This window comes from Rhodospirillales bacterium (genome assembly GCA_028824295.1).
Taxonomy (GTDB): Bacteria; Pseudomonadota; Alphaproteobacteria; order TMED109; family TMED109; genus VXPW01.
Map to the genome: position 1 here is coordinate 56,512 of JAPPED010000007.1, position 57,313 is coordinate 113,824.

General features: G+C 65.9%; 54 protein-coding genes and 1 tRNA gene (2 of these 55 running past the window's edge). 30 read left to right on the forward strand and 25 right to left on the reverse strand.

What is annotated here, in order from left to right; all coding sequences use genetic code 11:
* The 9 genes from OXH60_04080 to OXH60_04120 form a co-directional block, all read right to left on the reverse strand.
* On the reverse strand, positions 1-622 hold the 5' portion of the coding sequence (locus OXH60_04080) for a ScpA family protein (protein ID MDE0711296.1). 182 nt of this gene lie to the left of the window's left edge; 622 of the gene's 804 nt are visible here — the first part of the coding sequence; it begins with the start codon at positions 620-622; its stop codon lies off the left edge, out of view.
* Positions 619-1,305 carry a site-2 protease family protein gene (locus OXH60_04085; GenBank protein ID MDE0711297.1) on the reverse strand — a complete coding sequence of 229 codons (687 nt, stop codon included), beginning with the start codon at positions 1,303-1,305 and terminating at the stop codon, positions 619-621. Before OXH60_04085 ends, OXH60_04080 begins: the two co-directional genes overlap by 4 nt.
* A complete protein-coding gene (gene nagZ, locus OXH60_04090; protein ID MDE0711298.1) occupies positions 1,298-2,311 on the reverse strand; it encodes a beta-N-acetylhexosaminidase in 1,014 nt (337 codons plus the stop codon). The genes OXH60_04085 and nagZ overlap by 8 nt, the downstream gene beginning before the upstream one ends.
* Positions 2,308-2,973 carry an SPOR domain-containing protein gene (locus tag OXH60_04095; protein ID MDE0711299.1) on the reverse strand — a complete coding sequence of 222 codons (666 nt, stop codon included), beginning with the start codon at positions 2,971-2,973 and terminating at the stop codon, positions 2,308-2,310. The genes nagZ and OXH60_04095 overlap by 4 nt, the downstream gene beginning before the upstream one ends.
* Positions 2,970-4,781: an arginine--tRNA ligase gene (argS, locus tag OXH60_04100; GenBank protein ID MDE0711300.1), complete on the reverse strand. Its 1,812-nt coding sequence runs from the start codon at positions 4,779-4,781 to the stop codon at positions 2,970-2,972. Before argS ends, OXH60_04095 begins: the two co-directional genes overlap by 4 nt.
* A gap of 34 nt (positions 4,782-4,815) precedes the next feature.
* Entirely contained in the window at positions 4,816-5,586 is a 771-nt protein-coding gene (locus OXH60_04105; protein MDE0711301.1) for an aldolase/citrate lyase family protein, read from the reverse strand.
* A 5-nt stretch (positions 5,587-5,591) separates the two neighbouring features.
* On the reverse strand, positions 5,592-6,572 hold the full coding sequence (locus OXH60_04110) for a hydroxyacid dehydrogenase (protein ID MDE0711302.1): 981 nt from the start codon (positions 6,570-6,572) through the stop codon (positions 5,592-5,594).
* A gap of 11 nt (positions 6,573-6,583) precedes the next feature.
* The gene (locus tag OXH60_04115) at positions 6,584-7,267 is read right to left on the reverse strand and encodes a 4-hydroxy-4-methyl-2-oxoglutarate aldolase (protein ID MDE0711303.1); all 684 of its coding nucleotides are present in this window, start codon (positions 7,265-7,267) and stop codon (positions 6,584-6,586) included.
* Positions 7,268-7,514: 247 nt separating this feature from the next.
* Positions 7,515-7,590: transfer RNA gene (locus tag OXH60_04120), tRNA-Glu, on the reverse strand.
* Between the two features lie 302 nt (positions 7,591-7,892).
* Between OXH60_04120 and pdxA the strand changes: the two genes are divergently transcribed.
* Positions 7,893-8,876 carry a 4-hydroxythreonine-4-phosphate dehydrogenase PdxA gene (gene pdxA / locus OXH60_04125; protein ID MDE0711304.1) on the forward strand — a complete coding sequence of 328 codons (984 nt, stop codon included), beginning with the start codon at positions 7,893-7,895 and terminating at the stop codon, positions 8,874-8,876.
* 90 nt (positions 8,877-8,966) lie between these two features.
* On the opposite strand, the gene OXH60_04130 is transcribed toward pdxA, so the two are convergent.
* On the reverse strand, positions 8,967-9,737 hold the full coding sequence (locus OXH60_04130) for an SDR family oxidoreductase (protein ID MDE0711305.1): 771 nt from the start codon (positions 9,735-9,737) through the stop codon (positions 8,967-8,969).
* 71 nt (positions 9,738-9,808) lie between these two features.
* Here OXH60_04130 and hisD point away from each other — a divergent pair, with 71 nt between their 5' ends.
* From hisD to OXH60_04215, 17 genes are all read left to right on the forward strand, one after another.
* Complete coding sequence (gene hisD, locus OXH60_04135; GenBank protein ID MDE0711306.1) at positions 9,809-11,122, forward strand: histidinol dehydrogenase; 1,314 nt, start codon at positions 9,809-9,811, stop codon at positions 11,120-11,122.
* A 258-nt stretch (positions 11,123-11,380) separates the two neighbouring features.
* Complete coding sequence (locus OXH60_04140; protein MDE0711307.1) at positions 11,381-12,121, forward strand: SDR family NAD(P)-dependent oxidoreductase; 741 nt, start codon at positions 11,381-11,383, stop codon at positions 12,119-12,121.
* A gap of 49 nt (positions 12,122-12,170) precedes the next feature.
* Positions 12,171-13,256 carry a hypothetical protein gene (locus OXH60_04145; protein MDE0711308.1) on the forward strand — a complete coding sequence of 362 codons (1,086 nt, stop codon included), beginning with the start codon at positions 12,171-12,173 and terminating at the stop codon, positions 13,254-13,256.
* A 42-nt stretch (positions 13,257-13,298) separates the two neighbouring features.
* The gene (tsaD, locus tag OXH60_04150; GenBank protein ID MDE0711309.1) at positions 13,299-14,345 is read left to right on the forward strand and encodes a tRNA (adenosine(37)-N6)-threonylcarbamoyltransferase complex transferase subunit TsaD; all 1,047 of its coding nucleotides are present in this window, start codon (positions 13,299-13,301) and stop codon (positions 14,343-14,345) included.
* Positions 14,342-15,340, forward strand: coding sequence for an NAD(P)-dependent glycerol-3-phosphate dehydrogenase (locus OXH60_04155; protein ID MDE0711310.1), 999 nt, complete (start codon positions 14,342-14,344; stop codon positions 15,338-15,340). The genes tsaD and OXH60_04155 overlap by 4 nt, the downstream gene beginning before the upstream one ends.
* Positions 15,341-15,396: 56 nt before the next feature.
* Positions 15,397-16,206, forward strand: a complete 810-nt coding sequence (locus tag OXH60_04160) for an undecaprenyl-diphosphate phosphatase (GenBank protein ID MDE0711311.1) — start codon at positions 15,397-15,399, stop codon at positions 16,204-16,206.
* Between the two features lie 192 nt (positions 16,207-16,398).
* Positions 16,399-16,725: a 30S ribosomal protein S16 gene (gene rpsP / locus OXH60_04165; GenBank protein ID MDE0711312.1), complete on the forward strand. Its 327-nt coding sequence runs from the start codon at positions 16,399-16,401 to the stop codon at positions 16,723-16,725.
* A 3-nt stretch (positions 16,726-16,728) separates the two neighbouring features.
* Positions 16,729-17,280 carry an NnrU family protein gene (locus OXH60_04170; GenBank protein MDE0711313.1) on the forward strand — a complete coding sequence of 184 codons (552 nt, stop codon included), beginning with the start codon at positions 16,729-16,731 and terminating at the stop codon, positions 17,278-17,280.
* 22 nt (positions 17,281-17,302) lie between these two features.
* Positions 17,303-17,899: a ribosome maturation factor RimM gene (gene rimM / locus OXH60_04175; protein MDE0711314.1), complete on the forward strand. Its 597-nt coding sequence runs from the start codon at positions 17,303-17,305 to the stop codon at positions 17,897-17,899.
* On the forward strand, positions 17,886-18,632 hold the full coding sequence (gene trmD / locus OXH60_04180) for a tRNA (guanosine(37)-N1)-methyltransferase TrmD (protein MDE0711315.1): 747 nt from the start codon (positions 17,886-17,888) through the stop codon (positions 18,630-18,632). The genes rimM and trmD overlap by 14 nt, the downstream gene beginning before the upstream one ends.
* Positions 18,629-19,033, forward strand: coding sequence for a 50S ribosomal protein L19 (rplS, locus tag OXH60_04185; GenBank protein ID MDE0711316.1), 405 nt, complete (start codon positions 18,629-18,631; stop codon positions 19,031-19,033). Before trmD ends, rplS begins: the two co-directional genes overlap by 4 nt.
* Positions 19,034-19,041: 8 nt before the next feature.
* Positions 19,042-20,466: a 3-isopropylmalate dehydratase large subunit gene (leuC, locus tag OXH60_04190; GenBank protein ID MDE0711317.1), complete on the forward strand. Its 1,425-nt coding sequence runs from the start codon at positions 19,042-19,044 to the stop codon at positions 20,464-20,466.
* On the forward strand, positions 20,466-21,083 hold the full coding sequence (gene leuD, locus OXH60_04195; protein MDE0711318.1) for a 3-isopropylmalate dehydratase small subunit: 618 nt from the start codon (positions 20,466-20,468) through the stop codon (positions 21,081-21,083). Before leuC ends, leuD begins: the two co-directional genes overlap by 1 nt.
* Before the next feature lie 2 nt (positions 21,084-21,085).
* Positions 21,086-22,198, forward strand: coding sequence for a 3-isopropylmalate dehydrogenase (gene leuB / locus OXH60_04200; GenBank protein MDE0711319.1), 1,113 nt, complete (start codon positions 21,086-21,088; stop codon positions 22,196-22,198).
* A 112-nt stretch (positions 22,199-22,310) separates the two neighbouring features.
* The gene (locus OXH60_04205; GenBank protein MDE0711320.1) at positions 22,311-23,330 is read left to right on the forward strand and encodes an aspartate-semialdehyde dehydrogenase; all 1,020 of its coding nucleotides are present in this window, start codon (positions 22,311-22,313) and stop codon (positions 23,328-23,330) included.
* 456 nt (positions 23,331-23,786) lie between these two features.
* The gene (locus tag OXH60_04210; GenBank protein ID MDE0711321.1) at positions 23,787-24,965 is read left to right on the forward strand and encodes an oxygenase MpaB family protein; all 1,179 of its coding nucleotides are present in this window, start codon (positions 23,787-23,789) and stop codon (positions 24,963-24,965) included.
* Between the two features lie 166 nt (positions 24,966-25,131).
* A complete protein-coding gene (locus tag OXH60_04215; protein MDE0711322.1) occupies positions 25,132-27,465 on the forward strand; it encodes an MMPL family transporter in 2,334 nt (777 codons plus the stop codon).
* 415 nt (positions 27,466-27,880) lie between these two features.
* On the opposite strand, the gene glnT is transcribed toward OXH60_04215, so the two are convergent.
* The 5 genes from glnT to OXH60_04240 all read right to left on the reverse strand — a co-directional run bounded on the left by glnT (position 27,881) and on the right by OXH60_04240 (position 32,482).
* Positions 27,881-29,188 carry a type III glutamate--ammonia ligase gene (glnT, locus tag OXH60_04220; protein ID MDE0711323.1) on the reverse strand — a complete coding sequence of 436 codons (1,308 nt, stop codon included), beginning with the start codon at positions 29,186-29,188 and terminating at the stop codon, positions 27,881-27,883.
* A 74-nt stretch (positions 29,189-29,262) separates the two neighbouring features.
* Positions 29,263-30,582 (reverse strand): FMN-binding glutamate synthase family protein, encoded by a 1,320-nt coding sequence (locus OXH60_04225; GenBank protein MDE0711324.1) that lies wholly within the window; start codon positions 30,580-30,582, stop codon positions 29,263-29,265.
* 8 nt (positions 30,583-30,590) lie between these two features.
* Entirely contained in the window at positions 30,591-31,274 is a 684-nt protein-coding gene (locus OXH60_04230) for a protein glxC (protein ID MDE0711325.1), read from the reverse strand.
* Positions 31,271-32,179 (reverse strand): glutamine amidotransferase, encoded by a 909-nt coding sequence (locus OXH60_04235; protein MDE0711326.1) that lies wholly within the window; start codon positions 32,177-32,179, stop codon positions 31,271-31,273. The genes OXH60_04230 and OXH60_04235 overlap by 4 nt, the downstream gene beginning before the upstream one ends.
* Before the next feature lie 156 nt (positions 32,180-32,335).
* Positions 32,336-32,482, reverse strand: a complete 147-nt coding sequence (locus OXH60_04240) for a hypothetical protein (protein MDE0711327.1) — start codon at positions 32,480-32,482, stop codon at positions 32,336-32,338.
* A gap of 135 nt (positions 32,483-32,617) precedes the next feature.
* Between OXH60_04240 and OXH60_04245 the strand changes: the two genes are divergently transcribed.
* On the forward strand, positions 32,618-33,409 hold the full coding sequence (locus tag OXH60_04245) for a phytanoyl-CoA dioxygenase family protein (protein MDE0711328.1): 792 nt from the start codon (positions 32,618-32,620) through the stop codon (positions 33,407-33,409).
* A 404-nt stretch (positions 33,410-33,813) separates the two neighbouring features.
* Here OXH60_04245 and OXH60_04250 read toward each other — a convergent pair whose 3' ends face one another.
* The 4 genes from OXH60_04250 to OXH60_04265 all read right to left on the reverse strand — a co-directional run bounded on the left by OXH60_04250 (position 33,814) and on the right by OXH60_04265 (position 39,267).
* Positions 33,814-34,746 (reverse strand): phytanoyl-CoA dioxygenase family protein, encoded by a 933-nt coding sequence (locus OXH60_04250; GenBank protein ID MDE0711329.1) that lies wholly within the window; start codon positions 34,744-34,746, stop codon positions 33,814-33,816.
* A gap of 513 nt (positions 34,747-35,259) precedes the next feature.
* Positions 35,260-36,429, reverse strand: coding sequence for an aminotransferase class V-fold PLP-dependent enzyme (locus tag OXH60_04255; GenBank protein MDE0711330.1), 1,170 nt, complete (start codon positions 36,427-36,429; stop codon positions 35,260-35,262).
* Positions 36,430-37,124: 695 nt separating this feature from the next.
* On the reverse strand, positions 37,125-38,024 hold the full coding sequence (locus OXH60_04260; GenBank protein MDE0711331.1) for an alpha/beta hydrolase: 900 nt from the start codon (positions 38,022-38,024) through the stop codon (positions 37,125-37,127).
* Between the two features lie 130 nt (positions 38,025-38,154).
* On the reverse strand, positions 38,155-39,267 hold the full coding sequence (locus OXH60_04265) for a hypothetical protein (protein ID MDE0711332.1): 1,113 nt from the start codon (positions 39,265-39,267) through the stop codon (positions 38,155-38,157).
* Positions 39,268-39,602: 335 nt separating this feature from the next.
* On the opposite strand from OXH60_04265, the gene OXH60_04270 reads away from it, so the two are divergent.
* The 6 genes from OXH60_04270 to OXH60_04295 all read left to right on the forward strand — a co-directional run bounded on the left by OXH60_04270 (position 39,603) and on the right by OXH60_04295 (position 45,442).
* Entirely contained in the window at positions 39,603-40,625 is a 1,023-nt protein-coding gene (locus OXH60_04270; protein MDE0711333.1) for a MoxR family ATPase, read from the forward strand.
* The gene (locus OXH60_04275) at positions 40,622-41,515 is read left to right on the forward strand and encodes a hypothetical protein (protein ID MDE0711334.1); all 894 of its coding nucleotides are present in this window, start codon (positions 40,622-40,624) and stop codon (positions 41,513-41,515) included. The genes OXH60_04270 and OXH60_04275 overlap by 4 nt, the downstream gene beginning before the upstream one ends.
* A gap of 339 nt (positions 41,516-41,854) precedes the next feature.
* A complete protein-coding gene (locus OXH60_04280) occupies positions 41,855-42,781 on the forward strand; it encodes a hypothetical protein (GenBank protein ID MDE0711335.1) in 927 nt (308 codons plus the stop codon).
* A gap of 2 nt (positions 42,782-42,783) precedes the next feature.
* Complete coding sequence (locus OXH60_04285; GenBank protein MDE0711336.1) at positions 42,784-43,797, forward strand: VWA domain-containing protein; 1,014 nt, start codon at positions 42,784-42,786, stop codon at positions 43,795-43,797.
* Positions 43,791-44,399: a hypothetical protein gene (locus OXH60_04290; GenBank protein MDE0711337.1), complete on the forward strand. Its 609-nt coding sequence runs from the start codon at positions 43,791-43,793 to the stop codon at positions 44,397-44,399. Before OXH60_04285 ends, OXH60_04290 begins: the two co-directional genes overlap by 7 nt.
* Positions 44,396-45,442: a VWA domain-containing protein gene (locus OXH60_04295; protein ID MDE0711338.1), complete on the forward strand. Its 1,047-nt coding sequence runs from the start codon at positions 44,396-44,398 to the stop codon at positions 45,440-45,442. Before OXH60_04290 ends, OXH60_04295 begins: the two co-directional genes overlap by 4 nt.
* A 181-nt stretch (positions 45,443-45,623) precedes the next feature.
* Here OXH60_04295 and OXH60_04300 read toward each other — a convergent pair whose 3' ends face one another.
* The 4 genes from OXH60_04300 to OXH60_04315 form a co-directional block, all read right to left on the reverse strand.
* Positions 45,624-46,199 carry a hypothetical protein gene (locus OXH60_04300; protein MDE0711339.1) on the reverse strand — a complete coding sequence of 192 codons (576 nt, stop codon included), beginning with the start codon at positions 46,197-46,199 and terminating at the stop codon, positions 45,624-45,626.
* A complete protein-coding gene (locus OXH60_04305; protein MDE0711340.1) occupies positions 46,192-49,140 on the reverse strand; it encodes a sarcosine oxidase subunit alpha family protein in 2,949 nt (982 codons plus the stop codon). Before OXH60_04305 ends, OXH60_04300 begins: the two co-directional genes overlap by 8 nt.
* Positions 49,137-49,424: a sarcosine oxidase subunit delta gene (locus OXH60_04310; protein ID MDE0711341.1), complete on the reverse strand. Its 288-nt coding sequence runs from the start codon at positions 49,422-49,424 to the stop codon at positions 49,137-49,139. Before OXH60_04310 ends, OXH60_04305 begins: the two co-directional genes overlap by 4 nt.
* Positions 49,425-49,581: 157 nt before the next feature.
* On the reverse strand, positions 49,582-50,832 hold the full coding sequence (locus OXH60_04315; protein MDE0711342.1) for a sarcosine oxidase subunit beta family protein: 1,251 nt from the start codon (positions 50,830-50,832) through the stop codon (positions 49,582-49,584).
* A gap of 163 nt (positions 50,833-50,995) precedes the next feature.
* Between OXH60_04315 and OXH60_04320 the strand changes: the two genes are divergently transcribed.
* The 3 genes from OXH60_04320 (at position 50,996) to OXH60_04330 (ending at position 53,758) form a co-directional block, all read left to right on the forward strand.
* Positions 50,996-51,898, forward strand: a complete 903-nt coding sequence (locus OXH60_04320; GenBank protein MDE0711343.1) for a GlxA family transcriptional regulator — start codon at positions 50,996-50,998, stop codon at positions 51,896-51,898.
* A 208-nt stretch (positions 51,899-52,106) separates the two neighbouring features.
* Positions 52,107-53,459, forward strand: coding sequence for an ammonium transporter (locus OXH60_04325; GenBank protein MDE0711344.1), 1,353 nt, complete (start codon positions 52,107-52,109; stop codon positions 53,457-53,459).
* An 80-nt stretch (positions 53,460-53,539) separates the two neighbouring features.
* Positions 53,540-53,758, forward strand: a complete 219-nt coding sequence (locus OXH60_04330; GenBank protein ID MDE0711345.1) for a hypothetical protein — start codon at positions 53,540-53,542, stop codon at positions 53,756-53,758.
* Between the two features lie 77 nt (positions 53,759-53,835).
* On the opposite strand, the gene OXH60_04335 is transcribed toward OXH60_04330, so the two are convergent.
* Positions 53,836-55,179 carry an FAD-binding oxidoreductase gene (locus tag OXH60_04335; protein ID MDE0711346.1) on the reverse strand — a complete coding sequence of 448 codons (1,344 nt, stop codon included), beginning with the start codon at positions 55,177-55,179 and terminating at the stop codon, positions 53,836-53,838.
* 140 nt (positions 55,180-55,319) lie between these two features.
* On the opposite strand from OXH60_04335, the gene OXH60_04340 reads away from it, so the two are divergent.
* Positions 55,320-56,291, forward strand: coding sequence for a GlxA family transcriptional regulator (locus tag OXH60_04340; protein ID MDE0711347.1), 972 nt, complete (start codon positions 55,320-55,322; stop codon positions 56,289-56,291).
* 57 nt (positions 56,292-56,348) lie between these two features.
* On the forward strand, positions 56,349-56,909 hold the full coding sequence (locus OXH60_04345) for a hypothetical protein (GenBank protein MDE0711348.1): 561 nt from the start codon (positions 56,349-56,351) through the stop codon (positions 56,907-56,909).
* 113 nt (positions 56,910-57,022) lie between these two features.
* On the opposite strand, the gene OXH60_04350 is transcribed toward OXH60_04345, so the two are convergent.
* Positions 57,023-57,313, reverse strand: partial view of a hypothetical protein gene (locus OXH60_04350; GenBank protein MDE0711349.1) — the 3' portion only. The gene runs 120 nt beyond the window's last position; the window shows 291 of its 411 coding nt (coding positions 121-411); its start codon lies beyond the right edge, outside the window; the stop codon is at positions 57,023-57,025.

The following is a 57,313-nucleotide window of genomic DNA, read 5'->3' on the forward strand; positions in this document are numbered from 1 at the left end:
CGAGCGTCGCCCACTGCTGCAGACCGGCAAGGCGGTTGCGAATCCAGCCGGTCGCCGTCTTGACCGAATAGAGGCGTTTGGGACGAACAGCGAGGGGCGGCGGCTGGCGGCGGCGGCAGATGCCCGCGTAGGCAACGATCAGGTCGTGGAACGTCGCGTCGACCGCGGTCTCTACCTTCTCGGAGCGCGGCTGCGTCTCACCGCGGGCATGGCGATCCCGTCCGAGAAGCGGCCGTCGAAACAGCAGCTCGCCGTGCCGGCGCATGGCGTCCAAACGGACGATGCGAAACCGCAGCGCCTCCGCCAGCTCCTCTCCGGTCAGTTGCTCCTCCTCCGATTCAGGAAGCAGCAACCGCGACTTCATGTAAGCCAGCCACGCGGCCGTGACCAGGTGACCGGCAGCGACTTCGAGATTGAGGCGGCGCGCCCCTTCGACGAAGGCGAGGTACTGCTCCGCCAGCTCCAGAATCGAGATTTCGGCCAAGTCCACCTTTTGGCGGCGCGCGAGCGTGAGCAGCAGGTCGATCGGCCCCTCGTACGCGTCCAATGACAGGAAGAATGCGTCCGGAGCCGCCCGCTGCGGCGGCGGATCCTCTTCAAACTCGAGAACGGGAGCGTTCACGTCAGCCCCACCATGCGAATGATGATAGATACCACATATTGGGCCGGTTCGCCAAGAATCCACCGAAATATGGGAAGTTCGGCGCCGAGTGCGGATGCCGCGAGTGGCACCAGCACCAGCCCCCCGAGCAGCACCGGGAACCCGAGGCGCTCGGTCGCGGACCAGCGACGCGCCCACCCGGGCGGCAGCGCGGCGTACAGCACGCGCCCGCCGTCCAGCGGCAGCACCGGGAGCAGATTGAGGAGCGCCAGGAGCACGTTAATCCAGAGCGCATTCACCAGATTGTCGGCAACCCAGCCACCGCCGACCGGAACGCCCGGAACCAGGTGCAGCAGGAGCGCCGCCAGCAACGCGAGCGCGAGGTTCATGCCCGGCCCCGCCAGCGCCACCACCGCGATCCCGATCCGCCTCGGGTTCAGGCGGAAAAAACGCACCGGCACCGGCTTGGCGTAGCCGAACACCAGCGGCGAGATCAACAGGAGCACGAGCGGCAGCAGGACCGTACCTACCGGATCGACGTGGCGCAGGGGATTGAGGCTCACCCGGCCTGCCTGACGCGCCGTGTCGTCGCCGAACTGTTCCGCGACGTAGCCGTGCGCCGCCTCGTGGAGTGTGATCGCCGTCAGCGCCGGCAGTGCCCATACCGAGAGCGTGTAGGCGATGGCACCGGCCTGTTCAACCATGCGGGAGACGCTCGCAGAAGGCGCGATACTCGAGACTGCGGACCTGTTCCGGCGCCCGGCGCGCCGCCAGCCAGGCCAGCGCCGTGCGCCAGCGCGCCGTGGCCTCGTCAGTCATGGCAGGGACCGCCCGCGCGACGGCGGTCATTTCATTGAAATTCCCGTTGCAGTGCAGGACGATGTCACAGCCAGCCGCGAGCGCGGCACACGCTCGCTGCTCCATCGCGCCGGCGAGCGCTCCCATGCAAAGATCGTCCGACAGCAACAGGCCCTCAAACCCGATGCGGCCGCGCACGAATTCGCGGATTCCTTTGGATGAAACGGTAACGGGCAGGTCGGCGTCAAGCGCCGCATAGACCACGTGCGCGGTCATGGCGACCGGCGCATCGCGAAGCGCGCGAAACGGCACGAAATCAGTGGCCTCAAGAACCTGTCGCGGAGTCTCGACCACCGGCAGCTGCTCGTGGCTGTCGGCCCTGGCGCGGCCATGACCGGGTATGTGCTTGACGACCGGGAGCACACCTGCGCGCCCCAGCCCGTCCATGGCCGCTCGACCAAGCGCCGCCACGACGCCGGGGTCGCCGGCAAAGGCGCGATCCCCGATGACGGCATGGCCTTCTTCCATTGCCAGGTCGAGCACCGGCGCACAGTTCACATCGATCCCGAGACTTGCGAGATCGCGGCCCAGCAGGGCATGCCCGATCCGCACCGTGTCGCCCGCATGACCGAGATCGCGCGCCGCCAGTTGCCCGTACGCGGCGGCCGGCGGATAGGCGGGCGCATGGGGCGGGCCAAACCGCTGCACGCGGCCACCCTCCTGGTCGATCAGGACCGGCACTTCTGCTCCGGCCGCCTCCCGGAGCGCTTTGACCAGCCCGACCGTTTGCGTGGGGGTGTCCAGGTTTCGGGCGAACAGAATGAAGCCGAACGGAGCGGCTTCGCTGAATAACGCTTGCTCTTCAGGGCGAAGTTCCGGTCCGGCAATGCCGAAAATGACTGGAAGGGTCACTGCCCCTTGGCGACGAAACAGGGGACGCCCCGTTTCTCCAACCGGTTGCAGACTTCGCCTGCGTCCTTCCTGGTCTCGAAGGGGCCGGCCTGCAAACGCTGCACCCGCTCCTGCTCCGACACCTTGAACTCCCGCACACGGAAATCGAGGTTGCCGAATACGTCGGGATGAGTGGCGAGCAAGCGCTGCGCCTCCACGACCGCGCGGTCGCGCGAACGGATCGCCAGCAACTGCACCGACGCTTTCCACGCACTGCGGGGATGACGCGGCTCCGGGAGTTTCGGCCGCTCCTCGACCGCCGCCGCAGGCTCTTCCACTGCTTCCTGAGCCACGGCCGCTTCCGCGTCCGGTACGACTTCGGGGGGAGGCTCGGCAGGCTCCACCCGGGGCCGGGCTAACGGTTCCTCGGTACTTGGCAGCAGCCGTTCCGGACCAGTGTCCGGTTCCGCACCCTCCAGCAGGGCGCTGCCGCGGGCATCAGCCTGGTACCCGCCCGGGTCCTCCGGGCGTTGACGGATCGGTTCCGGCAACGGCTCCACTATGGGGACAGATGCGGTGTCCCGATCACCGGTCCCGAAGTAGCCCTCGAAGTACATCCAGGCACCGATTCCGAATCCGCCGACGAGCACGGCGGCCACCACCAATCCGCCTACCCGATTCATCGCATCTCCTCCACCGGGGTCACGCCCAGAATCGACAGGCCGGCGCGCAACACCGCCCGCACCGCATCACCCAGCAGCAGGCGTGCCGCGGTCCGCGGCCGGTCGCCGGGGATCAGTGTCCGCAGGGACGGCTCGCCACGGGCACCGGCCGTCCAGAGCTCGTGGTACCGGGCCGCGAGCTCCGACAGCTGGAATGCGATGCGGTGGGGCTCGCGGGCGCGCGCTGCCGCTTCGACCTGTTCGGGCCAGAGCGCGACTTCCCGCATCAGTGCCACCTCCCGGGGATCGGTGAGCAACGTCGGTTCAGCCTCGGAGGCGACGTCGAGGTCTCTTAGTTCCCCATGGTCCTGGACCCGTCGGAACACCGAACAGATCCGGGCGTGAGCATATTGGACGTAGTAGACCGGATTGTCCTTTGACTGGCGCACCGCCTCCGACAGGTCAAAATCCAGCGGCGCGTCCGGCCGCCGCATCAGCATAAGGAATCGGAATACGTCCGGGCCCACCTCGCCGAGGACGGACTCCAGCGTCACGATGTTGCCGTCGCGCTTCGACATCCGCACCGGCTGCCCGGCACGTGTGACCCGCACCAGCTGGCAGAACTTGACGTCGAGACTGGCCGAGTCCTCGCTGAGGGCAGCGAGTCCCGCCCGCACGCGCTTGGCGTACCCTCCGTGGTCAGCGCCCCACACGTTGATCTGCTCGCTGAAACCGCGGCGGAACTTGTCAAAGTGGTAGGCAAGGTCGCCCGCGAAATACGTCCATTCACCGTTGGCCCGGCGCAGGGGGCGGTCGGCATCGTCGCCGAACCGGCTGGCCCGGAAGAGCAGTTGCGGGCGAGGCTCCCACGCCTCGCCGGCCTCTCCCTTGGGCCTGGGCGGCACTCCGGTGTAGACGAGGTCTCGCTCTTCCAGGACGCCCACGGCATCGTCGACGCGTCCGGCCTCCCGCAGGTCACGTTCCGACACAAAGACATCGAAGCGAATGCCGAGTTGTGCCAGATCCCGGTCGATCAGCTTCATCATCGCGCCGACCCCGGTCTCTCGGAACTGCTCCAGCCACACGTTCTCCGCAGCAGCGACCATCTGTCCGCCGTCCGTCGCAAAGAGCTCATCAGCCACCGGCTTGAGGTACTCGCCCGGGTACAGGCCCCCCCCCGGCGGCGCGCTCTCGGCGCCGGCCGCCATGCGGTAACGGTGATGGAGCGAGCGAGCGAGCTGGTCGATCTGGCCGCCGGCGTCGTTGACGTAGTACTCCCGGGTGACGGTGAAGCCGGCAAACGCCAGGAGGGCCGCGGTCGCGTCGCCCAGAACGGCGCCACGCCCGTGTCCTACATGAAGCGGGCCGGTCGGGTTCGCCGACACGTATTCGACATTGATCGGCGTCGCTTCGCCCATCCCGGAACGACCGTAGTCCGCGCCAGCCGCCACGGCCGCCCGCAATGCCGGAATCCATGCCGATGGCGCGATCCGCAGGTTGACGAAACCAGGGCCCGCAGTTTCCGCGGACTCGATGCCGGCCGCCCCCGGCAGCGCGCGTGCCAGGAGATCGGCGAAATCCCGCGGGCTCATCCCGACCCGCTTTGCAAGGACCAGGCTGGCGTTCGTGGCCAGGTCCCCGTGCGCGGGGTCGCGCGGTGGACTCAGTGTCACCGCGCGCTGCAGCAGCGGTTCCCAGTCCCCCCTGGGGACCGACGACGTGCCGGCAACCTGCCGAACCGCCTCCATGACGTGGCGGCGAAGCGCCGGGATCGGCGCGTCACCGGACACCGGGACCGTCACGTCCGGCTGGCCTTCCTTCCGAGACACTGCCTGGATCACGTCTCCCGGCGGTGCGGCAGCTTCAGTTTGCGAGACCCTGCCTGACGGTGGCGATCTGCTCCTGCGCGGCGGCCGTCAGGATGCGCGTGTCATTCGCGATCGAGACGAACTGGAATCCTTCGCGAATCTTCTGCAAGGAATACTCCGGGCTGAGGCAGTGCAGCCCCGCCGGTACTCCGGCCCGCTTGGCCGCCGCCAGAATGGTCGCCATCGCTTCGGTGACGACTGGATTGTCGGTATCCATCTGCGGCCTCTCGCCGAGTGACAGCGCGAGGTCCGACGGGCCAACGTAGATTCCGTCGAGGCCCGGCGTGGCGACGATTGCGTCCACGTTCGCAACGGCTTCCGCGGTCTCGACCATCGCGATCGCCAGGATGGTCTCGTTCGCCTTGTCGAGGTAATCGGGACCGCCGTAGATCGCGGCCCGAATCGGGCCGAAGCTTCGGACTCCCTCAGGGGCGTACTTGCAGTAGGAAACCAGTTGCGCGCACTGCTCGGGCGTGTTGACCATCGGACAGATGATGCCGTAGCTCCCGGCGTCGAGAAGCCTTCCAATGATTCCGGGTTCCAGCGTCGGGACGCGCGTAAGGGGCGTCACCGGGGTCGTCGACAGCGCCTGCAACATCTGCACGGTGTCGGAAAAATCGCTCAGTCCGTGCTGCAGGTCGATGGTCACGGAGTCCCATCCGCATCCCCCCATGACCTCGGCAGCGAAACTGTTCGGAATGGCAAGCCAGCCGTTCACGACGGCGCCGCCTTCCTGCCAAATTCTCTGAACGGCGTTCTCGCGCATGGTTGCTACTCCAGTACTTCGGGATTGACGATGTGCGCGGGCTTGATCCGGCCGTCGAACGCGTCCAATACGTTCTGGCAGGTGACTTCCGCCATGGCACGCATGGATTCGTTGGTTACACCGGCCACGTGCGGTGAAAACAGCACGTTTTCAAGATCGAGAAGCGGATGGTCGTCCGGCGGCGGCTCCAGATCGAAGACATCGAGGCCTGCGGCACGAATTCCGCCGCCCCGGAGCGCTTCGACCAGCGCCTCCTCGTCGATGATTCCCCCGCGAGCAGTATTGACGAGGATGGCCGTCGGCTTCATCAGACCGAGCTCGGCGGCGCCGATCAGGCCTTCGGTCTCGGCATTCCGGGGACAATGGACGGTGACAAAATCCGCCGTCGGGAGCGCCTCCGCCAGGCGCGCAACGCGGCGGGCGCCAGCCCGTTCCACGGCAGCGTCCTCGACGTAGGGATCGAAGACGTCGACCGCCATTCCAAGTCCCTTGCCGATCGACGTCGTACGGGTGCCAATTCGACCGAAGCCGATCACCAGCAGCCGTTTTCGGAACAATTCGGTATTGTCCCGCTCGGTCCCGAACCGATCCTGGAAGCGGCGTCCCTGCACCGCCCCGTGGTATTGGAGGGAGCGCTTGGCAAGCGCCATCATCATGAAGACGGCATGCTCCGCGACCGACCTCGAGTTGGCTTCGCCGGCGATCAACAGCGGGATGCCACGCTCGGTCAGCGCCTCAACGTCCACGGAGTCGTAACCGACGCCAAAGCGCGCCACCGCTTCCAGCTTCGGTGCAGCCTCGATGAATTTCCGGTCGCAGATGGTCGTGCGCAGGGTCACTGCAGCGACATCTCTCATGCGCTCGAGCAGCGTGTCGAGCTCATCGTTGGAGCACTCCTCGACCAGGACGTCGTCGCGGGCCTCGAGAAGGGAGCGTCCCGCTGCCGGCATGCCCTGCACCAGCATCACTTTGCGCTGATTCGCCATATGTTCGTCCCTCAAATCTCTTCGACACCGCGTTCCGCGTAGCGGGCACGGTCCCACAAGGTCGTGATCTCGCCGCGAGCCATCCGCTCCTCGAGCGCGTCTTCCTTTGCCTGCACGTCCGCCAGCGCAGAGATCACCCGTTCGGCGTGGACGCGAGGCACCACCACCACGCCATCTTCGTCAGCCACCACGATGTCTCCCGGCTGCACGACCACGTCGCCTACGCTGACGGGGCCGTTCAGCTCCCCCGGTCCGTTGCGGTACCCACCGTTCGGCCTGAGTCCTCGCGAAAACGTCGGGGGGCCCTTGGCGCGGATACCCGCCGCATCACGCACCAAGCCGTCCGTGACGATCCCGATCACCCCATTCTGCTTGGCAACCGCAGCGTAGTGGTCGCCGATGACTGCCCCGCTCTCATCGCGCCCGGTGGCCAGTACCAGAACATCGCCCGGCGCCACAACATCAAGCGCTGCTATCGCTGCAAGATTGTCACGCGGCCCGCCCGAGGCGGTGACGGCAATGCCGGCAAAACGCATGTCCGGGTCGAGCGGCCGAATCCTCACGTCCATGCAGTTCCAGCCCTGTTGAGCATCGGCGAGGAAACTGGTTGGCGCGCCGGCCACGGCCGCCACCTGCTCAGGCGTTGCCCGTCCGACCGGCGTGTGAATCCGGAGGGCGAGCGGGTCGCCGATCATGAGAACATACTGGGGAACACGGTCACGGCCCTCTGGTGACCGCGACACCATAGCGCAGCCGGACCCGGCACCCAATTTCGGCTTTTCTTGATCTATGCGCCGCCTGCCGATGTGGCCGGGCCATTCACTTACGGGTGTTCATGCCGCGGCCAACCCGACCCGCGAACGCCCGTAGCCACCATCCCTGCCCCACCGGCAGGCGATCGGCGCGAGGTCGGCTTGGCAATCGGGCAACGGCGGTAGCCTGTGGTGCCCCCTACGGGACTCGAACCCGTGTTTCCGCCGTGAAAGGGCGGCGTCCTGGACCACTAGACGAAGGGGACACGAAACCGGCGATCAAGCGCCGACCCCGGGCGGGTCGCCGCGCGCCAGCCTGATGCCGGCTCAACTCTGCCGGCAGCGACACGTGAGCAACCGGATCAAATCCTACTCCGGTCCGCGCTGCAAGTCATGGCACTCGGGCGAACCGACGAACGGAAGCCGCAGCGCCGGGGCTGAACCGCCCTGCCGACCATAACTCAAGCACATCCTGCACGATCATTCCGGAACCGGGTCGTGCCGCCGCGCTCCGCCGTATAGTCGATGCGCAGGGCCGATGCCCGCACGTACGATCTGGGCCTGCTTCATGCCTGACGCAACCCGACCTCCCCATTTGCCGCGGTTTGGCGTAACGCTGGGCGATCCCGGAGGAATCGGGCCCGAAATCGTCGTCAAGGCCCTGGCGGCTCTCCCGGCGGACATGCGGCGCCGGATCGTCATCATCGGCGACATCGCCGCCCTTCGGCGCGCGGAGCAGGCGTTTGGGCGCGGCTCGCATCCTGCCGCGACGTGCATTCTCGAGGACACCGGCGCCACCGACGGGCCCGCCCCGGTCGGCACAGCCTCGGCCGCCGGCGGAGCCGCGAGCCATGCCGCAGTGGTGCGGGCCGTCGAACTGGCCCGCGCCGGCTCGATCAATGTCATCGTGACCGCCCCCATTTCCAAGGAAGCGCTCCACCTCGCCGGCCATCCGTACGACGGGCACACCGGCCTGCTCGCCCATCTGTGCGGTGTCGATGATCCCTTCATGCTGCTGGCAGCGCCGGACTTTGCCGTGATCCACGTCTCGGCGCACGTGCCGCTCCAGGTGGCGATTGATCGGGTGCGCACAGCGCGAATCCTCGACGCGATCCAGACCGGTGCGCGTCACTTCCGGCGGATGGGTGTCCGTGCTCCGCGGATCCGGGTTGCCGGCCTCAACCCCCATGCCGGCGAGGGCGGCATCCTGGGATCGGAGGACGAAGCCGAAATCGCGCCCGCCGTGGCGCAGGCTCGGGCCACGGGCCTTGACGTCACCGGACCACACCCGCCGGACACGGTGTTCCGGTTGGCGGCAGCAGGCGAAGCCGATCTGGTGGTGGCCCAGTACCATGACCAGGGGCACATCCCGGTCAAGCTGAACGCGTTCGACGCGGCAGTGAATGTGACGCTGGGGCTTCCGATTCTCCGTGTCTCGGTCGACCACGGGACCGCCTTCGACATTGCCTGGCAGGGTGTCGCGCGACCCGACAATCTGCACGCGGCGCTTGCCTATGCCGACCGACTGGCCGGGACGCCGGGATCTGATTGAAGCCGCCGCAGGCAGGCCGCGGTCCGGACCTCCCGGTCGCGTTGATCGTGCCCCCGGGGGACGCCTGCAGCGAAGAGCGGGCGACAGCGATCAGTGCGCGGTCCAGCCGCCATCCACCCTTAGGCTTGTCCCGTTTACGATGCTCGATGCCGGAGAGGCCAGATAGAGGACGGCCGCCGCCACATCGTCGACGCTACCGTACCGGTTCATCTTGATCATGTTGCGGACGAACTCGGCGAAGGCGGGATCCTCCAAGTAGGGACGCGTCATTGGCGTCTCGATGAACGTCGGCGCCACCGCGTTGACCCGAATCCCCTGCGGTCCGAGCTCGACGCCCATGGCCTTGGTGAGGCCCTCGATTGCATGCTTCGTCATGCAGTACACGGACCGATCGGCGGCACCCACGTGACCCATCTGCGAACTCATGTGGATGATCGACCCGGATTTTCTGCGAAGCATCACGCGGGCGGCACTTCGGGCCACCCGGAAAGCAGAACGCACGTTGAGATCCAGCAAGCGGTCAAGGGCCGCGTCGGTGACCTCCGGAAACGGCTGCGGCTGATTCGTGCCGGCGTTATTCACCAGCACGTCGAGGCGGTCCATCCCTTCGATGCGGCCTAGTAGGCCTTCGTCGGTCACGTCCTCGACCCAGGTCTCGACCGGCGCCGTCGCCTCGCTGGCCAGACGTTGCAGATCCGCCTCGGTCCGGGCCACCGCGACGACCGCCGCGCCCGCCTCGGCCAATGCCAGCGCACACGCCCGGCCCAGGCCGCGCCCGGCGCCGGTCACCAGCGCAACCTGACCATCAAGTCCCTGCGCCCAGACCGGCAGTCCCTGCGGTTTTCCGTCAGTATCGATCATCCTTCTCTCCCGATTCCGGCGCACGATGGCGTGCTACGATCGCCGGCCGATTCAATCCCTGGACATGCATCATGGCCCGTCACCTCAAGACCGGGATCAGCGACGACGCCAAGGCGGATGCCGACGCCAAGGTACGGCAGACGGTCGAGGACATTCTGGCCCAGATCGAGACGCGCGGGGACGCCGCCGTCCGCGAATACTCGGAGCGTTTTGACCGGTGGTCACCGGAAACGTTCCGCCTCGATCGGGCGGCCATCGACGCCTGCTACGCCCGCGTGAGCGCCCGCGAGCGCGCCGACATCGAATTCGCACAGGCCCAGATCCGCAACTTTGCCTCGATCCAGCGGGATGCGCTGCAAGACGTGGAGCACGAGACCATGCCGGGCGTCGTACTCGGCCACAAGAACATCCCGGTCAACAGCGTGGGATCCTATGTTCCCGGTGGCAAGTATCCGATGGTCGCTTCGGCACACATGAGCGTGGTGACGGCCAAGGTCGCGGGCGTAAAGAGGATCGTCACGTGCGCGCCGCCCTACGAGGGCGAGCCAAATCCGGCGATCGTCGTTGCCCAAGACCTCGGCGGAGCCGACGAGATCTATTGCCTCGGCGGCGTGCAGGCGGTCGGCGCCATGGCGCTTGGTACCGAATCCATCGCGCCGGTCGACATGCTCGTCGGGCCGGGCAACATGTTCGTCGCCGAGGCCAAGCGGCAGCTGTTCGGGCGCGTCGGCATCGACCTCTTCGCCGGCCCCACCGAAACGCTGGTCATCGCCGACGACTCCGTCGACGGCGAACTGTGTGCGGCCGACCTGCTCGGGCAGGCCGAACACGGACCGACTTCCCCGGCCATCCTGCTGACGAATTCGGAGGCCCTGGCCCGCGACACGCTGACGGAGGTCGAACGGCAGCTCGAAACCCTGGCCACGGCTGAAACCGCCGGGCAGGCCTGGCGCGACTACGGCCAGGTGATCGTCTGCGACGGCTACGACGAGATGATCACGGTGGCCGACGCCATCGCGGCCGAGCATGTCCAGGTGATGACCCGGGACCCGCAGTACTTTCTCGACCGACTGACGAATTACGGGGCGCTGTTTCTCGGCCCCGAGACCAACGTGTCCTACGGAGACAAGGTGATCGGCACCAACCACACGCTCCCGACCCGGGGGGCGGCCAGGTACACCGGCGGTCTGTGGGTCGGCAAGTTCATCAAGACATGCACCTACCAACGGATTTCCGAGGAAGCCTCGGTTGCGGTCGGCCAATACTGCTCCCGGCTCTGCGCCCTCGAACACTTTGCCGGCCACAAGGAGCAGGCGGATATCCGCCTGCGTCGGTACGGAGGGATGAACGTCCGGGGGCTGGAGGCGCTGCCAGGCGCCGACTAACTCGCCGCAATTGCATCCGCACCGCTGCCGTGGAGCCCCCCGGTCGATCCGGGCAGCCGTGCGGCGTCACGGGCCGGCGGTTTCCGGGTGCGCGGCCCGCCCGGGCATGCGAAACTCCGCTAGGCCGTCGGCCCTGGCGCCGAACTGCGGTCGCTTGCGGGGACCGGACCCAGTACTCCACCGGACGAGGCCGCACCGCTGCCTTCCCAGCCGCTGACAGGGGGCTGCAGGCACCCTGATCAAGACAAGGAGTTGTCCATGAACCAGATTGATCTGAAGGGCCGCGTCGCCGTCGTGACAGGCGCCGCGAGTGGCATCGGCCGCGCGACGGCGAAGCGTCTCGGCGCCGACGGGGCCGCTCTCGAACTTTGGGACGCCGCCGCCGACGGCCTGGCGGAGACCGCCGACAGCACCGGGGGGACGGCAACGGTCCTCAGTGTCGCCGACGATGACGCCGTGGCCGCCGCCGCCGCAGCGGCGGCGGAACGGCACGGGCGCGTCGACATCCTCGTCAACTGCGCGGGTATCGCCGGCGACATCGCTCCGGTCGCGGAAGCGGACCCGGCCGAATGGCGACGCGTGATCGAAGTCAACCTGACCGGAACGTTCCTCTGCTGCCGAGCGGTCGTGCCGCACATGGTGCGCTCGGGCTACGGCCGGATCGTCAACATCGCGTCCGTCGCGGGCAAGGAAGGCAACCCGAATGCCGCCCACTACAGCGCTTCGAAGGCAGGCGTGATCACGTTTACGCGCGCGCTCGGCAAGGAAGTGGCAGGCAGCGGCGTACTCGTGAACTGCATCACGCCGGCGGTGATTGACACGGCCATACTGGGGCAGGTCACCGAAGCGCAGGTGAAGTACATGGTCGAGCGCATCCCGCTCGGTCGCATGGGACGCCCCGAAGAAGTCGCCGCCCTCATCGCGTGGCTGTCGTCGGAGGAGTGCTCGTTCTCGACCGCTGCGGCCTTCGATCTCTCGGGCGGTCGTACCACGTACTGAGCCAGACTGTCCACCAGCCCGGCACCCTCGCCCAGATCCAGGAGCAAGCATGCACCCGCTCACCATTCGTTCGGTCTCCACGCGCGCCGTTGAGGTCCCGTTCCGCCGTCCGCTGGCCACGCGCATCGGCACGTTCACGAAGGTTCCGTATCTGCTGATCGACATGCTGACCGAGGAAGGCGTCACCGGCCACAGCTACCTGTTCGGCTACCGGCCCAACGGAGCGCGTCTGCAGGCGACCGTGCTCGAAGAGATCGAGGCCATGGTCAAGGGACGGCCGTGCACGCCGGCGACGCTCTACGACGAGCTGACGGAGGGGCTCAACCTGTACGGGCCCCAGGGAATTGCGCTCCAGGCGATCTCGGGCTTCGACATGGCTGCCTGGGATGCCTGCGCCCGCGCCGCGAGCCTGCCGCTGGCTGCCCTCCTCGGAGGGACACCCGGCCCGGTGCGCGCCTACAACTCCAACGGCTTGGGCCTGATGGAACCCGACGCGGTGGCCGCCCAGGCCGTGGAACTGCTCGAAGGCGGCTTCCGGGCAATGAAGATCCGCTTCGGGCGCGATCACGTGGACGGTGATCTGGCGGCGTTCGACGCGGTGCGCGCGGCCGTTCCCGAAGACTGTCTGCTCATGTCCGACTTCAACCAGGGCCTGTCGCGGCGGGAGGCGCTGCGGCGGTTGCCGATGCTCGACGACCTCGGTCTGGTCTGGTTCGAGGAGCCGATCGCCTACGACGATTACGATGGCTGCCGGGAGCTCCGCGAGACCGTCGCCACGCCGATTCAGCTCGGCGAGAACTTCTACGGCCCGGCGGACCTTCAGGCAGCGGTTGCCGCCGACGCGGCGGACTTCGTGATGCCGGACGCCCAGCGCATCGGCGGCGTGACGGGATGGCTGCGCGCGGCCGCTATCGCCCACGGCGCACAGCTTCCCGTGTCGACCCACCTGTTCCCGGAGGTGTCATCCCACCTCATGCGCGTGACGCCGGGCGCCCACTGGCTCGAGTACGTCGATTGGGCGACGCCGTTTCTCGCGGAACCGCTGCAGGTGCAGGATGGCTACGCCCAGATGACGACCAGCCCAGGGACTGGCATCGAATGGGACGAGGACGCGGTCCGCAGGCTCGCCGCCTGACGCGGTGCCCGGGCAGCGCCGGGCGACCGGGCGGAGGCTGACATGTTGGCTCCCGACCGGACCGTGCTGGGGATCGAAAGCAGCTGCGACGAGACCGCCGCCGCCATCGTCGATTCCCGGCGCCGGATTCGCGCGAACGTCATCCTGTCGCAGCACGCCCAGCACTCCCCCTTCCGGGGGGTCGTGCCCGAACTCGCCGCGCGGAGCCACGCCGACCGCCTCGACCTGACGATCCAGGAGGCGCTCCGCGAGGCGGAATGCTCCTGGGAAGCCCTCGACGCTGTCGCCGCGACCGCGGGTCCCGGCCTCCTCGGCGGCGTGCTCGTGGGCACCGTAACCGCGAAATGCATCGCCCTCGTCCACGGCCTCCCGTACATCGCCGTGAACCATCTCGAGGCGCACGCTCTCACGCCGAGGCTCACCGACAGCGTGGAGTTTCCCTATCTGGCCCTGCTCGTGTCCGGGGGGCACAGCCAGTTCGTCGCCGTGGCCGGCGTCGGCCGTCACCGGCTGCTCGGCACAACCCTTGACGATGCTGCCGGAGAGGCATTCGACAAGGCGGCCCGGCTCCTGGGCCTCGGCTTCCCCGGCGGGCCGGCCATCGAACGCGCGGCCCGCGACGGAGACCCCGACCGGTTTCCCCTGCCCCGGCCCCTGGCCGGCCGGGCCAACGCGGACCTGTCCTTCAGCGGCCTGAAGACCGCATTGGTACACGTGATGGGACGGCAGGGTTCGGACCCCCTCGATACCCGGACCCGCGCCGATCTTGCCGCGTCCTTCCAGAAGGCGGTGGCGGAAACCCTGGCGGACCGACTGGAGCAGGCCGTCCGCGCCTTCCGGAGGCTGCATCCGACCGGAACCGTCGTCGTGCTGGCCGGCGGCGTGGCGGCAAACCAGTCGTTGCGCGCGCGGCTGGACGTGGTTGCCTCGAATCACGCGATGCGCCTCGTCGCGCCGCCGCCGCGGCTGTGCACGGACAATGCGGCGATGGTGGCCTGGGCCGGACTTGAACGGCTGGCGGAAGGCTCGGTGTCACCGCTGGAAGAACCGGCCCGAGCCCGCTGGCCGCTCGCCGGCGGCCATCCATGACCCGCATCTCGGTCATCGGCGCGGGGGCATGGGGGACCGCTCTTGGAGCGGTCCTTGCCCGCGCCACCGGCAGCGAGACCACCCTGTGGGCACGGCGACGGGAAGTGGCCGACGCCATCAATCGCACCCATGGCAATCCCGAGCTCCTGCCGGGTGTCGACTTGCCACCGACCCTCCGCGCCACTGCCACGCTGCGCGAAGCGACGGCTGACGTTATGGTGGTCGCCGTTCCCGCCCAACACGTCCGGACGGTCATTTCCCTGCTCGGCGGATCGGTTCCGCCGGACGCGGCACTGGTGCTCTGCGCCAAGGGCATCGAACGGACCAGCGGCTACCTGATGAGCGAGGTGATTGCCGACATCCTCCCGACGGCCCGGGTCGCCATCCTCTCGGGGCCATCCTTCGCGAGCGAAGTGGCGCAGGGCCTGCCGACCGCGCTTGCCCTTGCCACCGATGATGCCGGCCTCGCGGACCGGGTTCAGGGCCTGTTCGCCGGGTCTGCCCTGCGGATCTACGCGAATGACGACCCCATCGGGACGCAGGTCGGGGGCGCCGCCAAGAATGTATTGGCAATCGCCTGTGGCATCGCCATTGGGGCCGGCTACGGCGAGAACGCCCGCGCCGCATTGATCGCGCGTGGGATCGCGGAGATTCGCCGACTGGGGATTGCGTGCGGCGGGCGCGCGGAAACCCTTGCCGGTCTCGCGGGGATCGGCGACATCGTGCTGACCTGCACCAGCGCCGCGTCCCGGAACTATGCGTTCGGCCTTCGCCTGGGTTCCGGCGCCAGTGCCGACAACCCGCGGACCCAGGGCCGGGCCGTTGTGGAGGGCGCAGCCAGCGCCGGCGCCATCTGGCAGCTCGCGCGACGCCTTGATGTGGACATGCCGATCGCCGAAAGCGTCGTGCAAATCCTCGATGAAGGCGGCGACCTCCGAACGGTCGCGGCGGAGTTGCTCGCGCGACCGCCCCGCGTGGACGGCGAGGCCGCCTGAGTGGCCCTGATTGAGGCGGCGGCACGTGCCTGGGAGCGGTGCGACGGAGGGGCGCCGTGACCACGCTCGAACTCTGGATCTACGGTTTCGTACAGGGCGCCACGGAGTTTCTTCCCGTCAGTTCCTCGGCGCATCTGTACGCGCTAGAGGAGTTCTTCGGCTGGCCTGACGCAGGACGCGCGCTCGCCGTGGCGAGCCACACCGGCACCCTGGTCGCCGTCATCATGGCCTGTCGCAGCCAGGTGGTCAGGTTAGCGAGCGGAATCCTGATGCTCGCCCTTGGACGCTCCGACCAGACAGAAGCCCGGGAGGCGCTTCGAATCCTGGCGGCAAGCGTACCCTTGTTCATTGCCGGTGTGGTTGTCGCCCTCCAGGTGCCCACGGCGACACTCGCGCAGCTTCCCGTCATGGCGGCCGCCACCGCGGGCGGCGGGCTCCTGCTGCTGGCGGCAGACCGTGGATGGCTGCGGTTCCGGTCAGCTCGGATGGATGGGTTCGCCACCTACTGGTTCATCGGGCTCATGCAGGCTCTGGCACTCGTCCCCGGCGCCAGCCGAGCTGGTTGCGTGATGACCGCCGCCCGAATCGCCGGCTGGGACCGAACTGCCTCGGCCAACGTGGCTTTCGTGCTCGGCCTGCCGGCAATCGCAGGCGCCACGGCCGTGGAAGCGTGGAGACTCGCCCAGACCGGCGATGTCGGGCTGGTCACCGCGGCGGCAACGGTGCTGGTGGTGGCGTTCGTTTCGGCGCTCGCAGCGATCTGGCTGCTGATGCGCTGGCTGCGGCAACGGAGCTTCCTTCCGTTCGTGATCTACCGGTTCGTGCTGGCCGGTCTCCTCGCGTGGATGGCGCTCCACGCCCCGTAGAAGAGCTTGGTCCGCGCGCACGGAGGCGCAACGCGACCAGCTGACGTCGGTCGCGCAATTGACTTCGCGCGGGTGCTGGCATAAACAGGCCTGCACGAACGCCCGCCGCCACCCGCACACCCTGCCAAGCGGCAACGTGGTGCCGCTCCGCAGTCTCTGGGCGCTCGTTCCCGTTCTTCCTGAGTGCACAGCATGTCGCTGAAGATTCGTTTGAGCCGTGGCGGGGCCAAGAAAAACCCGCACTACCGGATCGTCGTGGCCGACTCCCGGAGTCCGCGCGATGGCCGCTTCATCGAACGGGTGGGCACGTACCACCCGTTGCGGCCCAAGGACGCCGACGACCGGGTCAACCTAGATCTTGACCGCATTCGACACTGGATGGAGCGCGGGGCGAATCCAACGGACCGGATCAAACGGTTTCTTGTCGACGCCGGCGTGCTGCCACGGCCTGCCAAGTTTGGCGCCGTGCCGGCCTCACCGGCCGAGCCCGAGGACACGGCGGCCGAACCTACCGCCTGAACCATGGTTGCGCTGGCGGCCGGCGTCGTCCTGTTCGTAGCCCTGCACCTGCTGCCGATGCTGCGTGGGTCGGCCCGCGCCTACCTCACCCGAGTCCTGGGCGAAATCCCCTACCGGGCGCTCTTCGCGGTGGGCGCCCTGATCGCCGTGGGCCTCATGGTCTGGGGCTGGCGAGTCGCCCCCGTCATTCCGGTGTATGCAGTGCCGCCATCGATCGCGTGGCTGGGTACCGGGCTGGCCTTCGCCTCGGTCGTGCTGTTCCTGTCGAGCGTCTACCCGTCGCGTCTGCGTCAATGGGCCCGGCATCCGCAGCTTGCCGGGGTCGCCCTATGGAGCGCCGGGCATTTGCTGCACGGTGCTGCCGTGCACGGCCTCGTGCTCTTCGGGGGGCTCGGAGCATGGGCGCTCGCATGGGCATTCGTGGAGGGTTGGGGGCCGTCGAAGTCGAAGCGGGTCGTGGCGCTCCACTTCGACCTGCTGGGGCTTTCCGCTTCCGTCTTGGCGGCCGTCATCATCGGCTGGGTCCACGGGCTGGTGTACGGCAACCTCGTGTAGCCCGCAGTGGACCTGTCCCAGCATGAGCCGTCCCACGCCCAGCGACGACCCGACGCGGGGTGCTTGCGCGGCCCACCGGATCGTGCTCGCGCGCATCGTTCGGGCACATGGCGTCCGCGGCGCCGTTCGATGTCGCCTGTACGTGGAAGAGGCCGACGCCCTGTCCCGCGCTGGCCCGGTGCGCCTGTCGGACGGAAGAGTCACCCGGGTGCGGGTGCTCGCAGCCGACGGCGAGCACGCCCTTTGCGAACTCGACGGGGTCGATGACCGTACCGCTGCAGCGGCCCTCGCCGGGAGCGAGCTGACGGTTCCCCGCAGCAGGCTCCCCGATCCCGAATCCGGCAGTTACTACCACGCTGATCTGACGGGCCTGAGGGTCCGCGACACCGCTGACCAACCGCAGGGCACGGTGGTCGCGGTGCACAATTTCGGTGCCGGCGACCTCCTGGAAGTCAAACCGGCGAACCGACCCACGGTATTCGTCCCGTTCACCAGCGAAGCCGTGCCGGCCGTGGACCTCGCCGGAGGTTTCCTCCGGGCGGACGCCCGATGGTTCGCCACCGAGACGGTGAATGATCCCACTCCGGCGACCGCAGGCATGCAGCATGACGACCCGTGATGCGCCCTGGCGGGCCACCGTCTTTACGATCTTTCCCGAGATGTTTCCGGGGCCCCTCGGACATTCGCTGGCCGGCCGCGCGCTGGAGACCGGAGTCTGGTCCGTTGAGACAGTGGACATTCGTCGCTTCGCAAGCGATAAACACGCCTCAGTAGACGGACCGGCCTTCGGGGACGGCGGGGGCATGGTCATGCGCCCCGACGTTCTTGCCGCCGCCTTCGACGCGCATGCCACCGCACCCGGGCCTGCGCTGGCGCTGTCGGCGCGAGGGCAACCCCTCACGCAGACGCGGGTTCGGGCTCTCGTGGCCGGGCCAGGGGTGCGCCTGGTGTGCGGACGCTACGAGGGAATCGACGAGCGCTTCCTCGAGGCGCGCGACGTGGAGGAGATTTCGGTCGGTGATTACGTGTTGTCCGGCGGTGAGCCGGCGGCGCTTGCGGTCATCGATGCTGTAGTGCGGTTGCTGCCCGGGGTTACTGGGACAGTGGAGCGCCTTGCAAACGAATCGTTCGAGGACGGTTTGCTCGAGCATCCCCAGTACACGCGGCCGCGCACGTTCGAGGGCCGCGTGCCTCCGGCGGTGCTGGTGTCGGGCGACCACGCCGCGATCGCACGCTGGCGGCGTGCCGCGTCGGAACAGAGTACCCGGGCACGGCGTCCGGACCTTTGGCGGGAGCACCTCCGGACCCGCCACCCAGACGGCCCCGCAAGCGGCCAGGAGAACGACCGATGAACGTCATCGACGCGATCGAGCGAGAGCAGATTGCCGAGGCCAAGGCGCGGCACTCGGTACCGGATTTCAGGCCCGGGGACACCGTGCGCGTGAGCGTCCGCGTGACCGAAGGTTCGCGCCAGCGCGTACAGGCGTTCGAAGGGGTCTGCATCGGCCGCACCAGCCGCGGCATGGGCTCGACGTTCACCGTCCGAAAGGTGAGCTACGGCGAGGGGGTGGAGCGCGTCTTCCCGCTATACGCGCCGATCATCGAAAGCATCGAGGTCGTGCGTCAGGGCCGCGTGCGGCGCGCCAAACTGTACTACCTGCGCGAACGTTCCGGGAAGTCGGCGCGGATTCGCGAGCGCCGCCGAACCGCTTCCGGCCGCGCGGCGAAGACAGCGCCGGCCGACGAGGACTGACGCCCGTCATGCCCGCGACCGGTCCGCAGACCCTATTTGCGAAAATCTGGGATCGCCACGTCGTCGAGACCCGCGACGACGGGGTCACACTCCTGTACATCGACCGTCACCTCGTTCACGAAGTCACCAGTCCGCAGGCTTTCGAGGGCCTCCGCGCGGCCGGGCGACCGGTACGGCGCCCCGAACTGGCGCTGGCAGTCGCCGATCACAACGTTCCGACTGAAGGCCGGGTTCACGGAATTGCGGACGAAACCGCTCGCCTGCAGGTCGTCACGCTCGAGGACAACGTCCGGGAGTTCGCGATCCCCTATCTGCCATTGCTCGATGCCCGGCAGGGAATCGTGCACGTCATCGGTCCTGAACAGGGGTTCACGCTGCCCGGGACGACGGTCGTCTGTGGCGACAGCCACACCGCGACCCACGGCGCATTCGGCGCCCTCGCCTTCGGGATTGGCACCAGTGAAGTCGAGCACGTGCTCGCCACGCAGACGCTGCTCCAGCGCCGACCGAAGACCATGCGGATCACCATCACCGGTCAGCCGCCGGTCAGCGTGGATGCCAAGGACCTGATCCTCAGCGTGATCGGCCGCATTGGCGCGGCCGGCGGAACCGGGCACGTGATCGAGTACGCCGGTGCTGCGGTCCGCGCCTTGTCGATGGAAGGCCGCATGACGGTCTGCAACATGTCGATCGAGGCCGGGGCGCGGGCGGGGCTGATCGCTCCCGACGCGACGACGTTCGACTACCTCCAGGGACGGCCGATGGCACCCGCCGGAGATGCCTGGGAAGCGGCCTGCGCCGACTGGCGCACGTTGCCGACCGACCCCGGCGCGACGTTCGACCGGGAAGTAGAACTGGATGTCGCGGAGCTCAAGCCGCACGTGACGTGGGGAACGAGTCCGCAGGACGCTGTTGCGATCGACGCGGCCGTGCCGGACCCGGCCGCCGAAGCGAACCCGGACCGTCGCGAAATCATGGAGCGCGGGCTTGCCTATATGGACCTGGCGCCGGGAACGCTGCTGGCAGAGGTTCCTATTGACCGGGTGTTCATCGGATCGTGCACGAACGCCCGAATCGAGGATATCCGGGCCGCCGCAGCCGTTGCCCGCGGCCAGACCGTGGCCGAGCGTGTGCAGGCCATGGTCGTGCCGGGATCAGGCTTGGTGAAGGAGCAGGCTGAAGCCGAGGGGCTGGACCGGATCCTGGTCGATGCCGGGTTCGACTGGCGCGAGCCCGGCTGCTCGATGTGCCTCGGAATGAACCCCGACCAGCTTGCGCCGGGCGAGCGTTGTGTATCGACTTCCAATCGAAATTTCGAGGGCCGTCAGGGACGCGGTGGACGCACCCATCTGGCAAGTCCGGCGACGGCTGCAGCGAGTGCCATTCGCGGCATGATTGCGGACCACCGGGCCCTGGCCGGAGGGGCTGCCTGATGGATGCATTTGTCCGCCTGGAGGGGGTCGCTGCCGCGCTCCCGATGGCGAATGTCGACACCGACATGATTATCCCGAAGCAGTTCCTGAAGACCATTCAGCGAACCGGCCTCGGCAAGTTTCTCTTCCACGACCGCCGGCAAACGCAGGACGGCCGCGAGATCGACACGTTCGTGCTCAACCGCTCCCCGTGGCGGGACGCGGAGATCCTGATTGCCGGCACCAATTTCGGGTGCGGTTCGTCGCGCGAGCACGCGCCCTGGGCGCTTGCCGACTTTGGCATCCGGTGTGTCGTGGCGCCGTCGTTCGCCGATATCTTCTTCAACAACAGTTCGAAGAACGGAATCCTGCTGGTCGCATTGCCGGAATCGGACATCGAGACACTGATGAAGGATGCAAGCGAGCCCGAAACCGCCCGCATGATCGTCGACCTCGAACAGTGCACCATCACGCGAGCTGACGGCACGGTCCTCGCGTTCGAGGTGGATGCGCACCGCAGGCACTGCCTGCTCAACGGCCTCGATGACATTGGGCTCACGCTCGAGCGCACACGCGAAATCGTGTCCTACGAAGCACAGGCGGCAGACTCCCGGCCCTGGCTCACTCCGGGTCCGTGACGATGGCAAGCAACCGACGCGTCGTACTCCTCGCGGGAGACGGGATCGGGCCCGAAGTGGCAAACGAAGCGCGGCGCGTGGTGGAGTGGCTTGACCACCGCCGGTCCGTCGGTTTCGACCTGTCCGAGGCACTGATCGGGGGCGCAGCCTACGAGGCCACCGGCCACCCGCTGCCCGATGCGACGATGGAGGCCGCCCAGGGGTCGGATGCCGTGCTCCTCGGGGCGGTCGGTGGTCCGCAGTGGGAGGCTCTCGACTTTTCCCTCCGACCCGAGCGCGCGATCCTGGGCCTTCGAAAGCAGCTTGACCTGTTTGCGAACCTGCGCCCGGCCAAGGTCTTCGACGCTCTGAGCGATGCCTCCAGCTTGAAGCCCGAAGTCCTGCGCGGCCTCGATCTCATGATCATCCGTGAACTCACTGGCGGCATCTATTTCGGAGAGCCCAGAGGCGTCGAGACGCTCCCTGACGGCACCCGCCGGGGGGTCAATACGGAGGTCTACACCACGCCCGAGATTCGGCGCGTGGGAGCGGTGGCATTCGAACTTGCGCGTGGGCGTGGAGGAAAGGTCCATTCGGTCGAAAAGGCCAACGTGATGGAATCGGGCGGCCTGTGGCGCGAGGAGATTCAGGAGCTTCGTGACGCCGACTTTGCCGATGTCGAACTCCACCACATGTACGCCGACAACTGCGCCATGCAGCTGGTCCGTGATCCGCACCAGTTTGATGTCGTGGTGACCAGCAACCTGTTCGGCGATCTGCTCTCCGACATCTCGGCGCAGCTGACGGGATCACTCGGCATGCTGCCGTCCGCTTCGCTCGGCGCGTTGGGACCGGGCGGGTCCCGGGCCGCCCTTTACGAACCCGTCCACGGAAGCGCGCCTGACATCGCCGGCGAAGGAAAGGCAAACCCCATCGCCATGGTGCTGTCCCTCGCAATGCTGCTTCGGCATTCGCTGGATCAGGATGCGGACGCCGAATTGATTGAGCGGGCTGTCGGCAATGTCTTGGACAGCGGCCTTCGGACTGCCGACATTCTCCAACCCGGTCTGACCGCCGTCTCCACCGAGGACATGGGCCGGGCAATCTGCACCGAACTCGACCGGCTCGCTGCCTGATCCGGGCCAGAATCAATCTCGTGAAGACGGACAACTTCTGCTCGAGGGATCCGATCGGACACTGCCGACACAGGGCCTCACAGCCACGGAGCCGGATCCGGAGTCTGTACCGATGAGTGTGCGAGTTGCCGTGGTCGGGGCTACCGGTGCCGTCGGGCGGCGGATGTTGCACACGCTGGATGCGCGGAACTTTCCAGCTTCTTCCGTGGTGGCGCTGGCTTCATCGCGATCCCGTGGCCGCAAGGTGTCCTTCGGTGAGGGCCGAACCCTTACGGTGCAGTCTCTCGAGGACTTTGACTTCACCGAAACTGATCTTGCCCTGTTCTCTGCAGGTGGCAGTGTCTCCGCAGAACACGCACCGCGGGCGGCGGCAACCGGTACGATCGTCGTGGACAACTCCTCCTATTTCCGGATGGAGGAAGACGTTCCGCTCGTGGTCCCGGAAGTCAATGCCGACGCGCTGCGACGGGTCGGGCAACGCAACATCGTTGCAAATCCCAATTGTTCAACCATTCAGCTGGTCGTCGCGCTGAAGCCCCTGCATGACATTGTTCCCATCCGGCGCGTGGTGGTCTCGACGTATCAGTCCGTGTCCGGGGCCGGCATGGGTGCCATGGAAGAGCTGGAGGCCCAGGTCCGCGGAGAACTCTTCAACGAACAGGCTGCAATCGAACGGCTTCCCCGGCGGATTGCCTTCAACGTGGTCCCGCACATCGACGTATTCGAAGACGATGGGTCCACGCGCGAAGAATGGAAAATGGTGCACGAGACCCGCAAGATCCTCGATCCGGAGATCGCGCTCGCCGCGACTTGCGTGCGGGTACCGGTGTTCATCGGACATGCGGAAGCGGTGAACGTGGAGTTTGCGGGCCCGGTTTCGCCCTCCGACGCGACCGACGCGCTCATGGTGGCCCCCGGTGTGGAGGTCGTCGATGCCGACGATGTTCAGATGTATGCGACACCGATTGACTGCGTACATGAGGATCCGGTGTTCGTGTCGCGAATCCGGACCGACCCCACGGTGGATCACGGGCTGCAATTCTGGACCGTTGCGGACAATGTGGGCAAAGGGGCGGCGCTGAACGCGGTGCAGATCGCTGAGCAGCTGCTGCGCGGCAACTTCCTGCACTGACGAAGCCTCACGGGCGATCGGGCGCCGCAGACACCGCTCTTGATGCTGGGCGCTTACCCAGTGCTGCTGCCGCCATCGAGCACTGGCCGGACGGTGGTCCAGCCAACTGTCGAGGAAGCCCCCTGCCAAATGGATTCCGGCACAGGGCGACAAGCACTACCGTACCTCAAGGGCTACTTTCACTCGCGTCAACAAGAACAGTCTCACCTGACTATCGAATTTGTCTTGGCTCGCATTGGACAGCATCGTCACGTCATGGAAAGGCTATCCATCCGTATACTTTCTGACTATTAATCGCTCGGCATAGCAACTATGCTACCCGCCCGAGTCTGTCGAAATGCAGCGAGATGCCGCGCTTTCAGTTGAACCGGCACTCTAGTCCATGAATTTGCAGCCCTATTTTGCCTGTCACATCTTCTCTCCTATCGCCTGACTTGCGTTCCTGAGGAAGCCTCGATGCCCGCACTCGACCAGTCCGAGGTAGAGCTGCGAATTCCGACGGCGTATGTCGACGGCTATGCGACAGCCCGCGCGGCGAACGAGTCCCTGGCGACGAACTACATCAAGCACACGACCATCGGTGATCCCGTCCTCGACCCGGTCATGGATGAACTGGCTGAACTGGAACCAAGCAAACTGCACAAGTTTGTCGAAGCCGGCATCATGCAGCAGGAGGAACTGCGTGAGGCGCCGGAAGCGTTACGCAAATTCTTCGACAACCTGGGGACCCCCGACTGGCTGGACTTCGAGGCCTTCCGGCCCGGCGTAAGCGCCTTCCACGGGAACACCCAGCACATCCTTCTCGCATTCATTTGCGGCGTCCTAGTCGAAGGGTTCGCGACCCTGATCAGCAAGTCCTTCGCCATTACCGGCCGAGTCGTCCACACCCACCGACGCCTGAAGCAGAACAACCGGCAACTGGTGGAGATTTTCTTCCCCGGCGGCCTGCACCGGGATGGTGACGGTTTCCGGCTCTCGATCCGCATCCGCTTCGTGCATGCACGGATCAGGCAGTTGCTGAAGAAATCCGAGGAATGGGACGAGGCTGCCTGGGGCGCCCCGATCAGTGCCGCTCACCTGGGCTATGCCATCTCGGTGTTCTCCATGCGTCTACTGCAATACTCGGTCCTAGTTGGCGCACGGTTCGACCAGGAGGCCCGGGACAGCATTCTCGACGTCTGGCGGTACGCTGGCCATGTGATGGGAATCCCGGAGAGCATCCTCTACACGAACGGGAAGGTGGCCAGCGAACTGTACGAGATCGGACGTTTGTGCGAACCGCCGCCCGATGAAGACTCCGTGCTGATGGCCAACGCCCTGATCAATTCCGCTCCCTTGATTGCCGGGATCACGGACCCGAAGGAGCGACGCTCCCTCACTCGTTTGGCATTCCGACTCTCGCGTGCTCTCATCGGCAACGAACTCGCGAAAGGCCTGGGTTATCCGAAGAGCGCCGGCATCGGAACCCTGTTTCTCTACCGCCTGGATCAGCGGGTTCGGGCGCTTCTCAAGGCCGCCCAGATCGCCAGGTCGGAAAATTTCTCCCTGCTTCTTCAGATTTCGGCATTCGACGACTCCGGTATGAGCTACCGGCTTCCCGACCACGTCAAGCACGTCAAATCCAGCGATTGGTGAACTCCGCCATGAGGTCATGCTCGAGCCACCAGGCCAGGTCACACGCGGCAGGAGCGTGCCCCGACTTCGGTCGACTAGTCACCAGCAGCCAAGTCTGCGCAGACGGGGCCGCCCTTGCGAGGCCCCGTTAGCCCCGTAGCACCCAGCCTCCAGGACAATCACCAAGATGTTCGATCGTGCACAACTCGACCACTACCTTGACGTAGTTATGCGACGGCGATGGCTGGTAGTTGCTGTCGCCGGGCTGGTAATGCTGACGGTATCCGCCGGGGCAGTCTTTATCGGCATTTCAAACGACTACCGCATCATGTTCAACGAAGACGATCCCCAGCTGGCAACCCTGGACCAGCTTGAGAGGACTTATTCGGAATCGCGAGCTGTGCTGATCGCACTGGCTCCAAATGATGGATCGATATTTACCCGGGAAGGTCTCGGCGCCCTGGAGGAAATGACCGAAACGGCCTGGCGCGCGCCGCACTCGAGTCGCGTCAATTCGCTCACCAACTACTCACACAGCGAGGCATTGGGGGACGACCTGATCGTCGAGCCGCTCGTGGTAGACGCCAGCTCGCTGAGCGATGCGGACCTGGCCCGCGTGGAAGCCATCGCCCTCAACGAAATCGAAGTTGCCGGTCGCCTCGTATCCCTGGATGGTCGGGTCGGAGGATTGGTAATCAATTTTGTCTTGCCGGACAACGAGGACGCCGCGGTGGTCGAGATTACCGACTACCTGAACGGCGTTCTGGACGAGGCGCGCACACAACATACGGACATCGCCTACTACATGACCGGCGACGTGGTCATGAGCCGAACCTTCGCGGACGCCACGCGGGACGACCTCGAGATTCTGGGGCCGGTCGTATTCCTCGTCATCGTTGCGGCTGCGGCCCTCCTTCTCCGATCCCTCTACGGCACGATCGCGCTCGCGGTCCTGCTCATGTTCATCGTCAACACCACGATGGGGGTCGCGGGTTGGCTGGGGACGATGTTCAGCCCCGCCAACGCCGGGGTCCCGATCATCGTCATGACCGTGGCGATCGCGCACTCTGTCCACATCGTCACTGCCACTCTCCACCGCATGAGCCATGGGATGGAGAAGAACGCCGCCATCGCGGCGGCATTCCATGCCAATGTCTATCCGGTGTTCTTGACCTCGTTGACGACGATCATCGGCTTTCTCAGCCTGAACGCGTCCGATTCGCCACCGTTCCACGTGCTGGGCAATTTCGTCGCGTTCGGCGTCCTTATGGCTTTCGTCTATTCGGTCACGCTCCTGCCGGCCCTGCTGTCCATCCTGCCCCTGCGGGCGCCCGCCGCCCGCTCCGAGCAGACACCGTTCTTCGATCGTTTCGGCGCTTTCGTGGTCAAACGCCCGACCGCGCTGCTGTGCCTGATGGTGGTACTGGTCGCTGCCCTCATCTCGGGCGTACCCCGAAACGTGCTTACCGATAACTGGCCCGAGTATTTCGACGATCGCTACGAGTTCCGGCGGGACACCGACTTCATCCTTCAGAACCTGAACGGCTTGTACAAGCTGGAGTATTCGCTGCATGCCGGATCAGAAGGGGCCATCACCGAACCGGAGTACCTGCAGGCGGTAGACGCCTTTGCGGAATGGTACCGGGAGCAGCCCGATGTGACCCATGTCCAGGCCTTCTCAGACATCATGAAGCGCCTCAACAAGAACATGCACGGCGACGACGCTGCGCTGTACCGGTTGCCTGACGATCCCGAACTCGCCGCTCAGTACCTGCTGCTGTACGAGCTGTCGCTTCCGTTCGGGGCGGACCTGAATGACCGCATCGATGTCGGCAAGTCCGCCACGCGATTGACGGTCACCGTTCGGGGCGTCTCCTCGCAGGCGCTGCTCGAACTGGACGCCCGCGCGCAGGCCTGGCTTCAGGCGAACGCACCCGACCTCGCCACCGAGGCGACGGGATTCAGTATCGTCTTCTCCGATCTTTTCCAGCGCAACATTTACAGCATGTTGCGGGGAACGATCATCGCGATGGGCCTGATTTCACTAATCCTGATCGTGGTTTTCAGAAGCGTGAAATTGGGGCTGGTGAGCCTCATACCGAACTTCATTCCCGCGATCATGACGTTCGGACTGTGGGGGCACTTGGTGGGCCAGGTCGGATTGGCCGGCTCGATCATGACGGCCATTGCCTTCGGGATCGTCGTTGACGATACGATCCATTTCCTGACCAAGTACCGGAAGGCCCGACGCGAGGGTCAATCGAGCACGGATGCCGTGCGTGAAACGTTCCGCACCGTCGGCAAGGCGCTATGGACCACGACCGCGGTCCTGTCGGCCGGCTTCCTGATATTTGCGACGTCCGGTTTCGAGGTCAGCTGGACGCTGGGCGTGATGGTGACCATGACGATCGTGCTGGCGCTGCTTGCGGATTTTCTGCTTCTTCCCGCCATTCTGATCGCCCTCGACCGGAAGAAATCCGGGACCGTTGCGACCGGCGGAGCATCGGGGACGTCGGCCTAGCGCAGCCGCCCGAAACATTCCCCCTGCCGAAGGCGCGATGCCCGCCCGGTTCGTCGTATCGCGTCGCCGAGCCTGCGCCGCCTCGCACGCGCCTGGTATCAGGCGCGCTCGTGACCGCCGCGTACGGCAGCTGCGGACCCCAAACGTCCAACGACCATCGCCCGCAGCGACCCTTCAGCCGAGCGTGGTCGGGAACCCCGTCGACGATGGTGTCGGACGCGAACTTCAGTTCGCGCTGTGTCTCTGCCACCCGAAACGATCGGGTCTGAAATCGGTCGGACCTAGGGGGTGTGCGCTGGCACCGAATGGTCGACAGCCCAAGTGGTCGGTGAATGCAGGGCCGCGAAGCGGGCGGCGGGCCCGGGCACAATCGGCGGCCGAGCTCCGGCGCCCCGTGTCCGGAACGCCCGCCGCGTCAGCAGTCCAAGGTGTGTTCGAATTCCCAGCGCGATAGCGTCGTCGCGTAACTCCGCCACTCCTCGTTCTTGAGTTTCGCGTAGCTCGCCACGAACTCGGCCCCCAAGGCCTCGCGGGCAACCCGGCTCTTCTCGAACAGCCGCAATGCGTCGAGCAGATTGACCGGCAGCTTGCGCAGGCGCCGAAGGCGCGCGCCCTCAGTGTACATGTTCACGTCCAGGCGCTTGCCAGGGTCTCGCCGATTCATGATCCCGTCAAGCCCTGCAGCCAGAACGCCCGCCTGCAGCAGATACGGATTGGCCGACCCGTCCATGAGCCTGAGTTCAAAGCGTCCGGGTTCGGGAATCCGCACCATGTGCGTGCGGTTGTTGCCCGAATAGCTGACCGCGTTGGGCGACCAGGTGGCGCCGGACTGGGTGACCGCCGCATCGATCCGCTTGTAGCTGTTGACGGTGGGGTTGAACAGCGCGCACATCGCATCCGCGGAGTGGAGGATGCCGCCGAGGAAACTGTAAGCCAGTGCGGAGAGGCCCAGCTCGCCGTCGTCATCGTCGAAGAGATTGACCGTCCCGTCGGAATCCCAGATCGAGACATGGCAGTGGCAGCCGCTACCGGTCAAATGTGGAAACGGTTTGGGCATGAACGTCGCGCGGTACCCGTGCTTTTCCGCAATCGACTTGACCATGTACTTGAAGAACGCGTGCCGATCCGCCGTCGTGAGGCAGTCCGCGTACTCCCAATTCATCTCGAACTGCCCGTTGGCATCCTCATGATCGTTCTGATACGGGTTCCAGCCCAGCTCGATCATGGCGTCGCAGATCTCGCTGATCACGTCGTACCGGCGCATCAGTGCGGTCTGGTCGTAGCAGGGTTTCGCCTGCACGTCGCGTGCGTCCGAAATCGCGTCGTCGTCCGCCGCCAGAAGGAAATACTCGCATTCGACGCCGGTCTTCATCCTGTATCCATGTGCGGACGCGCGGGCGATCTGGTTCTTGAGGACGGCGCGCGGGGATGCCGCGACCTCTTTCCCGTCCATCCACAAGTCTGCCGCTAGCCAGCCGACCTCGCGGTTCCAGGGCAGTTGGATGAGACTCGCCGGATCGGGAATCGCGAACATGTCCGGATCGGCGGGCGTCATGTCCAGCCACGCAGCGAAGCCGGCGAACCCCGCGCCGTCGACCTGCATGTCGCCGATGGCATGCGCCGGCACCAGCTTCGCGCGCAGTACGCCGAACAAATCGACAAAACTGACAAGGAAGTAACGAATTCCGTTTTCCTGTGCGACTTTTGCCAGATCGATGGCCATGCTGACCCCCTAACGTTTTTCCCGTCGCCCTGCCCAGTCGGCAAGACTGATGGCGTTGCCCCGAGTTTCTTCAGTCACCCCTTGCCGGGAATCCAGCTGGTTCCGGCGAGCGGGATCCCCGCCATGGCGGCGGCCTCCACGGTCAGTGCCGCCATATCCTCGGGCTCGAGATTGAGCACGTGGCTCTTGCCGTTGGCGCGGGCGATCGTCTGCAGTTCAAGGACCATCGCGGTCAGATAGTTCCTCAGCCACCGCGCACCTTGCTCGGGCCGGAGCCTGGCTTCCAGCACCGGGTCCTGTGTTGTCACGCCGACCGGACAGCGCCCGGTGTGGCAATGGTGGCAGTAGCCGGGCTCCGTCCCGATGGCTTGGTAGTCCTCGACGTGCACGGCCTTGTTGCAACCCAGGGCGACCATCGCGGCGGAGCCGATGGAGACCGCATCCGCACCCAACGCCAAGGCCTTGGCGACGTCGGCGCCCGAGCGGATGCCCCCCGATACGACCAGTTGAACCTCTCGGTGCACGTCGAGGGACTGCAGCGCCTCAACCGCTTGGCGTAGGGCCGGAAGGGTCGGAATCCCGACGTGCTCGATGAACACATCCTGCGTCGCCGCCGTCCCGCCCTGCATGCCGTCCAGGACAATCACGTCGGCACCCGCCTTCACGGCAAGTGCCACGTCGTACGTCGGGCGGGAAGCCCCGATCTTCACGTACACCGGCTTCTCCCAACCGGTAACTTCGCGCAACTCCTGAATCTTGATGGCGAGGTCGTCGGGCCCGGTCCAATCCGGATGCCGGCATGCGCTGCGCTGATCGATGCCCTCCGGAAGATCTCTCATGCCGGCGACGCGCTCGGTGATCTTCTGGCCGAGAAGCACGCCGCCGCCGCCGGGTTTCGCCCCTTGCCCGACGACAATCTCGATGGCGTCCGCGCGTCGCAGGTCGTCGGGATTCATGCCGTAGCGCGAGGGGAGCACCTGGTACACGAGGGTCTCTGACGATTGCCGTTCCTCCTCGGTCATGCCCCCGTCACCGGTGGTGGAACTTATTCCCATCGCCGTGCAGGCACGACCGATCGCCTCCTTCGCGTTGGCGCCGAGGGCACCGAAACTCATGCCTGCAATGGTGATTGGAATCTTCAGTTCGATTGGTCTCGAAGCGAAGCGGGTCCCCAGCGTCACCCCGGTGTCGCAGCGTTCCCGGTAGCCCTCCAGGGGGTAGCGCGACATGGACGCCCCCAGAAAGACCAGATCGTCGAAACCGGGAAGCGGGCGCTTGGTGCCAAATCCCCTGATCTCGTAGACGCCCTGGTCGGCTGCACGGTGGATCTCGGCCAGCACGTGGGCTGGAAAGGTGTGGGAGGGCCTTAACCCGCGCGGGTCAACGACTGTCAAGATGCTTCCTAATACGAATCGGCGTGATCGACATGAAAGTGGTACAGCCTCCGCGCCGAACCGAAACGCCGGAAGCGGTCAAGGTCCCGCTCCATCCCGGCTCGGGAGAGGAGATCCTGAAGACGCGAACGGTGCTTCGGGGTCATTTCCTTCTCGACGCAGTCGGCACCCAAGCTTGCCGCAGAGCCGCCGACATAGATCACTGCTTCGTAAATGGAGTCGCCGAGATCGTTCCCCGCATCCCCACAGATGACCAGATTTCCAGACTGCGCCATGAATCCGCTCATATGGCCGGTTTTTCCGCCTACGACGATGTCGATGCCCTTCATCGAAATCCCGCAGCGAGGTCCGGCATTGCCCTCGATAACCAGCATGCCGCCGTGACCAGAGGCGCCGGCACTCTGTGACGCGTTGCCCCGGATACGGACGATGCCGGACATCATGTTCTCGGCCACCCCCGTCCCGCAGTGTCCGTCGACGGTGATTGCGGCGTGCTGGTTCATGCCGGCACAGTAGTACCCCACGTGGCCATCGATCTGGACCTGAACAGGCCCCGTCAGGCCGGCGGCCACCGCATGCGCCCCCTTGGGATCGGTGACGCGCCAGGCCGGCACCGACCCGTCGTCCGGAGCCCCACGCAGCTGCTCGTTCAGTTCACGAACGCTCGTGAGCGACAGGCTCACCGTATTCATGCGCTGTGCCCCAGCGTCCAGTCGTACACCACCTGGGGTTCCGGCTCCCAGATTCTCGCGTCGTCGACGCCGGGCAGGTCCGCGAGCGACCGGAACTCAGAGGCCATGGCCACCCAGTCGCCGGTTTCCGCCAGCACCGCCGGCTTGCAGGAAAATCCGTCTCGAAGCACGGCGAAACCAGTGCGCGTGCCGGCCGCAAAGGTAAAGAAGCCGTCGAGGTCGTGAAGGCCGGCTTCCATCGCTTCCTTGAGGTCGGCTCCCTGCTGCAGCCGGTAGGCGAAATAGCGCGCCGCTACTTCGGTATCGTTATCGGTCTCGAACCGCATGCCTCGCCGGGCCAGCCAACCGCGCAACCGATTGTGGTTGCTGAGCGATCCGTTGTGCACCAGGCAAACATCTTCGTCCGCGATGAACGGATGCGCGTGCGCCGTGGTGACGTCACTTTCCGTCGCCATCCGCGTGTGCCCGATCGCGTGCGTCCCGGCCATGTCTGCAAGGCCGAAACGCGTCACGATCTCGTCAGCGCTGCCCTTGTCCTTGAAGACCGCAATGGACTTGCCGTACCCGACGAGACGAATGTCCGGACTGATGTCGGTCAGCCGACGGGTAACGGTGGACACATCCTGGTCAGCGTCGAGTAGCGCATGGTTTCCCTTGACGACGACATTGACCTCGGTCTCGAGTTCCCCGGACAGGCCCTTCGCCACGTCCTGCCACGGAAACCCCGCGTCGGGATGAAACAACGTCACCCTGCACTGGAAGCCGTTCGGCACGTCCTGATACACGGCGATTCCAGCGCTGTCGGGGCCTCGCTCCCCCATACCCGCGAGCATGGTCGCGAAATGGCTCCCAAGGCGGTCTCGGAGCGCCGGGTTCTTGAGAAAAAGGCCTACGATTCCACACATGTGCAATCCAACCCTGCACCAGAGTCGGCGAACCTCGAAAGCACGATATCCCGGAGTGCATCGCGTTGGCAATCGATACCGGGCACGGTGGGGACCGTCCCGGAAGGCCCCGTCCGAGAACGGTGAGGTAGTGCCGGCGCCAGCGAAACCCAGTGATCATGTGTCGGAGAGATCGGAGACAGGCCCGTCCAGCTTCGCCCAGTCGAATTCATCCGAACCGGCCAGCACGTACCGGCCGTGGGCGCGGGCTCGTCGCTGCTGGCCCTGCCGAAGACCGGCCAACCCGAACGCGGAGGTGCGCATGCAACGTTGCCAGCAGAGGCTCGGCAGCTTGTTCAAGCGGCGAGGAGGCGCTTGCGATTCTCCCCGGCTTCGGACAATCTCTCTGCCACTCCGATGCGTCGAATCCGATGTCCGCGTTCCGCGAGGGAGCAGCAAATGAACCTCTCTAGAGAGCAACTCGCCCACTTCGATACCGAGGGCTACCTGTTCCTGCCGGAGGTGTTCACCCCGGAGGAGGCCAGTCTGCTGCGGACAGCGGCGGACGAAGTGTTGGCCCTAGAACGTCCCGAAGTGTGGCGGGAGTCGAGCGGTGTAGCGCGTACGGCATTTGCCGCGCACGAGTATCACGAAACGTTCCGCCGCCTCGGTCGTCACCCGCGCTTGATCACACCGGTCATGCAGCTTCTCGACGGACCGGTCTACATGCACCAGTTCAAGGTCAATGCAAAGGCCGCCTTTAACGGAGAGGTCTGGCAATGGCACCAGGACTTCGGCACCTGGCATCGGGACGACGAGATGCCCGAGCCAAGGGCCATGAACATTGCCGTTTTCCTAGATGAGGTGACAGCTGCCAACGGCCCCCTCCTGCTGATCCCGCGCAGCCACAAGCACGGGGTGGTGAATGCGGTGCACGACAAGCAGACGACGAGCTATCCCCTGTGGACCTTGAGCGAGGAAAAGGTGACGGAGCTCTCCGACCAGGGCGGCTGCGTCGCCCCGACCGGGGCGCCAGGGGGCGTGCTGCTGTTTTCGTCACTGATGGTGCATGCCAGTCCGCCGAACATCAGCCCGTTGAGCCGTACCATCGTTTACCTGTCGCTGTGCCACGTGGACAACCACATTCGCCGCTTCCAGCGCCCGGCTTGGGTGGCGCATCGAGATTTTGCGCCGATTCAGGCGCTTGAGGACGACTGCATCGGCGCGTCAACGGTCCCGCACGCCGCCTGAATTGGAATCGCGCCGGGTCCGGGAGCGGACTGGCGTCAAATCGCGCCGACACGTGGCGGAGTTCCTAGCTGGCCGTTCGTCGGTGGAGTGCCAGCTTCCGGCGAGGATGGACCGGTCACGACCAGCCGCGATCACGACGGCGGGCAACCTGACCAGCAAGTCTTACGCCTGTGGCGACAACCCACGAATCTTGATCCGGACGTCTCACCGCGGCTGACACAGGCGGTGCCCGCCGGAGCCGGCGTCGTCAATCGCCGGGATCTGCGTCATGTTCCATCGAATCGCGCAAGGAACGGACAGAAGTCATCCTGGCGCGGGGGGTGCGGAAGCCCCGGTCTCTGGCGTTGAAACGGACGCGGCCCCCGTCCGATCGGTTCCTGGATAACGCGTCCGGGCCGAATTCCCTAATCGTTCCCCGCGGCTGCTCGACGAGTGTCAGACACCTGCGTCTGCTCGGCCGCCTGCTGACGTTTCCAGGGTCCGCCATAACCCTGCCTGGCCCAGTCCGGAGGCAGTTCGCAGGGACGGATGTCGAAACTCGCGTACCGAGCCGGGCTGCCGCGGACGATTTCTCCCAGGCGGGGACTATCGATCGGACTGGCGGTGTAGGCGAACGAGTCGGCGCTCGAATAGACCACCAGCAATAGCGGCCGGTCCCGGAGGGAATGGTTCCGCACGGAGCCGTGGATCGTCCTGCATCCGAGCAGTACCGCAGTGCCGGCGGGTCCCGTAGGTGCATCCACCGCGCCATCGTCGAGCCACTCCAGTTCCTCGGGCGGAATTCGGACCGCAAACGAGCCGGCCTCGTCGTACATGCTGTAGAGCTTGCCGTGGTGGCTGCCGGGAACCATCGCAAGCGGGCCCTGATCCGCGGCACAGCCTTCGATGTACACCCCGATCGTGACCGGGCTGTAGTCGGTATGCGGCCACGCCTGAATGTCCTGATGCCAGTCGAATCCCCTGCTGCCGCGCGCCGACTTGAGATTGAGCTTGGCGTGATGAAACTTGACGTCTGGCCCGACGACGTCCGCCGCCAGGGCCGTCATCTCCTCGCTGCAGATGAAGTCCCAGAACACAGGATGATGATCCTGCGGGCTGTAGACGCGGTGCAGCCGCGGGGATTCAGCGGAATGTCCCTCCTCCAGTTCGAAGACGCTGCCTGAAGCGGAGCACCGCCGGCTCTCCTCCACGAGCTCCCGCGATGCGGCCTGCAGCTTCTCGGTCCAGCTGGAGCCAATGGCGTTGGGAAGCGCGACGTAGCCCTGCGCAAAGTAGTGCCGCCGCTGGTCCTCGGTCAGTTGTACGGCGGGGTGCGCAAGAACGTCTTCGGGGAGCATAAGCGGTTCAACTCCGTCGCTTCATCGCGGTCGCCGCGAAGTCCAGCTGAGTCTCACGTGCCGATGATAGCTGGACCGGGCGCCTTGGCGCGCCGCTGCCGGCGCGGCTCGCCTCCGACCACTCCGAATCCTTCCTTGCGAGAGTGCTGTGAGTGACCATGCCGGGGATCTTCTGTTTGCCGATCGGTCCTAGGAATCCGGAGAATCCACCCGAGACGCCCGCTTCCATCGGCGGGCGGGACCTACTTCCTGACCCTGAAGAACCCCCGGTAGCGCCTGACTCGAGTGCGGGCTGGCGGAGCGCAGAGCATCAGCCACGCCAGCGTCCAGCGCCGATTGGCACCGCTCGACAAGTGCCGTGCCGGCCGCCCTGCCATCGACTGCCGAGCGGGAGCCTGCAAGCCAGGCGCGGGTGGTGCGGGAAGTCGCCGTGGTTGCATCGCCGGGCTCGCGGAAGCGTCGGCTGACCGGGCGGGCCGACGGGGATTGTTCGCTGGCGAACCCGGTCCGGGGTCAGCGTTTCGCTTGCACCGCCTTGCCGAGCACGTCGAGGAACCGCTCGACATCCGCATCCGTGTTGTAGAGGTGGGGTGTCACCCGTATGGACGAACCGCGGACGCTGACGTAAACCCGTTCCGTGGCGAATTCCGCAGCAAGGCCGTCCGGTGGTTCGCCATCGGGAAACCGGAGGCCGAGAAAGTGTCCTGCCCGTGCCGCTTCGGGGAGTGCCCTGAAGCCGAGGCCGGTGGCCCGTTCCGCGATTCGAGCGGTGCGTAGCGCGAGCGTCTCCTCAATCGCCGCCACGCCCCATTCGAGAATTTGCTCGAGCGCCGCGTTGAGCATGGGAACCAGCACGAAATTCGCGTTCTCTCCCACGTCGAAGCGACGTGCCCCCGGTCGGTATTCGTCCCGATAGCTGACGAGTCGCGCGAAATCCTCCGCACCCGCCCGCACCGACCAGTTGTACTCGATGGGCTTGCCGTCGCGATGGGCCGGCGCCACCCAGAGAAAGCCCAAGGAATAGGGTCCAAGCAGCCACTTGTAGCCTGCGCAGACGACGTAATCCGGCTGCACTGCGGCCGTGTCGAACTGGAGCGCGCCGGCTGACTGCGTGAGATCCAGGACCAGCGCGGCACCTACTTCTCGACAGCGAGCGCCGATCCGATTGAGGTTCAGCAGGCCGCCGTCGGTCCAGTGGCAGTGTGGCAGCGCGACCACGGCGGTGCGCTCGTCGATCGCAGCGAGCACCGCGTGGGACCAGTCGTCGTCCGCCGGCCGTGCGATCGTCACCAGCGAGGCGCCGCTGGAGCGCGCCGCCTCGCGCCAGACGTAGACATTCGAGGGAAACTGATCCGCCAGCACGATGATTCGGTCGCCGGGCGCCAGCTGTACGTTTCGGGCAGCGCACGACAGTCCGTAGCTGGCCGACGGAACGAGCGCTACGCCTTCGCCATCGGCGCCGATCACCCGCGCAAAGAGCTCGCGGGCGCGTTCACCGTCTCTGAAGAAATCGCCGGGGCCGATTCCCCATGGACGAGCCTTGGCCCGAACGCCCCGCTCCCCAGCTTCAAGTGCCGTGTGCAACAAGGGCCCCATGTAGGCGCAGTTCAGGTAGGCCACGTCATCGGGAATGTCGAAGAGATGGCGCTGGCTCGGAAGCCCTGAGGGGTTCGCTCGGGTCATGTTGTCGGCGTTCCTTCCAGTCAATCAATCTACAGTGACACGGAGCCCAAACAGCCAGGCAGCAGTCTCAGCCGAACGGGCCGACCGGACCAGCAGCGACGGCATTCGACGATGCTGCACCGCCCCATGCTGCCCGCGCAACATCGCGTGCAAGGGTTATGCGAATGCATTGCATTCGCAAGATGCGCCGCCTATCATCGCCCCGCCGAATCGCGGCCAGCGAATGCGTCTGACCGACTGCCTGTGATGTGGTCGGCGACTCCTCACGGGCCCATTTGCTGGAGCGAAGCGTGGAGGGACATTCTGACGGTCTGTCTGCACACCGGCTCGACCCTCGATGTCTCTTCACGCTACCGGCGACGGCGAAGGTACCAAATGCAAGCCGCTTGACATTGCCCGTCAGTTCCCACGCCCCAAGACCACCCAACCGCGGGACACGGCAGCTTCCGCATTGAACGGCCCCCCTTCGGGTGACTCGTTCCTGACCACGTGGAATGGCGCTGTCGATCGATCGTCCGCCTGCCTGTGGATCCATTGGCTTCGCTGCCGTTTACGCCCCCACGTAGTCTCAATGGATTCCCGGATCCATAGCGCCCGCCTTCAGGTGGCGGCGGACGCCACCGCCGGTTCAACGCTCTGAGGCATTCCCACCAGGCGAGGCTATCGCCGTTCCGCGTTCTCCTGCCCGGCAATGGTCAGACGAGCTTCGACTGCTTCAGGAATTCAATCGCAAGTTCGGCGCACACGGCCGGCTGCTCAAGCTGGAGCAGGTGAGTCGTATCGGGCACGAAATCGTAGTCCAGCAGTTCGATTTGCTCGAGGCTGACGGTCGGCAGAAACGAGAACTTGGCCAAGGGGTCCCCACCGATCACCTTGAGCGGAAAGTCGAACGTGAAGATGTCGATCGCCAGTGCCCATTTGTACATTTGTTCGAACAGCTTGGCCTCGTACGCCGGTGGACAGCAGAGTTCGAAACCTGCCTTGCTGCGCCGCAGCGTCGTTCTCGCCAGGAGGTCGATGTCTTCGTGCCGCACCAGTTCAAACACGGGAGAATTCTTGTAGGTCTCCGCCAGGTCCTCCCAGTGCTCGAAGGCGCCTTGTCGCGTGGCTGCCCGCTCCGACATCCGGGCACCGGTTAGGCGGATGGCCCGCTCCCGCGCTTCCGGCAGGCCGGGTGGACAAACCGGCGGATCGAACAGGACCAGGCCCGCGAAGCTGCTTTCCTCGACCGCCTGAAAGACCGCGATGGCGGCCGAGACCGAGTGGTAAATGCCGATCTTGGGCTTCGGGCCAAAGTGCCGATCGATGGCACGGACAACACGAAGGTTGTCCCAGACCATCATTGGCATGTGATGGCTGCCAAGATCGCCCAGCGGGTTCAATCCGTGGTTTCGAAGATCGTAGACGACGACATCGTAGTCTCGAAGCAAGAGCGACCAGAACGGGAAATACGCGTCCGCGGAAAAGCTGCTGCCGTGGCTAAGCACGATGCGCGCGCCGTCCGGATTGCCGTGGCGTCGCAGCAGGATCGTGCCTCCATCCGCAAGTTCGACTGTCGCTGCGTCATTGGGCTCGGGGATCGTCCGGACAGCCATGAGTCGTTCCTCTCGAGCAAACACCTGCCGCCGCGCCCTCTACCCGCAGGGCGCGGGCCGTGGCCCCCAAACCGGGAAGAGCGCGCAACGCGGCGGCCTGATCGATCCCGGCGCGACTTCCCGAAAAGGTTCAATCAGCCGTCAAGCTTGCCTGCCGAACCGAGTCTGGCCAGTGCCGTGCGACGTTGTCGGGATAGCTGCGTGCAAAGTAATTCCATAGCTGCTCGCCGTAGGTGCAGGGATGGTGCCTGCTCTCCATGTCGCCGACGCCCGCCTCGGTTTCGTCGCGCTGGGCCATGAAGCCCGCACCAGCGTGACGCGGACTGCGGGCGACCGCCTCTGCGAAACGCGGATGCAGGTCGAGCGGATCGAGTCGCATGTCCAGCGACGGGCCATGGAAATAGCCGGCCGAGAGCCGCGGTTCTCGGGTAACGACCCGGTGCGGGGTGGCGACAAAGTAGTTGCCGGTGATGGCCTGGAGGATCTCACCGAGATTGACCACCAGGGAGTCCGGTATCACCGGCACCGGGATCCAGTCCCCGTCGGCGTTCTCGACCTCAAGGCCCGGGATCGTCCCGGGCGCGAGGATGGTCATGAAACCGGTATCGTGATGGGCGTTGACGCCGAATTGGTCCGGGGGCGTCTCCGGGTAGCTGATCAGCTTGGTCAGCGACATTCGCTCGGTTCCGAACACATCGTCGAAATGGTTTTCGGCGAGTCCCAGACTGAGGGCGAGGAGACGCAACAGGTCGTCCGCCAGCAACGCCATTTCGTCGAACCAGCGTTCCAACGCCGGCCTGAATCCCGGCGTCAGCTCTTCCGGCGGCCACTGGTTCGGCCCCAGCAGCCGCAGGTAGTGGGGTTCCGCATCAGGGGGCCGGGCCGGATGATCGGTCCACAGGTCGATCTGCTCCCGGATGTCGGGCCGGTTGTTGGTGGATTCGCTGCCGACCGGCTCCCAGCCGCGGAAATGACGCGAATTGCGCTTGTCGATGCTGCGTTTGTCAGCTTCGGATAGGGAGAAGAAGCGGGCCGCGTGCCCGAAGACGTCGCGGATCACTCCGGGCGCGATGCCATGACGCGTGACGATCACGAAACCGACCTGGTGGCTGATCTCGCCGAGTCGCTGCGCGAGCGCGCGCCGGGCCGCAGGACCGTCGGTCCGAACGCCGATATCGACGACCGGCACCGCCGTGAATGCGCCGGTGTTGACAGGAATGGGTGCGGATGTGGCGCGGCTCATGGCGCGGCCCCGGTTTGCTGCGGGCTGCCCGGCGGCACGGGATCCGGCAGGGACTGCCAAGTATAAGATGCCAGCGGGGGCGGCCCAAGCCGCACGTCCGCCCCGGTCCCGTATCACCCACGAACTCTCTCCGCTCGTCGGAGCCTCCACCGAATCATCACGGAGCGCCTGAGGGTCGCCTTTCTCGGATACAGTGACCCGACTTTCCGGGTACAGGTCAGCCCGGTCTTGTATCCGCCATCCATGGTGGCCTGGCCATTGAGGCCGATCTGCGGCGGCTGGCGGTCCGAGGTCGGCAGGCTCCCGAGCCCGATGCGAGCAATTTCAGAGAGCCGATGATCGAACCTGGAACCGAGATCGACCCATGGCGCGATCGGGCACTGCAGCTCGATGCCAGTGCCAATCAGATCATGGTCGGGCAGCAGCGGGCCGTACGCCTGTTGCTGCTCGCGACCTTTGCACGCGGCCATGTCCTGCTCGAAGGGGACGTGGGCGTGGGCAAGACGACGCTCCTCCAGACCCTCGCTCGCGGAATCGGCGGTGCATTCGAGCGCATCGAAGGCACCGTCGACCTGATGCCGAGCGATCTCCTTTACTACACCTACGTCACCCAGGACGGCCAGCCACGCGTCGAAGCCGGTCCGCTGCTCAAGCATGGCCCCGACCTCTCCATCTTCTTCTTCAACGAGATCAACCGGGCCCGGCCGCAGGTTCACTCGCTCATGCTTCGAGCGATGGCGGAGCGCCACGTGAACGCCTTCAACACCGAGCACCAGTTTCCCCACCTGCAGGTCTTCGCCGATCGCAACCGCGTCGAGCGCGAAGAGACGTTCGAGATCCCGGCAGCCGTGCGCGACCGCTTCTTCATGGAAATCACCATCGAGATGCCGGATGACCCGGCGCTGCTCCGTGATCTCATGGTCGACACCCGGTACCACGACGTGGGCGCGCTGATCAACGAGATGGAGCCGGCAACCGTACCGTTTCACGAGCTCAACGACGTGGCCGCGCGCATCCAAGCGTCGGTCGGAACGTCCGAGACGCTGCTGCGCTATGCGCTCGACCTCTGCGCCGCGACCCGCAACCCGGCGGCGTTCGGCATCGAGCTTGCGGGCGTGACCGCTGCCGAACTCGTCCAGGCAGGGGCGAGTCCCCGCGGCATGAGCATGCTGCTGCGGGCGGCTCGGGTAGCCGCGTGGCTGGCCGGACGGTCGGAGGTCGTCCCTGAAGACATTCACACGGTGTTCGAACCGGCGATCGCGCACCGCATCTTCTTCAATCCGATTTACGAGATGCGCCGGTCGGAGATCGCGGGACCGTTCACGTCGGCAATCCTGGAAGCCGTCGCGTCGCCATGAACGAAACGCACGGGCCGTTTCCCGGACAGGCTCCGAATGGACGTTCGCCAGCCCCTGCCGAGGTGGTCTACCGCTTGAACCGTCGCGCGCGAAGCATCCGTCCGGGCATGCACCCGGGAACGGAGACCGGCGGCGGCCTGGAGCCGATGGTCCGAACGACACTGCTGGATGGGCGCGATCCGCGACGTCTGGATCTGCTGGCAAGCTCGCGGGATCCGCTCAGGCGGCTGTTGGTGCGACGCTATCGCCAGCGCGCATCGATCCGCGTCTACGTGCTTGCGGATCTGTCCGCTTCGCTCGGATTCCGAGGTCGGGGGGATCGAATCAAGACCCTGGCCTCGCTCGTGTCGGCACTCGGTTACTCCGCCGGGAGCGCAGGTGACGCCTTCGCGTTCATCGGCTGCGACGTGCATGTGCGCCGAGAGTTCTTGCTGCCGCCGACGAGGATGTCGGGCGCCTACCTCGACCTGGCCGATCGGCTGCGCGATTGCATCCCGTGCGGGCAAGGGTCCGACGGTCTGCTGGAGGCGATCCCGCTGATCGGAAACCGTCGTGCGCTCGTCTTCCTGGTCTCCGACTTTCATTTCCCGCTCGCTCTGCTCGAGTCCGTCCTCACCGGCGTGGCGCGCCACCAGGTCGTTCCGGTCGTTCTTGAGGACAGCCGCGAATCGGAGCCATCGCCACGGGTGGGGCTCGTGCGGGTTCTGGATCCGGAGACCGGGGAGGAGCGGACGCTCTTGATGCGCCCTTCGTTGCGGCATCGGCTCCGGGCCCAGGCGGAGCGGAGAAGGACGGCGGTGTTCGACTGCCTCGCTGCGCACGGCGCCCCGCCGTTGGTGCTCACCGACCGATTCGATGTCGACCGCGTCAATCGTTACTTCAGTCCGTAGCGCCATGCTGCCGATCCTTGACCCGATCCCAGCGGCCGGCGTTGCGGGTTCTTGCTCCAAGGCAGACATTTCATGCGCTCGGTGAGCGCCGGGGCTCCGACCAGCACTCGTGTTCAGGCTGGGCAGCGTCTTGCCGCAACGCGAGGCGGGGTCATCGGCGAGAGCTCCGGTACGCTCGGGGGCACGGGCTCCCCCCTGGCCCCTGCGCCAATTCGATCCGAGTGGCAGCCGAGGCATGCCCTCGCGAAATTCATCTCCGGCCGGACTGCGTCCGACAAATCCAGCGGCAGCCGGCGAATCGAACTTCCCAGAGCCCGTCCGGTCAGCCCGGTGCCGAACTTGCGCGGATCCATCTGCCTGAGGCTTGCGGCCGTGCTGACGGGGTTGCTGTTGACCGTGTCACCGCCCGTGGATGCCGCCGTCGAGCATCTGTCGGTGAAGACCCCGCGGTCGTTCGGGTACGTGATCGGCGACACGATCGAGCACGAGGTGTCACTGGCGCTGGATCCCGGATTCGAGCTGGACCTCCAGTCCATCCCGGAACCGGGGCGTGTGAGCCGTTGGCTGTCCCTCAATGACGTGGCGCACGAGGGCAGGAACCGGGACGGCACCTCCCGCCACACCATTCGCCTCCGCTTCCAGGTGGTGAATGCGGCCCAGGGCGTGATTGGGGCCGGCACGCCGCCGCTGAGTCTTCGAATCGTCGGACCCGAGGATGATTTCCCGGTGGTGGTTCCCGGTTGGGCTTTCACGATTTCCCCGATGCTGGCCCCGGAGAACAGGCCACCCGGGCGCCTGCCGGATCTGCGGCCGGCTCTGCTCCCCGAACCTGCTTCGACCACGATGCGCACGGCACGCGTCACTGCGCTGGGCGTGCTGGTGCTTGGTCTGGCCGCGCTGATCGCCCGGCGGCATCTGGCAGGGCAATTCGGAATGCGGACGCACGGGCACTTCGAGCGTGCCTACCGCCGGATCCAGCACCGGATGAAGGGACCCGGAGCGCCGGTGGCGTACGCGGACGCGCTGGTCGAGATGCACGCTGCATTCAATGCCACCGCAGGCCGGGCCGTGTTCAAGCATGATCTCGAGCGTTTCTTCGTCGAGCACCCCCGCTTCAAACCGCTTCAAGCGCCGATCTCGGCACTGTTCGCGGAGTCGGGAGCGGTGTTCTATGGCAGCGGCACGGACTCCACCACGGACTCCCGGAGCCTGGACAGCGTGCGCGACCTGTGCCGGGCGTGCCGCGACGTGGAGCGCATCCCGTGAGCATGTTCGGGATCACGCTTGGAGTGGTGCACGGCTGGCCGCTGGCGCTCCTTCCGCTCGCGGTGCTCCCTTTCTTCCGGTCAGTCACATCGGCCGTGCCGTACTCGTGGCTTGGGCTGCTGCTGCCCGATCCCGTCTCCCGCTGGACCGACCATCTCCTCCGCGCGATCGGAAGCCTCGCGATCATTTCGCTGGTGCTCGCGGCAAGCGGCTTGCACCGGTCCGCATACGAGGTCGAGCGGCTCGGCCACGGGGCGCACATGGTGCTGCTGGTCGACCGGAGCACCAGCATGGACCAGCCGTTTGCACGCAGGACCGCCGCAAGCGCGACGAACCAAGGGAGATACCGGCCCAAAGGGGAGGTAGCGCGCGAACTCCTGTCAAAGTTCGTCGCCGAACGGCGCAACGACCTGTTCGGGATGGTCGTGTTCAGCTCCTTTCCGATCCCGGTGCTTCGACCCACCGATCGCCACGCGGTCGTGCACGCGTCGATCGCCGCGGGCGACGTGGGACGCGGGCTCGCCGAAACCAACATCGGGGCCGCGCTGGAGCAGGCGCTCGATTACTTCGAGGGCGAGCCGTATACCGGGGCGCGGATCGTGGTGCTGGTCTCCGACGGCGCAGGGGAGATTTCACAAACCCCGAGGCTCCGCATCGCCCATCGGATGCAGCGGTTGCGTGCATCCCTGTACTGGATCTACATCCGATCCGAACGGGGGCCGACGATCCTTGCCACGTCCGAACCGGGCGATGACGCCGCGGCCTTGCGGATGACGCCGGAGCGTGCGCTGCACAAGTTCTTCTCCAGCCTGGGCAGCTCGTACCGGGCCTATACGGCCGAGAACCCGGAGGATCTCGAGAGGGCGATTGCCGACGTGAACCGCCTGCAGAACCTTCCCGTGCGTTACCTGGAGACCATCGCCAGGCGGGATCTCACGTCCGCGTGCCTTGCAGCCGCCCTGGCGTGCCTCGTCCTGCTGGTCGGGGCGAAACTCTCGGAACGGTCGGCATGGTAGGACCGAACCGCAGGCGGGCGGGCGCAGGCGACCCGGGAGCGCCTCCCCACAGGCGAGCCGGCCTCGCTGGCGGGAGCCCCTGGTGGTACCTCGCGGTTCTCCTGCCGCTGGCGGGAGCCCTCGCCCTCGATCTGCACGGTCTGCTGGAAGACCGGCGAGTCAACCGGGCGCTGGCCCAGAATCAGGTAGCGTTCGTCGCGGAACGCGACACTCTCCGCGGTTCGCTCGCCCGCGCCTACCGACTGCATGCAGGCGGGGAGCTCAGCGCGGCGGTTGCCGCCTACGGCTCAGTCGCGCTGGACGAGGAGCCGGAATTACGCGCAGTGCAACTCTTCAATCTCGCGAACCTCTACCTGGAGCAGGCGGTGGAGCTTGAGCGGGCCGACGAAATGCAGTCCTCGGTGTCGCTCGTGGAGCTCGCGAAGCAAAACTACCGCGAGATTCTTGCCCGCGACCCCCACCACTGGGACGCCCGTCACAACCTGTCCCGCGCGCTTGAAATGCTCCCGGACATTGCCGCGGTCGACTACGAGAACGAGCGCAACCCTGAACGCAGCCCGCGGGCGCGACAAGCGGCCCGAACCTACGAGGGTTTGCCGTGAGCTTCGTGGGTTCGTCGGGTCGCCGCAGCCCCCTGGCGAGCGGCCAGCTCGGGTTGCTGGCGTTGGCCTCGGCGCTGGCGGTGACCGCTCTTGGCAGACCGGTGCTGCCTCTGTCATCCGACGTGTTCCGACACCTGATCGTGTTCGACATCACCCAGAGCATGAATGTCGGCGATGCTGTGCCCTTGGACGACGGGCCAACGACGCGTCTGGAGCATGCCAAGGCCGCGGTGCTCGAAGCGACGGCGGCTCTCCCCTGCGGCTCCGAGATCGGGCTGGCCCTGTTCACCGGTCACCGGGCCTTTCTCGTACTCGCGCCGGTTGAGGTGTGTGCGAACTACGCCGACATTTCCAACGTCGTGGACGCGGTGGACTGGCGCATGGCCTGGGCAGCCCGCAGCGAAATCGCCAAAGGAGTCCACTCCGGGCTCACGATCGCCGAGGCGCTCGGTTCAACCACCTCGCTGGTGTTCGTCACCGACGGACACGAGGCCCCGCCCCTGCATGCTGAACTTCGACCGCGATTCACGGGCGATCCCGGCTCGGTCCGCGGATTGCTCGCCGGTGTGGGCGGCTCGGTACCGCTGGCGATCCCCAAACTTGACCCGCAGGGCCGGAATCTCGGGCATTGGGAAGCGGACGAGGTCATTCAGGTGGACGAACTCTCGCTCGGACGACCGACGAGCGTTCCGGAGAGCTACGCGGGGGAAGAGATCGGAGACGTGGAGGCTCGCATCGCTTCGGGCACCGAACATCTTTCGATGCTGCGTGAAAGCTACCTCCGATCCCTGGCGAACGAGCTTCGGCTGCACTATCGGCGAGTGGGAGACACCGGCGATCTGAAGCAGGCACTTCAGCATCCCGAGTTGGCCAATGACACCGAGGTGTCGAGAAACCTTCGGCCCCTGCTCGCCGGCATGGCCGCCCTGCTCCTGGCCGGGAGCTACCTCCTGCCGGGGAGATGGCGGCGTGGTCGCGCCGCCGGGGCGTCCCGTTCCGAACAGGGAGTCCAGGTCCCCGCCGGAGAGGCGGACCGTGCCTAGCGAGAAACGCCCCGCTCAGGAGACCGTCTGACCGGAGGGTTTTCCAGCCGATCGTCCTCGGGGTGGTGAGCGCGATGGCGCGAGATGCCCGGTCACGACGGGACCGACGCCTCCGGCTCCGGCTATCCGTGTTTAGGAGTTGCTGCGAGTCACGCCGCGTCCCTGCGTTCGGCGAGGGCTCCTATTCCGACACATGCTCGACCGACAGCTCCACCGCGTGCCGGAAGGAGCGCGCTGACGAACGCGGGCTCATGAGCAGGAAACTGTCCGCGCCGTCGCGCAGGACAATCACCGAGAGGTGCTCCATCGCGGTGCGCGCCACCCTGTCCTGCGGGAAGACCCGGTCGTCAAGGTCAAGGGGACAGATGCGTTCCAGCGCCGTGCGAACGCCGACGCCGGTCATCCGCAACATCGCCCAGCTGTCCGACTGATCGGTGACGTAGGCGGCGGACGCGAGGGCGGCTGAAACGGTTACGGCCGGCCGGTCCGGGTCCGGTGGTGCGAACAGGATGAACACCTGGTCCGGCTGCATGCCAAGGACACGGGCCGCGTGCCTGTCACCGAGAGTCGAGTCGCCGGTCGCCGGTCGCGCCGCGCCGAAGCCGCGGACGAGCGCAGCGGCGAAGGCCTCGTCGCCGCCCCGCGGGACGGCTGCCGAAACGAGCGCCAGATCGGTGACCTCGGCGACGGCGACGGTACCGATCGTGCGCTCGTGGCCATCGAGCGGCGCGCGCGCCGTGAGTTCGCGGTCAGGCACGAAGCAGTTCCCCGTCCGGATCGTGGAAATGCGGCGAAACGATCTCGACGTGAACATCGCTGCCCTGCAGCGCGTCCCAGGCCCGGAGGGTCTCGCCGACGCGGGCGTGCCCTTGCCGGACAAAACCGAGACCGATGGACGTTTCGAGGGTCGGCGAATACGCCACCGAGGAGATCCAGCCCTCGTCATTCGCCGTGTCGGCCGGCGCGTTGAGCGCCAAGAGGTGTGCACCCGCCGTCAGTTCATCGCCGGAACTGAGCGGTTTGAACCCCATCAGCTCCATCCCGTCGTCGCGGTTCATCGCCGGCCGTTCAGACAGCACGTTGCCGATACAGTCCTTCCGCTTCGACACCATGCGCTGCAGGCCGAGCATGCGGGCGGTGGTCTGGCCGTTCAGTTCGTTGCCGGCAGCATGCCCTTTCTCGATGCGCATGACTCCGAGCGCCTCGGTGCCATAGGCAACCGCGTCGAACTCCTCGCCGGCTGCCATCAACGCCTCCATCAGGGCTTCGCCGTAACGCGCCGCGACCGCGATCTCATAGGCCAGTTCACCGGAGAAGGAGATGCGGAAGAGCCGGGCCGGGGTACCGCCGCACACGCTGACCTCGGCACACGCCATGAACGGGAATGCCTCGTTGGAAATGTCGTGTTCCGGATCGACGACCTTCGCCAGCAGCCGGCGCGAATTCGGGCCGGCAACTGCGTACTGCGCCCACTGTTCAGTCACCGAGATGAGGTGGACGTCCAATCCCGGCCACAGGCACTGGCGGGCGAACTCCATGTTGCGGAACACGAGAACCGCGTTCGCCGTCGTCGTCGTCATGACGAAATGGTCCTCGCCGAGACGGGCCGTCGTGCCATCGTCGTAGGCAATGCCGTCTTCACGCAGCATCAGCCCGTAGCGCACCTTGCCGACTGCGAGCTTGGCAAAACCGTTGGCATAGATCCGGTTCAGAAACTCGGCGGCGTCACGGCCCTGGATATCGATTTTGCCCAGGGTCGTGACATCGCAGATGCCGACCGAGCCGCGGGTGCCGGTCACCTCGCGATCAACGGACTGCCGCCAGTGGGTCTCACCTGCCTGCGGGAACCATTGGGCGCGCAGCCACATGCCGGCATCGACGAAGACCGCCCCCCGTCCTTCCGCCCAGTCGTGGCTCGGCGTCAGGCGGGTCGGCCGGAAGTCCTTGCCCCGCGACCGCCCGGCGAAGGCCGCGATCGGCACCGGCGTGTAGGGGGCCCGGAACGCGGTCGTGCCGGTCTCCTGGATGGTGCGGCCGGTCAAACCGGCCATGATGGCGAGCGCCAAGACGTTCGCCGTCCTGCCCTGGTCGGTCGCCATGCCAAGCGTGGTGTAGCGCTTCAACAGCTCCACCGAGCGGAAGCCCTCACGGTGCGCCTGCTCCACGTCCTTCACGGTCACATCGTTCTGCAGATCCAGCCAGGCCCGGCCTCGGCTTTCCCGGACATGCCAGAAGGGTGCGGCCTCGGTCGCTTCGTCGCTCGCGACCGGCGGCTCGCCCGCGGCAACGGCAAGCCCGAGTTCACCGAGCGCGGCAGCAGCCGCCCGATGTCCGTCGGCGAGAGCGCCCGCAGTCGTGAAGCCGCCCGCGGCAGCACCGGCGACACTCATGCCGCCGGGGAGCCGGTCGCCGGGGACAAAACTGGCGATCGCGTCACGCCAGACCGGCCTGGCGCCGTGATGACAGGCGAGATGGACGTTCGGGTTCCAGCCGCCGGCAACTGCGAGGCAGTCCAGCGCGATCCGCTCGCCCGTCGCCAACGTGATCCCCCTCAGGCCATGACGGCCCCAGGTGCCCACGACCCGGCTGTTCATCCGGATCCTGGCGTCGGCGACGGCCGCGGCCGGATCCGCATCCCGCACGTCGATGACGGCAGCGATCGGGACGCCCTTGGCTGAGAGGTCGCCAGCCGTACGCCATCCGTCGTCGTTGTTGGTGAACACCCCGACCCGACGGCCGGTACCCACGGCGAACCGGTTGGCGTAGGTACGGACCGCGCCTGCCAGCATGATCCCGGGCCGGTCATTGCCTCCGAACGCAATGGGTCGCTCCGTGGCTCCCGTGCACAGGATGGTCCGCCTGGTATAGAGCCGCCACAGGATTTGCCGGGGTTTGCCCATGGCGGCGGCCAAGTGATCGGTCCGACGTTCCAGTGCGCCGTAGACACCGTGGTCGTAAGCGCCAATCACCGTGGTTCGCGGCATCAGGCGCACCCTGTCCATGGATGCCAGTTCGCGCACGGCGTCGGCGGCCCAGGCCGCCCCGGGCCGGCCGTTCACTTCGTGGGACTCGGCGTTCAGCCGGCCACCCATGAGAAAATCCTCGTCGGCAAGGATGATCCGCGCCCCGCTGCGTCCGGCTTCGAGTGCGGCGGCAAGGCCCGCGGGACCCGCACCGACAATGAGCAGGTCGCAGTGCAGGAAGCCCTTGTCGTAGCCATCCGGGTCGGCCTCGCCCGACAGGCGGCCGAGCCCGGCAGATGCCCGGATGGCCGGCTCGTAGACCCGCTCCCAGAAAGACCTGGGCCACATGAACGTCTTGTAATAGAAGCCGGCCGAAAGGAAGGGCGCGAGGAGGTCATTGACCGCCAGCAGATCATGGCGCAGCGAGCCAAGGTAGTTCTGACTGGTGGCCTCCAGCCCGTCGAACAACTCGGCGACGGTCGCCCGCGTATTTGGCTCCCGGTACGCACCGCTCCGCAATTCGACGAGCGCGTTCGGTTCCTCCGAACCGGCCGAGAACACGCCTCGGGGCCGGTGATACTTGAAACTCCTGGCCACCAGCCGGACCCCGTTGGCGAGCAGCGCCGAGGCCAGTGTGTCGCCGGGATGTCCCGTCAGGCGCCGGCCGTCGAAGTGAAAGGCCAGCGTTCGGCCGCGCTCGATCGCGCCACCGTCGAGCCGGAACGCACCGCTCACCGGTCCCGTCCCCGGGCAAGTGCGACATCGCGCGCCAATTCGACCCCCACGATCTCGTGGGTCAGCGTGTTGCGGGTCACGACCAGCCAGGACCGATCGCCGTGTTCGTGAAACCAGAGCTCCCGGTGCTCGCCGGCGGGGTTGTCCCGGATATGGAGGTAATCGTGGAACAACCGAGCCGCGTTCTCGTCCCCCGGATCGGGCCGGTCGATCAGGCAGGCATCGCCGAGATAGACGAACTCCGCCGCGTCGCGCGGGCCAAGCAGAGGGTGGTCAATGATCATTCCTTCACCCCGCCGCTCGCCACGGCCTGCGGGCTTCTGCCCTGAGGCCGCTCAGCCATTGGTCCCGCCCACGTCGAACGCGGCCGCCCGAGTAGCCACCCTCCGGTGAGCAGTCTGGATTGCGACAACGACATGGTCTCTTTCTCTCCCGGCCCGGCTAGTGGAGGTTGGCCTGGGCACCCATGCCCTTCTCGTCGATCACGGCACCGGTCACGAAACGGTCAAGCCGCATCGCCTCCGCCACCCGATGCGGCACGCCGGTCGCCATCAGGTGGGCGAGGCAGTAGCCGCCCGCCGGGACTGCCTTGAACCCGCCGTAGCACCAGCCGCCGCTGAAAAAGAGGCCTTCGACCGGCGTTCGGTCGATGAAGGGCGACCCGTCCATCGACATGTCGACGACACCACCCCACATGCGCAGCACGCGGGCGCGCCCGATCATCGGCATCAGCGCCATGCCGCCCTCGCAGACATCCTCCACAGTGGGTAAGTTGCCGCGTTGCGCGTAGGTGTTATAGCCGTCGATGTCGCCGCCGAAGACGAGCCCGCCCTTGTCCGATTGGCTGACGTAGAAATGCCCGGCGCCAAAGGTGATCACCCCGGGGATCGCCGGTTTCAGCCCTTCGGTCACGCAGGCCTGCAGCACGTGGCTTTCGATCGGTAGCCGCAATCCCGCGAGGCCCATCACCTGACTGGAGGAACCGGCCACACAGACGGCCACCTTGTCGGCGCTGATCGCCCCGCGGGTGGTCTCGACCCCTCGGCAGGCCCCGTCACGGATATCGAACCCGGTGACCTCGCAGTTCTGGATCACGTCGACGCCTCGCTGGTCGGCGCCCCGGGCATAGCCCCAAACGACTGCATCGTGCCGTACCGTGCCGCCGCGCGGCTGCCACAGGCCTCCCTTGATCGGGAAGCGCTCGTTGTCGAAGTCCAGGAAGGGGCACTTCCGCCGGAGGGCCTCGCGGTCCAGCAGCACCGCGCCCGCTCCGGCCAGGAGCATCGCATTGCCGCGCCGGACAGCCGCATCGCGCTGTGGGTCAGTATGGAACAGGTTGATCAGCCCGCGCTGCGAAACCATGGCGTTGTAGTTGATGTCCTGTTCCAGGCCCTCCCACAGCTTCATCGACAGTTCGTAGAACGGCTCATTGCCGGGCAGCAGATAGTTGGAACGGATAATCGTCGTGTTGCGACCCACATTGCCGCTGCCGATCCAGCCTTTCTCCAGCACCGCGATATCGGTCAGCCCGTGGACCGATGCCAGATAGTAGGCCGTGGCCATGCCGTGTCCGCCCCCGCCCACGATGACCGTGTCGTAGTGCCGCTTCGGGTCCGGCTCGCGCCACACCGGCTTCCAGCCGCGGTTGCCGGTCAAGCCTTCCTTCAGGATCTGCAGGACGGAATAGCGCATGACGTCCTCTGCCAAGACCTGATTGATGCGTCGTTCGCGCCGCCGGTGCTTTCTGAAAAAGGACGGATCTATTATGATTTCGGACATGCTGGAGTCCCGGTTGGTCAACCGCCGCGTTGCCTTCGTCTTGGTCGAGGGCTTCGCCCTGATGTCCTTCGCGGCCGTGACCGAGCCCCTGCGCGCGGCCAACCTGCTGGCTGGCAGGCGCATCTACGAACTGTTCCATTTCGCCGCCGGACCGGGAGCCACGAAGACGCTGAACAGCTCGTCCGCAGCCTCGGTCACGGTCGGTGACCTGCAGGAAACGACGGAAACCTTTGATCTCGCGTTCGTCGTTGCAGGAGGCGACCCGGTCGGCTTTCGCAGTCCCCGACTGTTCCAGTGGCTAAGGCGACAGGCGCAGCACGGCTGCATGCTGGGAGGTGTGTCCGGCGGACCGGCGATCCTTGCCAGCGCAGGCGTCATGGACAACCGGCGGATGACGGTTCACTGGGAGCACTATGCCGCCCTCGCCGAGCGTCATCCCGGCCTCCTTCTCGAACGCACCCTCTACGTCGTCGACCGGGACCGGATGACATGTGCCGGGGGGACGGCTCCGCTGGACATGATGCACGCTCTGATCGCCGAACATCACGGACCGGACTTCGCCCGGAAGGTCAGTGACTGGTTCATGCACACCGATGTCAGGCCTGCCGGAGGCCCGCAGCGGGCCGGACTGGCGCAGCGCTACGGCACCAACCGTCCCGCCGTTCTGGCCGCGATCGAGGTCATGGAAAACCACGTTGCGGACCCGCTGCCGCTCACCGTCCTCGCCCAGGTGGTCGGCGTGAGCGTCCGCCAACTGAATCGCCAGTTCAAGGCCGGGCTGGGCCGCAGTGCCGGGGGGTTCTACCGGGCTCTCCGCCTCGAGAAATCCCGAGAACTGCTGCATCAGACCAGCCTGCCCGTTCTCGAGATCGCGATCGCCACGGGCTTTTCCGGCGCGGCACATTTCGCGACCGCCTACCGTCAGCGGTACGGCGCGGCACCGTCACACGATCGCCTGGAAGCGCTGCACGGGCACTGACTTTGAAACATTGGAACGTGTTCAATCGAGACCAATTCTGACCAATTTTTCGCTGAAATGATTGAAGTATCCGATGGAAAGCGCCATGCTGCCCGAGAACGGATATTTGCCGGCCGGCGGACAGTTGGTTGGAACCGGTTCTTGCGGTACGACCCACGGAGCGCGGCGCGATGAGACAGCCGTTCGAGTAACCGGGGGAGCCAAAACCGTGGAAGGCAATCTTAATGCCCTGACAACGGTGTTCACCGAGTTCTATTACTGGGCGACCATACCGTTGATGTTTTTCATTCATATCGGCTTTTGCATGTACGAGGTCGGCGCCAGTAGGCGGCGCAATCACCTGCATACGCTGATGAAGAACACGATGCTGATCCCATTGGTGACGATCACGTTCTTCTTCTTCGGCTGGTGGTTGTACTGGGCGATGCCGAACGGCCCGTTCATCACCGGCGGCCTTGACACCGAAATGGCGGCAGCCAACACCGCCTGGTCGGAGAACATGGGTCCGCATACCGGCGACCGCATAACCGGCGTGTTCTGGGCAGCCTTCCTGCTGTTCTCCTGGACGGCAGCTTCCATTGTCTCCGGCTCCGTCATCGAACGGATCAAGTCCGGCGCGTTCTGGATCCTTGCGGTGGTCATCGGATCGGTCGCATGGATTATCGACGCAGCCTGGGGCTGGCACTACGGCGGCTGGATGGTCCAGTTGCTCGGCTACCACGACGCGTACGCCTCCGGCGTGATTCACGCGATCGCTGGGGGATTCGCGCTGGGTGTCCTTGTCGTCCTGGGGCCGCGGCTTGGCAAGTTCGCCAAGGACGGCACTCCCCGAAGCATCAATCCACACAACCCCTGGATGGTGTGTCTCGGCCTGTTCTTGATCTACGCGGGCTTCTGGGGCTTCTACGTGGCCTGCAACGTCCCGATCATCGATCCTGGCGGCATTGGCGGGCAGATCACCGGCGATACCTGGACAGCGACAACGATTTACCTGACCCCGACGACACTCGGTGCCATCACGGTGAATTTCCTGATGTCGCTTTCGGGCGGATTGCTGGTCGGCTTCCTCGCCTCCAAGGGCAATCCTTTCTGGACCTATTCCGGTGGACTTGCCGGCATCATCACGGCGTCGGCCGGGAACGACCTGTATCACCCGATCCACGCGATGATCATCGCCGGCATCGGTACCTACTGTGCCTACAAGCTGCACTACTGGGTGGAAGAGAAGTTCAAGATCGACGACGCGGTCGGCGCGGTGGCAGTGCACGGCTACGCCGGCTTCATCGGTCTGGTGATTTGCGGCTTCGTGCTGTGGGGTCACCCGAGCTCGCCGTACGAAGGCTACGCGGCCATCAATCCGCTCGGCCAGTTCATCGGCGCGATCATCATGTTCTTCGTGCTGGGATTCGTGCCGGGCTGGATCGTGGCCAAGATCCTGGCGGCAATGGACCTGCTGCGGATTCCAAGGCGGGTCGAACTGCTGGGACTTGACTTCAAGTCCAACCGGGAAGAGCAGGCGGCTGCGGCCGATGTCCGCTCAACCGAGAAGGCGGCCGTCTGACAGGCTCGCTACCCCATTCGCCTGAGGGCCCGCCGGCAGGCATCTGCCGGCGGGCCAGCGGCCAGAGAGGAGACTGAAGCATGGCTACGACAGGTATCGAAAGCTGGGCGGTCGATCTGAAGGACATCGGCGCCATCTACCCGTTCCAAGGCACGGAAGGGCTGTTCGTGCTCGCGGGCGTAATCCTGTGGCTCGGCTGGCATCTTTTGCAGATGCGCGCCGAAAACGAGGAGTATGACGGCATCGTGAGCCAGCACGGCGACGACGCCAGCGTCAACCAAGCGCTCGACGGCGACTGACTGAAGGGGGGCGCGGGCGACCGCGCCCCCTTACTGCACCGCAGTGTTTCCGCCCCGGTCCTTGCGCTGCCGGGCGGTCAGCTCCAGGGAAACGGGCTGTTGCTCAGCGGATGCAGCTTCCCATCCGCGTAGCGGCTGAACCGGAAAGGCTCCAGCAGGGCCTGCTTCCGGCCCATGATCTCGTCGGCAACCAGGTGCCCGACACCGATCATCTTGAACCCATGGTTGCTGTCGGCGATGACGTAGACGTTCTCGCAGAAGGTGTCGAATACCGGAAAGCTGTCCGGTGTGAAGCACCCCAGGCCACCGGACGGTTCTTTCTTGAATTTCCCGATCTGGCCGGTGAAGCGTTCCTGGCAGAAGGCCAGGGCCGAGCACCACATGTGGGCGAAGTCGGGGCCGACCACGAACTCGGGCGAATCCGGGCCGTAGGGATCGATCGCCACATCGTCCGCCGGAGTCTTCACCTCGTACGGCATGCCGCCGCCCTGGACTCCGCCGAAATGGAAGTCCGGCTTGTAATAGATCCCCCACGGCTCCTCGGTGATGACCGAGCCATCGACATCGGAGCGGAGCGGCACGTCGGTGTCGACGTGGATCACCGGCGGCATGCCGCCGTCGTTGAGCTTCTGCAGGCCGGGATCCACCCCGATGACACCCTCCTCCAGGCACCAGTAGCGCCATGTCGGAATCCCACGGTGCATCGTACCGTCGGGGCCCTTGATCGACACTTCACGCGGCAACTCGAGCAGGTCCCAGATCGTCTTGACCCAAGGACCCACGGCCACGATCACCTGGTCGCACTCGATCGTGCCCCGGTCGGTGACCACGGCCGTCACCGCGTCGGACTGGCCGCCACGCTCGAATGCGCTGACCGACACACCGGTGAGAATGCGGACGCCCCGGGCCTCAGCCTTGTCCGCCAGGCCGTAGATGGCGGCAGTGTTGTTCGCATAGCCGCCTTTCTTCTCGTGCAGGACGGAGGTGATGCCGTCGGCACGCCAGTCGTTCAGGAGGCCGCGCATGTAGGCCGTGCAGTCTCGCTGGCCCTCGATGAACTCGGAGGGGTAGCCGATCGCCTTCTGCTGCTCGTAGATGCTGGTCACATCTTCACGCATGGCCTCGTGGCTGACCTGCATGTAGCCGACCGGGTGATAACTGAAGGCCTTTGGATCGGATTCCCATACCTCTACGCTGTGCGCCATCAGTTCGCGCATCGCCGGCTGGAAATAGTTGTTCCGCACGACGCCGCAGGCGATGCCGCTCGCACCGGCGGCGATCGCGGTCTTGTCGATCACCAGGATGTCCTGGCCGCCACCCTTGCCAGCCGCCGCCGATTGCTCGGCGAGTCGCCAAGCGGTCGACAGCCCGTGGACTCCGGCCCCGATCACGACATAGCGGGCATGTGTGGGAAAACTCATGGAAATGCCTCATCTGGCGGGGCCGCAAGAGCGGAAGTCGACCCATTCTGCGTATTTCGAATGTTCGACAAAACAACTTTCCGGACAACAAAAGGCATTATTGTGCCACAGCACGGCCGTATTTCAGGGGACCGGGAGCGATGGTGAAGTCGGTTCAGGTGGAATTCGTACTGGTGCCGGGCTTTTCGCTGCTGTCCCTGTCCTGTGCGGTGGACGCCCTGCGAGCGGCGAACCTGGTCCTCGGCCGGACGGTTTACGCGTGGCGCCTGTCTGCCGACTTCGATGCCTTGGCATCCGGGGACGGTGTGCCCTCCTCTAGCGATATCCGTCTCTCGGCGGTACCTCTGGCAGCCCGGAGTTCATCGGACACGCCACCGGATCTGCTCGCCGTGGTCGGTGGTGAACGATCTCACCACTATGATTCCGAGGCACTTGCAGTATCGCTGAAGCGGGCCGCAGCCCGTGGCGCCCGGGTCGGGTCGATCTCGGACGGCGCCTTTCCGGTCGCCGCCAACGGGCTGTTTGACGGCTATCGCTCGACCATTCACTGGAAATGCCTTGACGCATACCGGGAACGGTTTCCCGACCTCGATATCCGCACTTCAATCTACGAGATTGATCGCGACCGGTTCAGCTGTGCCGGCGGAACCACCAGCCTGGATCTCATGCTGACGTTTGTCATGGAGGCGCATGGCGCGAGGACCGCATCCCTCGTGGCGGAAAACTATGCCCACGACCGGATCCGTGAAGCGGCGCAGGAGCAGCACGTCACGGCTGCCATTCGCATGGCGGGCCGGAACCGGCATGTTGCGGAAGCGGCGCTTCTCATGGAACAACACCTGGAAGACCCGCTGTCCGTGGACCGGATCGCTCGCGCGGCAGGCATTTCGACCCGGCAGCTCACCCGGCTGTTCCGCAGCCAGCTGGGACGCTCGCCTGGGCAGTTCTATCTTGACCTGCGGGTCGACCGGGCAGCCAGTCTGCTCCGGCAGACCAGCATGAGCATTTCGGAGATTGCCGTCGGTTGCGGTTTCCAGTCAGCTTCCCACCTTGGCCGCTTCCTCAAGCGGCGACACGGCGCGACCCCGGGGCAGTGGCGTCGCGGCCCCTAGTCCGCCGTCTTCCACCTTGCTAACGTCTCCGTCGGCCAACGAGACCGGTCGAGAGTCGTGACTCCCGAGACCCTGCGCCAGCAGTTCCTCACTTGGCAATGCCGCCTTCGCCAGATCGCCATGCGCGAGGACGGCGGGCGGCCTTCCGCAGGCATGCGGCCGAAAATACTGTCGCCCGACCTACGCACGCTTTCCGAAGGCGTGATCGTCCTCCTGGTCCGCAGTGACCCGGCAGAAAGCACGGACTTCTTCCAGTTCCAGCTGAGAAAGAACCATGACCCCAACGAGGTCTACCAGAAAGGCCTGTCCTTTCTGCAATCGACCCACTATCACCGGGCCAGTCAGTTTTCGGACGAAATGACAGCCCTGTTCCTGCCCGAATCCCGGCTTGCAGCACTGCTGGTCGCCCTGCAGGCGTGCCGGCTGGATTTCCGGCAGTTCGGCCAGTCCTATCGCCTGCCCTGCGAGGTGCGCGAACTGGCGCCGGAAGAACCGGCCTACAGGAATACGCTGTGGCACAACCGGCTGTTCAACGCCCAGCTCTCCGACGACGTGCGGATTCTCGGCTTCAAACCGGACTGGAGAGCTGCGACGGAGAGGCAGGTCGAAGCGGGCTGATCCCGACGGATTACCGGCAATCCCGGCGCCAGGCAGACACCGGCATCAACGACTGTCTCGACCTGGCTCCCGCTGGAGGTCAGGCAGGCGAGATGAACAGTGTGCTTCGGGCGTCAGAACTTTCGATAGGCCCGGTAGAGGTCGACCAACGGATGATCCGGCGACATCTGGAACTTGATCAGCATTTCCCGGGCGATCATGTCGCGGTCCTGCTGGTTGTCCGGCAATTCCATGTCTTCGGGAATGGCGACCCAACCGTTGATGTTTCGGTCGAACACTGCGGCCTGCCCGTCGTCGTAACCCATGTGGACGTCTTCCAGCCAGTTGAGGTCATCCCAGCCCATGAATTCCAGGTAGTCCTTCAGAAACGGTGTCAGCCTGTCATAGTCAGGCAGGAGATTGAC

Bases quoted from the DNA above. Each gene is read 5' to 3' on its own strand.
- leuC (MDE0711317.1), top strand. From the start codon at position 19,042: ATGCCCGCGACCGGTCCGCAGACCCTATTTGCGAAAATCTGGGATCGC.
- leuB (MDE0711319.1), top strand. From the start codon at position 21,086: ATGGCAAGCAACCGACGCGTCGTACTCCTCGCGGGAGACGGGATCGGG.
- OXH60_04170 (MDE0711313.1), top strand. From the start codon at position 16,729: ATGGTTGCGCTGGCGGCCGGCGTCGTCCTGTTCGTAGCCCTGCACCTG.
- OXH60_04275 (MDE0711334.1), top strand. From the start codon at position 40,622: ATGAACGAAACGCACGGGCCGTTTCCCGGACAGGCTCCGAATGGACGT.
- OXH60_04285 (MDE0711336.1), top strand. From the start codon at position 42,784: ATGTTCGGGATCACGCTTGGAGTGGTGCACGGCTGGCCGCTGGCGCTC.
- OXH60_04130 (MDE0711305.1), bottom strand. From the start codon at position 9,737: ATGATCGATACTGACGGAAAACCGCAGGGACTGCCGGTCTGGGCGCAG.
- OXH60_04265 (MDE0711332.1), bottom strand. From the start codon at position 39,267: ATGAGCCGCGCCACATCCGCACCCATTCCTGTCAACACCGGCGCATTC.
- OXH60_04240 (MDE0711327.1), bottom strand. From the start codon at position 32,482: ATGCGCACCTCCGCGTTCGGGTTGGCCGGTCTTCGGCAGGGCCAGCAG.
- glnT (MDE0711323.1), bottom strand. From the start codon at position 29,188: ATGGCCATCGATCTGGCAAAAGTCGCACAGGAAAACGGAATTCGTTAC.
- pdxA (MDE0711304.1), top strand. From the start codon at position 7,893: ATGCCTGACGCAACCCGACCTCCCCATTTGCCGCGGTTTGGCGTAACG.
- OXH60_04335 (MDE0711346.1), bottom strand. From the start codon at position 55,179: ATGAGTTTTCCCACACATGCCCGCTATGTCGTGATCGGGGCCGGAGTC.
- rpsP (MDE0711312.1), top strand. From the start codon at position 16,399: ATGTCGCTGAAGATTCGTTTGAGCCGTGGCGGGGCCAAGAAAAACCCG.
- rplS (MDE0711316.1), top strand. From the start codon at position 18,629: ATGAACGTCATCGACGCGATCGAGCGAGAGCAGATTGCCGAGGCCAAG.
- OXH60_04255 (MDE0711330.1), bottom strand. From the start codon at position 36,429: ATGACCCGAGCGAACCCCTCAGGGCTTCCGAGCCAGCGCCATCTCTTC.
- OXH60_04340 (MDE0711347.1), top strand. From the start codon at position 55,320: ATGGTGAAGTCGGTTCAGGTGGAATTCGTACTGGTGCCGGGCTTTTCG.
- OXH60_04145 (MDE0711308.1), top strand. From the start codon at position 12,171: ATGCACCCGCTCACCATTCGTTCGGTCTCCACGCGCGCCGTTGAGGTC.
- trmD (MDE0711315.1), top strand. From the start codon at position 17,886: ATGACGACCCGTGATGCGCCCTGGCGGGCCACCGTCTTTACGATCTTT.
- OXH60_04115 (MDE0711303.1), bottom strand. From the start codon at position 7,267: ATGATCGGCGACCCGCTCGCCCTCCGGATTCACACGCCGGTCGGACGG.
- OXH60_04215 (MDE0711322.1), top strand. From the start codon at position 25,132: ATGTTCGATCGTGCACAACTCGACCACTACCTTGACGTAGTTATGCGA.
- OXH60_04260 (MDE0711331.1), bottom strand. From the start codon at position 38,024: ATGGCTGTCCGGACGATCCCCGAGCCCAATGACGCAGCGACAGTCGAA.
- hisD (MDE0711306.1), top strand. From the start codon at position 9,809: ATGGCCCGTCACCTCAAGACCGGGATCAGCGACGACGCCAAGGCGGAT.
- OXH60_04095 (MDE0711299.1), bottom strand. From the start codon at position 2,973: ATGAATCGGGTAGGCGGATTGGTGGTGGCCGCCGTGCTCGTCGGCGGA.
- OXH60_04290 (MDE0711337.1), top strand. From the start codon at position 43,791: ATGGTAGGACCGAACCGCAGGCGGGCGGGCGCAGGCGACCCGGGAGCG.
- OXH60_04270 (MDE0711333.1), top strand. From the start codon at position 39,603: ATGATCGAACCTGGAACCGAGATCGACCCATGGCGCGATCGGGCACTG.
- OXH60_04250 (MDE0711329.1), bottom strand. From the start codon at position 34,746: ATGCTCCCCGAAGACGTTCTTGCGCACCCCGCCGTACAACTGACCGAG.
- OXH60_04235 (MDE0711326.1), bottom strand. From the start codon at position 32,179: ATGTGTGGAATCGTAGGCCTTTTTCTCAAGAACCCGGCGCTCCGAGAC.
- OXH60_04230 (MDE0711325.1), bottom strand. From the start codon at position 31,274: ATGAATACGGTGAGCCTGTCGCTCACGAGCGTTCGTGAACTGAACGAG.
- OXH60_04210 (MDE0711321.1), top strand. From the start codon at position 23,787: ATGCCCGCACTCGACCAGTCCGAGGTAGAGCTGCGAATTCCGACGGCG.
- OXH60_04155 (MDE0711310.1), top strand. From the start codon at position 14,342: ATGACCCGCATCTCGGTCATCGGCGCGGGGGCATGGGGGACCGCTCTT.
- OXH60_04330 (MDE0711345.1), top strand. From the start codon at position 53,540: ATGGCTACGACAGGTATCGAAAGCTGGGCGGTCGATCTGAAGGACATC.
- OXH60_04110 (MDE0711302.1), bottom strand. From the start codon at position 6,572: ATGGCGAATCAGCGCAAAGTGATGCTGGTGCAGGGCATGCCGGCAGCG.
- OXH60_04140 (MDE0711307.1), top strand. From the start codon at position 11,381: ATGAACCAGATTGATCTGAAGGGCCGCGTCGCCGTCGTGACAGGCGCC.
- OXH60_04245 (MDE0711328.1), top strand. From the start codon at position 32,618: ATGAACCTCTCTAGAGAGCAACTCGCCCACTTCGATACCGAGGGCTAC.
- leuD (MDE0711318.1), top strand. From the start codon at position 20,466: ATGGATGCATTTGTCCGCCTGGAGGGGGTCGCTGCCGCGCTCCCGATG.
- OXH60_04205 (MDE0711320.1), top strand. From the start codon at position 22,311: ATGAGTGTGCGAGTTGCCGTGGTCGGGGCTACCGGTGCCGTCGGGCGG.
- rimM (MDE0711314.1), top strand. From the start codon at position 17,303: ATGAGCCGTCCCACGCCCAGCGACGACCCGACGCGGGGTGCTTGCGCG.
- tsaD (MDE0711309.1), top strand. From the start codon at position 13,299: ATGTTGGCTCCCGACCGGACCGTGCTGGGGATCGAAAGCAGCTGCGAC.
- OXH60_04315 (MDE0711342.1), bottom strand. From the start codon at position 50,832: ATGCGCTATTCCGTCCTGCAGATCCTGAAGGAAGGCTTGACCGGCAAC.
- OXH60_04085 (MDE0711297.1), bottom strand. From the start codon at position 1,305: ATGGTTGAACAGGCCGGTGCCATCGCCTACACGCTCTCGGTATGGGCA.
- OXH60_04105 (MDE0711301.1), bottom strand. From the start codon at position 5,586: ATGCGCGAGAACGCCGTTCAGAGAATTTGGCAGGAAGGCGGCGCCGTC.
- OXH60_04310 (MDE0711341.1), bottom strand. From the start codon at position 49,424: ATGATCATTGACCACCCTCTGCTTGGCCCGCGCGACGCGGCGGAGTTC.